A 57,671-nucleotide genomic window follows, 5' to 3' on the forward strand; every position below is an offset into this window, starting at 1 on the left:
AGGTAAACAGGGATAGAAGTAACCGAAGGAACGTGATGATAAATAATAGTCAGTAAATTTAATGCATCATCAAAGTCTTCAGCTGGGCTCAACTCTAGGAATTCAGAACCTTGAGTTAAAAACTTAGCATAATCTGGTAATACATAGCGTGGTTTAAATGGTGCATGACCTTCAAACATGTCACATAACACGCCATCTTTTAAAGCTTGTTGAGTTTCTGAGTCAATCTCCATATAAGGCAAGCTTGCTTCTGCCTCTAATGCTAAATACTGAGATTTTTGTTTTGGAGATAAGTTGGCATCGGTAATGATGCTATAGAAGCGTTCTTGACTCATGATAAAACCCTTTTAATTAGTATGGGTTTATTATGAGTTAAGAATATAATTTCAGTTAGTGAAATTAATTCAATGATACTTTTCTTTTTTGGAAATGCTTATTTCATGTAATGAGCTGGAGTTTCTCCTGTGTGTTGTTTAAAGAAATGAATAAACGCACTGTCACTAGAAAACTCTAATGCGTGGGCGACGGATGAAACACTCTTTTTTTCTGACAATTGTTCAATCGCAGTGAGCAGTCGCCATTGCTGACGCCACGCTTGGTAAGGCATCCCTGTTTCTTTAATGAATAATCTAGTAATGGTTTTGCTGCTTGCCCCAATATGCTTTGCCATTTCATTCAATGGTTGAGGTAACAGTGTTCCTTGTTTTACTTTTTCTAACCACAATGCTAATCGTTTATCTTTGGGTAAAGGCAGAGTGAGTTCATTCTTTTCTGCGTGAAAAAGTTCTTCGCAACATAATGCCAATGTGTTTTTTTGCTCTTCGCTGGGTTTATCCCAATCCCAAAAGGCCATTCGTTCAATCAATTCCTTTAATAATGGTGTGACACTAAAAATACTCAGTTCTGTTGGTAAATTATCGATAGCGCGAGGATCAAAATAAAGAGAACGATAGGCAACGACATTGGTCATGGTAGCGCAATGTTCAATCCCCGCAGGAATCCAAGCGACTTTGGTTGGCGGTAATACACAATGCAGCCCGTCGAGCGTAATACTCATGCAACCATGCGGGGCAAACAACAATTGTGCACGGTTGTGGATATGCATGCCTGAATCATGTCTGCCGACTTGGGCGGCAATACCAACAAAGGGATAAGGCATATCATCAACATAAAAAGGAGTGTTGTCATCGATCAGCATGGTTTGTCCTTATTTTGATGTTTATTGTTCTATTGTTGATATTTGAACACAAATGAAGTCCATATACTTCTCTTATTCCAATTTTAGAAGAGAAGTGTATGAATAAAAAACCTCACATGGGATTACTCATCATGCTATTGATGTTCCCTCAAATTGTTGAAACTATTTACAGCCCAGTATTACCTCACCTCGTCGATTATTTTGGCGTATCAATGGCAAGCGCCAGTCAAACCTTGTCTATTTATTTTATGGCTTTTGCTGTGGGTGTAGTTTTCTGGGGACGAGTCTCTGATGTGATTGGACGCCGCAAAGCGATGCTATGTGGTTTGCTGATTTATGCTATTGGTTGCCTGCTGGCCATTATTGCTGTTGATTTTAATATTGTGCTAATTGCACGCATTGTCTCGGCTTTTGGCGCGGCAGTTGGGTCTGTTATCGGCCAGACAATATTGCGTGATAGTTATGAAGGTAAGGAGTTAGGAAGAGTATTTTCAGTAGCGGTTGTTGCTGTATCTATTAGCCCTGTTGTGGGTTTAATGTTGGGTGGATTTATTGCTGAGTATTTCGGGCATTTGATTGTATTTAGCTTGTTATTTGTTATGGCTATTATGCTCTTAGCTGTGTCTGCAGTGTCATTGCCAGAAACAAAGCCTAGTCATCTTGAAACAGTTCGTTTTATGAGTATTTTTAAGGCAATGCTTAAAGATGGTGCTATTTGGAAAAGTGCGATTTTGGTTGCTTGCTTTAATGTCATGATGTTTAGCTACTACTCTTTAGCTCCATTTATGTTTAATCAGCTTGGATTAAGCTCAATGGAATTTGGTTACAGTGGTGTGGTGTTAGCTGTGGCTTCTATTTTTGGTAGCACATTGAATAAACGATTGTTAGAAAAAGAGTGGGGATCGCAACGATTAATTCAGATGGCAGTTGTGTTTAGCATGATTGGTTCGGCTCAGGTGTATTTGTATCAAGGTAGCCTTTGGTTTTTGCTCGGAATGGCAAGTGTGGTCGCTGGGTTTGGTATGGCTATTCCTAATATATTTAGCACGGCACTCGTTAGTTATAAACACCAAGTAGGAACCGCAGGCGCAGTATTAGGCCTGTTGTATTATTGCTTAATTGGCGGTGGATTGGGCCTTGCAGGTGTCGTTGGAGATTTAGGGTTAGTACTAATAGCAATGTCTTTATTGGCTGGAACCATCTTGATATCTAGAGAATAAAGGGGTTATGAATAAAAAGAGAGGTATTAATCGCCTCTCTTTTTTATTGATTTGGCTATGTTATTTTGCCAGTTCGTAGTTTTCTTTCATTTCTTCTGGTGCAATGCCGTATTCATAATCAGCAAGGTAACCGTCTTTGTAAACGGTCATTCCTTTATCGTCCCAGCTCACTTTAATGGTCGCCGTTTTACCATCTTCACTGCCCATCAGTGTTAGCATTTCATCATCAATCTTAACGGCTTTGATGGTTTTAATACGCTTAAATGACGCGAACTCTGTTGAGGTCGGAAGAATACCATAAGTGCCTTTCCATACATCTTGAGGTACTAACCATTCATTATAGACATCATCGACAACTGCGGTTGGCATTCTAGCGACAACAACCTCTTTGATCATCGTATTGCTTGTTTCTAGGTGGTAACCGCCTTTGCCATCAGAAACGTACGTTGGAAACTCTTTTCCTAGTTCGGCTTCTTTTGGTAATCGACCTAGCGTTGGTGAGCTTTTTACAAACAGCTGAGCAGATTCAAATTTCGTCATGATCTCTGGGATCTTTTGAAATTCAACAGGGGCAGAAAAAGCAGAAAAAGAAGCAAAGAGAGCAGAAATAACTAATGTGTTAACGCTGAATTTCATTATGGACTCAATTATCAATAAGGTTGATGTTTGCGGCAATATAGCGTATTCGGTGTTAATTAACAGAGAGCTTGTTAACAAAATCACAATAAAAGCCCTTATTACTGAAGTAATAAGGGCTTTGTTTATTTAGCCAATAGACGTTGCTATTTTTATGTTAATTAGGTCGTGTTACTAATATGAATGTTCGCCTAATACTTTTCCGTTTACGGTCTTACCGTAGTAGCCTTGGTGGTTATGGTACTTTTCTTGGTTTGCTTTTAAATCCCCTTTGTAACGAGGATCTTGAGGGCGTTCATGACTGTTCATGAAGGCAGCAACATCCCATGCTTCTTGTTTGGTGATCTGAATACTTTTTCCAAGTGGCATGTTTTCATAGATAAAGAAGGCGGCAGTATTTACACGGTGCATGCCTGCGCCCCAGTTAAATGAGTCTTTACCCCATAGTGGTGGGAAAGATTGCACGCCGTGATCTCTAATGCCTTCGCCATTAGCACCATGACAGCTTGCACACGTAGTGTTGTAAACAATCTCGCCACGCTCAATAGAAGGCGCTTGCTCTGGTTTGTCTAGTTTTGGGAAACTACGACCAGCTAATTTACCTCGTTTTCCTGCGGGTAAATCTTTCATCATTTCAGCAGGTAAGATGAATGTTTCATCATTACCACCAAGCTGAACTGCGGTATCGGATAATTCAGGGATAGGGGTATCTTGCATTCCATATTTGTCTAATAACCCCCCCATGGCTAACCAGTAGGAATACGCACTTAATGCGACTAATTCAGGTGAGTCTGTTGGCGGAGCGGTCCCGTTCATGGAATAAGTGAAACAGCCTTGAATACGTTCAGCGTAGGTGTTTACTTTGTCATTTTTCGAGCGGTAAGCAGGGTAGGCCATGAATGCTCCCCAAAGAGGGGCCGAATCGGCTTTCATCCCGGCTTGCATATGGCAGTTTACGCAATTCTGTTGGTTATTAACGTATTTGCCTTGCAAGGTTTGCGTGTTTACAAATAGAGAATAACCTTGTTTAACTTTGTCACCAAAAGGGGTGTTCGGAATTGTACTGAAATCACGTGGGACTAAGTGATCAGACTTTTCTGTTTTTGGATGGGCCGGTAATTCAGCTTGTTTGTCTGGTAAATCGGTATTTGCTAAAACGTTATTTGATAATAACGTTGCAGCTGCCAGAGTGATTAGGTATTTTTTCATTGTCATCATCCTTATTTCACGTTGGCAAAGTATTGAGATAATTGCGAGATCTCAGTATCTGTGAGTTGTCGTGCGATACTGCCCATCACGTCATTGTGATCACCTGAGCGAGTTTTGTTTTTCCATGCTTTTAATTGTTCTTCCAGATAATCAGGATGTTGATTTGCTAAGCGAGGAAAATCTTGTACCCCAATGCCACTGGCACCGTGACAAGTAGAGCAGGCTGGAATATTACGATTCCAATCGCCTTGGTAAACGAGCTTACGAGCAGGGTCTTCGATAATGGCATGGTCGCCGCGGTGTTCTGGATTTTTAATTTCAGGAGCAGACAAAGAAGCGAAGTAATTAATGGCTTCGGCTTTCTTTTTTGGATCAGAAATGAGGCTAGCCATTGGTGTCATCAGAGGGTCGCTACGCTCGCCTGCAATGAATAAATCGATTTGACGAGTAAGGTATTCCGCGTTTTTCCCTGCAATCATAGGGGCCATGTTGGGTAAGCCCATGCCGGTGGGCATATGGCAACTGGTACATACGGTTGCTGCGGGTGGTATTGGTGCTGCAAAGGCTGAGCTGATGGATAGAAGCAAAACCCCTAACCCCATGCTGCCTTGAACTATTCTGGTTAATGACATATTTGCTCCACAAAAATCACTTTATTTTTTAGGGATATTTTCTTTTTATTATCAATATTATTTATAGTCTTGGGTATTGTGGTTTTCCACATTTATTATGCAGCGTGTGATATGAAAGGACTTATTGTTTTCATAGGATGGAAGAATGACTGGTGCGCAGAGCACACCAGTCATCTCAATTTAGGCGAATTGCTCGCTTAAACTGATTTTAGCAGGGAGTGCTTGTCTTGCTGCTGCGCCAACCACCCAATCAAGCAAAACGCCTTTGCCTTCACGAGTAGGGTCTATCAAGCCAATGTCATTAATATTTACGCCATCGTTTGATTTCATTTTCACGGGTTGCTGAGTATCGCCAATCCAATGGGCGCGTTCACCTAGCTCTGTATGACCAAAGCCATGTTCAAAGCCTAATGTGCCACGTTGAATACCATCAACTAACATCGCCAACGCTTTGGTTGAGCTGCTTGGCGTTGTTATTGTGAATACATCACCGGTTTTAACGCCGAGTTTTTTTGCGTCTGTCGGATGAATATAAACAGGGTTTACGCCTTTAATTGAATTCAAGCGAGGAGATAAGTTAGACACCGCGCTGTGAATGTTCGATTTAAAGTTAGTTAACGTAAATGGCCATTCTGATTTTGGGTATTTATCACTTAACGGTGTGCCATCAGCGAGCTTTTGTGGATACCACGTAGGGCAACCACTGTATTGCTCACCTGTCATGGTGTTGCGAGAGGTGCCGAGTGTCTCATTCCAAATCGCTAATGGTTTTTTCCATTTGTATTTCATTTCATCGTTTTTGTACGCTTCTGTGGCGTCTTCAAAACGCCCACCACGAGCGAAAATATAGGCTACTTTGCCTAATTCTTCTGGCGATAAAACTCGTTGCATGTCTGGTAGTAATCGTTCTAACCCTGACAATACCATGTCTTCTGCGGTGGCGGTTGGTACGCCATTAGCCACATAAGCAAGGTTAGCGGCTGAGCGTAAATAGAAATCTTCCGCACAATGAATGGCATGCCAGTTGCCGTTTGCATCTGAAATCGCGTTATCCCCAAAGCCACCAAGCCCCATTTGTTTTGCGATATCAATAACGAAGTTTTCAAGATTGATAGTGCGACCATCAGCCGTTTTTTCGGTTAATGGTTTAACAATAGGCCAGCGAGCTGTGACGGCTTTTGTTGGAACTCCATGCCACGGTGTTGCCATTCCCCAGCTTTCATAAGTCACGGTGTCGGGTACTAAATAATCAGATAGAGCGGTGGTTTCGTTAATGAACGCATCAACAGAGACAATCAATCCTAATTGTTTTGGATCTTTGATTTTATCGCTTAATAAATTATCTAACCCAGGAACGCCATAAAGCGGGTTTGCCATGTGGTTTATCCACACTTTTGCACGGTATGGATAACCATCAATCGCCGCCGATAAATGTTCAGTTAGTAATGGCGAAGAAATAGGGTACCAAGGTGAGCGAGTTGGGTAAGGCGATTGACCTGCCGCCATTTTACGTTTGTATTCACTGGTTTTCTGGTATGGGAATTTACTGCGAGATAAGAAAACACCTTGTGGTTTCACTTTGCCTGAGAATGTCGCAAAGTTATAACGTGGGCCTTCCGCCGACGTAGGATAACCGCCTGCTTTTGCCATCGTCCCGCCTTTTAAGTTGATGTTACCGATAAGGGCATTCAACATCAAAATAGTGTAAGCGTTATAAAAGCCATTACTGTGCATGTTACCGCCGTGGGTATCGACAACCGCTTTGGTTCCATGACTGGTAAATTTGGTGGCTAATGCAATGATCTCATCTTCTGAGATCCCACATTGCTCACTGTAGAACGCCAAGTCATATTTAAACGCTTCTTCTTTTAAGCGTTGTAATGATGACTTAACGGTGACGGTGCCAGTGATGGTTTCTACTTGTTGGCTTACAAATAACATCGCTGGTTGGTTCTGTGTATTGATGGCTAACTGCTTCGTTTCTGCATCAATAATTACATAAGGATCACTGTCAGATAGCGCTTCGCCTTCATACGCTAATCCCATTTCAGACGCACGTAAGAACGCGCCATTTCTAGGGTGAGATTCATCGCTAATAACAAGGTGAGTAGCATTACACCAATGAGCAGTGCCTGCACTTTTCATTGCATTTACACTTGGTTGCGCTAAGAAGGTGTGATTGTAACGCTCGTTAGTGATGATCCATTGGATCATACCGAGTATTAAAGCGGAATCCGTGCCAGAGTTAATTGGCATCCAACGGTTGTTATCGCCCGCCGCTAGGCTTGATGAACCAGCCGGTAAGCTTGGTGTGATAATCGTGTATTCAAAATTACCACGAATACGAGCAGCGGCCAATTGACGAGCCTGACGTTTAAATGGATTACCGGCTTGGGCTGGTGACATACCAATAAAGATTGCAAATTCGGTGTGTTCTAAATCCGGTTTTACGTGAGCGAACTTGTCGAGATCATTCATTAATGCGCCAGAGCCTGCGCGGAAAGCATAACCACAATATGCACCATGATGACCAAAGTTACGTGTGCCATAACTGTTAAAAGCAAAGCGTTTTAAAATATCATCACGACCTTCGTTACCTGCGTTGGTCACTAACAGTTGATTGGCCTTTGGGCCGTATTCTGGGTTATTAGGATCTACGGGGGTTTTTAGATCGCGAATGGCACGTAACCCTTCGACATGACCTTCACCAAATAAATCGCCCCCTTCAATCACTTCTTCAAGTAATTGTTCATAGCTGATGGGTACCCATTTTCCTTCGCCACGTTTACCGACACGTTTTAATGGTTGAGTAATACGATACGGACTGTTGCGAATTTCCATCATGCCATTACCACGGGCACACGCCGTTGAACGACCTGCAATGCCCGTTTCTCCGGCTAAGCCAATGTACGCGTCTTTTACCGATGTATTGAATGGGATTTGCTGCTCGTGTGATAACGGATGATACGGATTGCCAGAGATACGTAAGATCTTATCGCTGTCATTATCAATACGAACGCGTAGGCCACATAATGTCCAACAACCAAAACACATTGAAGGGGCAACACGTTGCTTTGGATTCGGGATAAATTTCCCTTCTTCTGTCACCGTGTATTCTGGTTCTAATGAATTACCATGATGAATGTGGTTGGTTTTCTTACCTGCGGTGCCTTCAATCACCCCATGAGCCATGTGTTTCGCTGTTGTTGCATAGCCTGCTGCAAAAGCACCAACACCACCAACAGCAAGGCCTGATTTTAAAAACTGACGACGTTTGTTATCCATGTTCAATTCCTTACTTGGTTGATTTTGTTGTGTTGATGAGTTCAGATGCCGCAAGCGCTAATGCCATCCATAAGCCAAACATACCAATAATGCCCAGTAGCCCAGAGCCGCCCAGTGGCAGTTCGTATGGGTAAGCACCCACATCAAATTTTGGTATGGTTTGCACATCCATCATGGTGACCCAACGTAAATAAAAGCTCGCACACAAGGTCGTTAATGCAATCACCGCGAAACTCAGTCGATGCAGTTTTTTGATGTTTTGAGCCACAATAAAACAAAGGACAAAGCTTATGCTGACAATGCTTAATCGAGTGATCCAATCGCTATTTTCGTACAATGAAAAGTACGGATTATTTGAAGCCCAAAGCGGCATGAGAATAAAAGCGAGCAGTGAGCTTAATGTCATCACGCGTTTGATGAGAGATAAGTCCCCACTTTTAATTATTTCGTTATTCTCAGAAGGGAACAGCCACAATAAAATTGCAGAGAAACCAATCGCACCTAAGAAAGCGGTGATAAACCAAAGCAGAGGAGAAGCGGCTTGATTCCATAATGGACGGCTTTCTACAATCGCAATCTCAGCGCCTGTATAAAGCGCGATGCTTAACCCAGATAAAACCGTGATCGCTGCGACGATTTTCATTTGTACGGTACTTATTTTCCAATCACCTAGTGTTAGTAAGCCCACTAATTTTGCGATTGAATTGGTGCTGTTTTTCAATTGGGCAATATCATCACGTAAATAGAGCCATGCTGTGAGTACCGCTAGCCCTGAGAAAAGAGGCAAGAATAACGATCCAAGAGACATCCAAGACCAAGGCGTAAGATGGAAAAAGAAATGCCAAGCGCGACCTGGTTGATGCAAATCACCGGTTAACGCTAACGGACCAACAATCGCGCCAATCGCAAGGGTTAATACCAATGCCGAGCGCATTTTATGGCTTGTGAATTGTTGAAATACCAAGCTCAGAAAAAACAAAATAGCAGCAGCGTAAGCAGAACCTATGTATAAGAAGTACTGCACGGCCCACGGAAGCCACGCGGTTGCTTGTGGTTGAATCAAAACTTCAGTGATGTTCATGCGTTTTCTCCTTTTGGATCATAAATCGCGGCTTTGCCTTCAATGTGAGACGTAAAGCGCTCGTCCATGCCGATATAAAACACATGGGGTTGTGTTTCTTCTTCCGGTTTTAGTACTTTTATGTCCGCTTGGTTTTCTGCCATTAAGCGTACAATTTCACTGCTTGGATCATTCAAATCACCAATCACACGCGCGCCACCTACACAGGTTTCGACACAAGCGGGCAATAAACCTTTTTCTAAGCGATGAGCACAGAAGGTGCATTTGTCAGCGGTTAAGGTCTCTTCATTAATGAAACGGGCATCGTAAGGACAAGCTTGAACACAATAAGCACAGGCTACGCAGCGTTCGTTATCCACCATGACAATGCCATCTTCACGTTGGAAGGTCGCTTGAACTGGACACACCTTAACGCAAGGGGGATTTTCACAGTGGTTACACAAACGCGGTAACATGAATGATTTGACGTTTTGAACTTCAGTATCGCCATTATCTAGCGTGACTTCGTATTGTTTTACGGTTGTTCTAAACTGCCCAATAGGTGCTTGGTTTTCGATGGAACAACCTACGGTACAGGCTTGGCAGCCAACACATTTTCGTAAATCAACAACCATTGCGTAACGCTTACCCACCATGCCTTTGCGGTCTGGTTGGTTATTATTACGGATAATGGTATTGGCTGATAATGTGCCTGCGCCAGCGACAGGAATAATCGCAGCGCCAGCGGTAAGGCTGCCAAGACGACTGAGAAATCGACGTTTGGTATTGTCCATAAAACACCTTTTTGGTTAGGAGTTAGAGTGCATTGCATAATATGAACGGATTATTAAGAATTAAGTCAGTGTCGCCTATTGTGGTTTTCCACATAGCGTAAGGAGAGTTGATCTAAAACAAGAAAAAGAGTTGGGAAATAAACAGAAGTTGTTATTCTTGGCAAGTATTTCAAATAAGAGCGAAAAGATAATGATCAATGGATGGCAAGTACCGGGTCGTAAAATCAGTCTATCGCTGTGGGTAGGGTGCGTGTGTTTGTTGTTATCTCATGCGGTCTTTGCTCAAGCGCAAGCCGTTGATGTCGGTGTATTAGCTACCCGTGGTGGGGCTGAAGCTCAAAATCGTTGGCAACCGACGATGGATTGGCTGAGTGAACGCGTTCCGAATACTCATTTTGTTTTGCATCCTTTTACGCTTCAACAAATGGAACAAGCGGTCGAGAATCAAACCGTTGATTTTGTTATCACTAATCCCGGTCAGGCCGTACGATTGGGCAGACAATACCCACTCTCTTGGCTTGCTACATTAAGCAGTGCGAACACTACTCGTAAAAATGGAACAACTCACGCAATTGGCTCGGCATTAGTGGTTCGTAGCGATTCATCATTTATGACTATTGAATCATTAAGTGGACACTCCTTAACTGCGGTGGATGAAAATGCTTTTGGAGGTTATCTGACGCTACGATTTGAGATTAATAAACTCGGATTAAGTCAATCAGCGTACTTTTCAGATACGCAATTTTTAGGATTTCCGTTAGATGCCTTAATTTATCAATTACGTGATAAACATATTGAGGGGGCGATTGTACCCGTGTGTTTAATTGAGAGAATGAACAAAGAGGGATTGATAGACGTCTCTAATTATCGAGTGATCAATAATATCGCACCAGACGATTTTTCTTGCGCCACCTCAACGCCGCTCTACCCAAACTGGTCATTTGCTAAAACAGGGAAAGGAAATGAACGATTAGCCAAACCGATCACGAGAGCGTTATTATCATTATCCAGTCATGAGTCTGCTGCGCTTGCTGCTAATTCGTTGGGTTGGACATCACCCATTAGTCAGCTCTCAGTTGATCAATTGTATCAAGGCTTGGATATGCATCCATTGCAAAAGCCGTGGTGGCAAGAAGCCGTATCGTGGCTAAAGCAGAATCAACAATGGGGATGGATGCTATTTATTCTAGTTATTTCACTTAATGGTTATCATTTTCTGTTGGAATATCGATTCAGCCGCAGTAAACGCGAGCTAGAAAATACACTTCATAGCTTAAAAGAGAAAAATTCGATGCTAGAACACGCTCAACGAGTGAGTATTGTTGGAGAGCTAGGAAGTAGCTTGGCGCATGAAATTAATCAGCCATTAGCTGCAATCCGTAATTATAGCCAAGGGGGATTGTTACGCCTTAAAAAAGGACTGCCAGCGCAAGAATTAATTCCCGTTTTAGAGAAAATAGAGCAGCAAGTCATTCGCGCTGATAGCATTGTGCAGCGGTTACGTAAACTGATTAATAAGCGCCAAATGGCCAAAACAGAATGTGATATTAATGGCATCATTAGCGATACCTTAGCGTTATTAGAGTACGACTTTCAAAAGAAACAAATTCATCTCACGCGAGATAATGCGATTGAACCATGTCTTTTGTGGGGAGATGCCGTCGGTATACAACAGGTACTGCTTAATGTACTTAATAATGCCGCTGATGCTTGTATGCAACGCGAAGAACAAGAAGGCAGTGTTATCCATCATATTCATATTGGAACAGAATGTGATGATTCTAATATCGAGATCACAATACAAGATAATGGAATAGGGTTTGAGGACGATAGCGAACAGTTATCTAAAGCATTCTTTACCACGAAAGAAAATGGATTAGGATTAGGACTTGCGATTTGTCGTGATGTGATTGAAGCGCATCAAGGGCAATTTTTATTGGAACCCGCATCACCACAAGGGTGCTGTGTCACAGTAATATTGCCACGATTAAGTACACTCGTTATTAAATAAAAAAATGGGAAGATAATGTCTGAATTAGTAGTACCAGTGTATGTTGTCGATGACGATGAGTCTGTACGTGATTCATTAACTTTCATGTTAGAAGGATATGATTTTACAGTTGTTTCTTTTAACGATGGACAAGGTTTTATTGATAATGTGGATATAATGAAGCCGGGTTGTGTGGTGCTTGATAGTCGTATGCCTATTCTTCGCGGCCAAGAAGTGCATGCAGTACTTAACCAACAGCAAAGTCCATTATCTGTTATATTTTTAACCGGACACGGTGACGTACCAATGGCGGTGGATGCTCTAAAGTTAGGGGCGGTGGATTTCTTTCAAAAACCCGTCGATGGCGAGCAATTAGCGTTAGCTATTCATAAAGCAATGACGGCCTCTTTAAGTCTTTATGATAAACAAAACTGTAAAAAAGTGCTGGATTCATTGACCGAAAGAGAATCTGAGATTTTGCATTTAATTGTAGCAGGAAAACGAAACCAACAGATTGCAGCAGAGTTATTTGTTGCGGTTCGTACGGTAGAAGTACATCGTTCTAGTTTAATGAAGAAACTGAATGCCGAGACGGTTGCGGATCTCGTTATGACGTATGCAAAAATACATGTATAACCAGATATTAGTGGTATGACCATTTATGGGTAGCCAACGTTTATTGCTTTTTTTTCTGATATAATTATCAGTTCGTGACATAAATAGGAAGCTTGTGTCTCTCTTTTCATTTCAAATAGATATTATTTAACTGTCATGCGTAAATTCCTCGTATTAATTACTTTTCTTGTTTCGTTCTCATCTGAAGCCAAAATGCTTGAATTTTGGAGTGCCTTTGGGGACAACGTGGATAAAAGATTGGCTGAAGAGTTTGAAGCCAGAACGGGTAATCAACTGATGATCCGTAAGTTCTCTATCGATGAAATGAAAGCCGAATTACTATTAGCCTCTCGTTCAAAAAACTACATGCCAGATGTGGCATGGGTGCCTTCTGATTTTTTAGGCTTACATAAATTTATCGGTTTGAAAGCGATTCCTAAAGAGTGGATCAAAGAAGATCAATTAGAGGAAGCGGCCAAGCAAAGTGCTATGGTGAATAATGAATACATGGGTTTACCCCTATTTCTTGGTAATCACCTCATGCTGTTTTATGATAAAAGTAAAACTTCAGAGCCAGTAACTCGTTGGGAACAACTGCAAGTGCTGTCAAAACAAGATCCAGATAAAACACACATTGTGTTTAGTGTGAAAGACATGTATTTATTCTCTGCGTTTTTTAGCTTATTCCATCCAGATATACCGCTTGATAAGATTATCTTTAATGATGAAAAAAGCATGGAAACATTGCAGTTTTACCATGATGTCGCTACGACTAATCATATTCATCCTGAGTGCAGTAATGTGTGTGGGCGTCAGCAATTTATCGATGGTAAAGCGTCTTATCTAATCGATGGTGATTGGGCTGTTAGTGATCTGTCTGACGCTTTTGGTGACAACCTTGGTATTGCGTCACTGCCGAGTTATCAAGGCGTCCCGATGAAATCATTGTCTGCAGGTAAAGTACTAATTATTACCAGAGGGGGGTATCAAAATCGAGAGAAACGCGAAATGATTAGGCAGTTAATGCTGCTATCTCAAGATGACGCGTTTTTAACTCAATTGATCAATAAACATCAGTACATCTCTGCATCAGAAGAGGTGAATCGTGTCTCAATGTCATCCAATAAAACCGTGATGTATTCGGTATATCAACAATATCTACGTTCTCAATCGATGCCAACAAGTTTGCGTGTTTCTTTTGTTTGGGAAGCCTTAGCAAGAGGGGCATCTCGACATTCTGATGGTATGCCAAAAAAGGAAACCATGGAATATATCGAAAATCTAATAGACAGATATTCTAAAAAGGTGGAGGAACAGTGATCCGTCGTCCATTTTTAAGTTTACGTAAAGTATTCACCTACGTTCTGTTGATTACGACGTTAGTCCCATTGCTGTTTATTAGTCATTTTTTGACGAACAGTATTGGCGAAAAACTGTTAAATCAAAAAGAACAACAAATACAAAATGTAGTATCCACTATTGCTCAAGAGATCGTGATTGAGTTTGATCGTATTCAACAAAGTTTAAATTGGCTATCCCGTGATCGATTTAACATTCAAGCGCTTGATAATATTCTCTATTCTAGCGTAGTAATGCATAATTTGACGCGTTTTAGTGAGTTATCAAGTTTAATTAACAGTGTCTATATATTAAATGATGATTGGGAACCTTTGTATGATTTGAATGGGCGTTCATATCATTTTGAAAACAGTCAATTATTAAAAGAAATCAGTCAAGATAAGTCTATCTATGAGCAAGGGTTAACTGCGGTTCGATTTTATACTGAACCCAACCTTATTAAAGGGATACCAGCATCAGACGGTGTTGCTTTAGTGACTCCAATGCTGCCGTATAATTTAGAAGGTTCTGGCCGTTATCGTGCATCTGGCTATGTCGTGGTATTGATTTCATTTGATACGATTGAAAAACACTTTCAACATTTTCTACTCAAAGATGAAGGTTTTAATGTTAAGCAACATATTGTCGAAAGTATTAAAGTAAGATCTGAAGTAAATGTCAGTGATCGTATAGAACGCTTGTTTGTGTTAAATAATACGTTTTTTTCATCGCCATTAAAGCTGGATATTTCGTATCAATTTTCTGATTTTTCTCGTTTAAAAGAGATGAAATCGACTCTAGTTGCGTTATTTACTGTTATTGGCTGGACATTTGTAACTGTTCTTTTCATCGCAATGGGGATCACTCGATGGATATCAAAAGCATTCCTTGAGATAGAAGAAACCATTGTTAGTTATGCATCAAATCAAGAGCCTAAAGAAAAGCAGTTCCAATTTACTGAGTTTAATCGAATGGCGATAGTGCTTAGTAAAATGAGAGTTACGATTCAAAATCAACTGCTAGAATTAAAAAACAGCAATAATGCACTTAATAAATCTCAAGAGTTAATAGAGCTGAATAATAAAAAACTGTCTAGTTTTAACCAAGAGTTAGAAGTTCAGGTTACTAAACAGACTGCTCAAATTAGTGATGCTTTGCATAGAGAAGAGTTAAATAAAAATAACTTAGCAGCAGTGATTGAGTTTGGCTCAATATATAAAACACTGGGCTACCGTAATTTACCAGAGAAAGTAGAGCAACAACTACAACAGCTTTTTCCTGATATTCAATGGCAATTGCGATTTAGATCGTTAGGAGAACACTCCGGAATACAAATATTGTCGAGTAAAGATAAATTGCTCGGAAGCTTACGCTTTATATCTACTCCTCAATTAGAAGAGCACCAGTTAGTGTTTAAGCTTTTTATTAAACAGCTCTCTTCTTGGTTAGAGTTAGTCGATGTAACAAGAAGTGATGCATTATTAAAGTGTGGTAATAGAAAAGCCTTTGATGAAGATTTAGCGTATTATCAGAAGCGTTATAGGGACACCGATGCAGAATGGAACTTTGGGTTGTTCATCTTAGATGTGAATGGATTAAAAGCAATCAATGACCAATATGGACATGATTTAGGTGATGAATTAATACGTACATGTAGTCGACATATTTCAGAACAATTAACACAGAACGAGGCCTTTTACCGCATAGGTGGAGATGAGTTTGCTCTGTTAACTAAAGGTATGACGTGGAAAGAATGTACGTCATTAGCTGAGAAATTGCAGCTACATCAAAAGAGCTTAACATTCTTTGATAAAGAGGGCACAAGCTATGAAGCACATTACTCCATAGGTTGGTCATGTTCTGATAATACTGACTTGTTTAAAATGTTTACGGTTGCAGATGAGCATATGTATCGAGAGAAGAAGGCTTATTATAAAAGGTAATCTCTAAGGTATAGCGAGGTTTTAATCAAATATAGGAATTATTAGTATTTAGTCATTATGCTTAATTGAGTTAATAGGAGGATCTAATGAGTAATGAGCTTAATTATAATTTATTAAAAGTATTAATCTTACTTAATGAACAGCGGAATCTTAAGAAAGTAGCAAATATTCTTGGGAATACTGAAAGTGCCATCAGTAAACATTTATCAAAGTTAAGAGAGCAAATTGGTGACCCTTTATTTATTCGAGGTAACGTAGGATTAGAACCGACACTTGTACTTCAAGAAATGCTTCCTCAAATTGAAAATGCGCTACAACAAATAGATAATGCAATTTTTCCTGAATCTAAATTTATAGCCTCTGAATATAAAAATACAATTCATATTGCTATGCATTCAGTGACTATTAAATATTATGCTTCAAAAATCTATTCAATATTACGCAAGAGATTTCCCCATTCGGTGATTGTTATTGAAACATGGACAGAGGTGACAGAACAAGAAATATTAGATGGCAAGATTCAAATAGGCGTGAATTTTTTAAATGCAGATAGAACGAAACAGATTTATCAAAAGAAGCTCTTAGAAACGGTTCAGGTTATAGCCGTGTCTCATTCACATGGAGCAAATACTTGGGAAGAAGTTATACAGGCTCCTTTTGCACAGATCCGAGTATCTGGCTGGAATGATAAGAAACAACATTTTGTCGACGTATGCCGTAAAAATGGAATAAGACTCAACTATCAACTAAGAACGGATGATCTAATGGCGCTACAACGTTTTGTTCTTGATGATAATATGGCAATGGTAGGGATCCGAGCAATGATGGATGAAAAGGAATTTAAGTTTATAGAAATACCAGAAAAGCTGCGTATAAATTTATCGTTTGCTGCATGTATAAAATTAACAAATAGAAGTAGTCCTTTGCATATAGAATTAGAAAAAATAATACAAAAGATTATCGTATGACAATAAAGAATATAACAACAACAAATCTGTAAGAAAAATCCTATATTGATGTAGTCTATAGTGAAGTTTTTTATAAAACCAATTAATAATCAATGGCTTATTAATTGGTGGTATTTTTTTTAATTTGACATATTTTCTATGATAATTATTCTGTAAGTTGACTCTATAACTTGTAGCTATGATGTATACATATTTAATATTAATTTCTTTGTGCTTTTTTCCTTTTATTACTAATGCATCTGAAGTATTAACCGACAATGAACAAAAATATATAGATGAAAATCCAACACTATCTGTCGCTATGTTATCAGAACCTTGGTTTCCTTATGCAGAAATATCTATGTCAGGTGATTATAAAGGAATTTATGTTGATTATATTAAGTATATATTTTCGAAAAAAGGCGTAGACATTAAATTTAACCGATATGATACGGTTAAAGAAATATTAGAAAGTGTAAAAGAAGGCTCTTCAAATATTGCTTTAGGTTATTCACCATCAAAAAAAAGAGAGTCAACATTTTTATTTTCAAAGCCTCTATTTGAATCGAGTATATCCGTTTATTATAAAGATAATAATATATCGTCCTTGCCTATAAATAAAATATCGTGGACTTGTGTTTTAGGTACTGTCTATTGTGATAAGTTAGAAGAAATAGGTGCGGTAAATATACATGAGGTTGAGTCATTTGATAAATCCATCGAACTTGTAAATAGTGGTATTGTAGATGCAATTATATCAAGCTATGTTACTATATCAGAATATATAAGTGTAAATAAAATATCTAAAGGTATTGTTAAAATACCAGATTGGTTAGAACTTGAAAAAATTAGCATAATAACCTCTAATGAAAATGAGGTATTAATATCAATTATTAATAAGTTAATGAATTCAAAAGAATTTAACCGAAATGAAATAGCAGATATTTATCTTAACAATGACTGGGCAAATATAGCGTTTAGACAACTTAAAAAAGGACAAAAAATAATAAAATATAGTTTTAACGAAAATAGAGAACCTCTATTTTATCGTAATGAAGATGGACAACTTACGGGTTATTTATATGATTTCATAAACCTTATTGAAAGAAGAACAGGTTTGATGTTTGAATATGTACCAAAGAATAAAGAAGATGTATGGGATATGTTTTACTCAGGTAGAATAAATTTAATACCACTGGTCTATTCAGACTCACATAATAAAGAAGGCCTTTTATTTAGTAACCCCTATATGTCTATGGTTTATGTATCTATTGAAAATAAAATAAGAACGGATAGAGAGAAAGAAAATATAGGTGTATTAGTCTCTGAAAATAATGAAAGTTTAAATTTGATTAGAAAGGATATAACAAAAGATTCTTTTGTTTATACAAACATTAAAAAATTAATTAATGATCTATCTAATGAAAAAATTGATGTGGCTTATATATCAAAAGATTTACTTCAAGGTGTTATTGTAAATGATGTTGATAATAAGTTTATTATAGGGGCAAGAGAAGACCGTATTTTTAAAGTATCTTTTTCTTTGTCAAATGAAAATGAAGAATTAATGAAAGTAATTAATTCAGCGTTGAAAATTATTGATAAGGAAGAGTTTAGAAAAATAAAACGTAGTTACAGAAAGTTTAATGTTATTTATGGTTATGAAAAAAATACAGTACTAAAAATAGTGTTTGTAGTAACAATATTTATTTTATTAATAAGTTTAGTCGTTTATTTCTGGCTTAATAATTTAAAATTACAAGTAAAGGTTAAAGATAAAGATAAAGTAAACTTAGAGAAAGATAAAACGTGGTTACAAGGAATAATATCTGAATTACCTACGAGAATATTTATTCATAACAAAGATAAGGATGTAGTGCTAAGTAACTGCTATTTTTATAATAAAGAACATTGTGGGAATTGTATTTTTTCCTATGAATTAAATAGTGAAATAACCGATAATATTTTCCTTAATGATTTAGTAATTACAAATGAAATATCAATTACGAACTGTAAATTTGATTACAAATTTGTAAATAAAGTTAGAAAAAGAATTTATGAAGAAAGAAGTGGCGAATATTATTTACTTACCGTTATTAGCGATATTAGTCAGCAAAAAAATCAAGAATCTGCATTAATAGAAGCAAATGAAAAGACTAAAAAAGCACTTGTTTATCGGGAGCAGTTTCTTGCAAATATGAGTCATGAGTTAAGAACACCAATTGCAGGAATAACAGGTCTTTTGGAGTTACTTTCAAAAAGAATTAAAGGAGTAGAAAAGCAATCCTTGGTAGATAATATCTCTGGTTCTATGAACCATCTTCATATGTTGGTTAATGATATTTTAGATTATTCTAAATTAGAAGCAGAGCAGTTAAGTTTAGATAAAAGAGATTGTCATTATCTGAATGTATTAAACGAGCTTTTTCGTTTGCACAATGCATCAGCAAATGAAAAAGGCCTTAATCTATACATCACAATTGAGCCAACTTTAAGTGAAGTTATTAGTATTGATTCATTAAGATTGAGTCAAATAATTAACAATCTTATATCTAATGCAATAAAATTTACAAATAAGGGATATGTAGAGGTAACTGTTTCTATTTTAGATAATAATTTGAATTTTGATATAAGTGATACTGGTATTGGGATCAGTAAAGAAAATTTAGATAGAGTATTCAAACCATTTACGCAAGCAGATAATAGTATTGTTCGTGAATATGGAGGTACAGGCCTTGGTCTTAATATTGTCAATGAGTTGATAAAGTTAATGGGTGGAAGCTTAAGCATTAAGAGTATTGAAAAAATAGGGACATCAATTAATTTTTCAATTCCAATTAATGTCGTTTCTGAATTCAAATATCCAGTGAGACAGTTGTCTATCACATGTGAAGTTAATGATGAAAACTTACGTCAATGGTTATCGATATTTTCTGATAATAGTTTCGGTGCCAAGTGTAATGTACTCATCACAAATAAAAGTGAAGTTGATAATGAGTATAATGAAACTATATATTTAAATAGTATTAATGATGATGATAAAAGTAGAATAAGTAATCACCATTACATAAATTCTTCACCTATATTTTTAGATCAACTATTAAATACATTAGTGTATATTCAAAATGGTAAGAAAGAAAATGAAGACGAATCCTTAACACGCCTTAAAGGTACTGTATTAATATCTGAAGATAATCGAATAAACCAAGAGTTATTAGTAAACCAACTTGAGGAAATTGGATTAAATTCAATTGTTACAAGTAATGGTAAAGAGGCATGGGAGGTCATTAAAAAAGATTATAATAAATTTGATCTCTTAATTACCGATTGCCATATGCCTATTATGGATGGTTTTGAACTATCAAAAAAAATAAGAAATGAACTTCCCATATTTAATGAAAAAGCAATTATTGGGTGTACAGCAGAAGACTCAAGGAGCATAAGAGTCAATAGTGATATTTGTGGTTTTGATGACGTATTATTTAAACCATATGGATTAAAACAACTGCATAAAACATTAAGTAAACATTTAAATAATAATAATATAAGAGCCTGCTTTTTTGACATTAATAAAAAAAACTTAATGCCAATTTTCATTGAAAGTATAACGGATGATTACAATACATTAGTTTCTTGTATGGATCAAGAATCTATGAATTCAATATTACATAAGATGAAAGGCGGATTTAATAGTGTAAATATGCTAAGGTTTGTTCCAATGATAAATACTTTATCAAAATGTGAATATGGAGAAGAATCATATAATGAAAAAAAGGAAATACTTATTTCAGAAGTAAAAACCATACTTCTAAATGCATCAGAGTGGTATGAGTTGAATAATGAATGAATTAAAAATATTAATTATTGATGATGATAAGTTACAAGCTAATATGCTAAAAAGTTTAATTGTTGAACAGTGTGGATCTGATGTTGAATGTGTTTATTCAGGAAGTGAGGCTATTGAACTTATTAATAAAAATGTATTTGATTTGATTTTTTGTGATATAAGAATGCCTAATATGGATGGTGTTGAACTACTTATTCGGATTAATAATACTGATTTTAATGGTGGTATAGTTATTGTTAGTGCATTAGATGCATCTTTGATTTCTATCGTGAGTGATTTATGTCACTCTTTACAATTTTTATTAATCGACGCATTAGAGAAACCGATAAAAAATGAGAAAATAAAAGAAATAATACAAACTGTGAATGAAATAAATTTAGAAAAACATGATATAAATAAAGCTAAAGATATTAAATTTTCAATTGAAGATATAATTGAAGCGATAGATAATGGGGAGATGATTAATTATTATCAACCTCAAGTTGATTTTAAAACTGAAAAAATAATCTCGGTTGAAACGTTGGTTAGATGGCAACATCCTACATATGGTTTATTGACACCATATTATTTTTTAGATACGTGTAAAAAACAAGGGGTCTTGGATAAATTATTTAATATTGTTTTTGATAATGTAATTTCTGATTATTTATCAGGAGAGTTAAAATATAAAGTATCTATAAATATCACATATGATTCGCTTTGTAAAAAAGGTTTTTCTGATGAATTTATTAATAAGTGTAAAGAAAATAATTTAGATACAAGTTTATTTATGCTGGAGTTAACGGAAGGTGACGCTTATAACTCATCGATTAATTTTCTTGAAAATATATCTAGACTAAGAATACATAAGGTAGGTGTATCAATTGATGATTTTGGTACTGGGCATTCATCATTGGACAAATTATCTCGTTTGCCTTTTACAGAAATGAAATTAGATCGTTCATTTATCACAAATTGCTTAAGGGATAGGTTTAAACAAATAATTATTGAGTTTTCTGTTGAATTAGCTAAAGAACTGAATATTTCAATTGTTGCTGAAGGTGTTGAAAATAAAGAAACATGGGAGTACTTGAAGAGTATGGATTTTGATATTTGTCAGGGATTTTATTCAGGAAGACCTATTTCTATAGATATGTTAACTGATTATAATTAAAAAATGTAATTAATATGAATAATATAAATATTTTAATATTGGACGATCATCCACTAGTTTGTGCAGCAATTAAAAATCTAGTTGAATCTGTATCTTATGTTTCGGAGGTTTTGACCGTAAACGACACAAAGGAGGCATTATCACTATTAAGGCTAAAATCATTTGGCCTTATTATTATTGATATAAATCTTGGTGATAGTGATGGGTTTGATTTTTTTCGAAGAATAAAATCTCATGCCTATGTAGGAAAAGTACTATTTATATCCTCAAGTAATGAAGATATATACTCTAATACAGCTTTAAGTTTAGGTGCTGATGGTTATGTTTCTAAATCTGAAGATCTTAATTTAATAAAAGATGCTTTATTTAGTGTTATAAAAGGATATAAGTTTTTTAAATCAAATAGTTGCTATATTAATGTTGAAAATGAAGTAAAACTCTCAAATAGAGAGATTATGGTATTTAATTATTTATTAGAAGGAAGAAGTAACATTGAAATTTCAGAAATTTTATCATTGAGCTCGAAAACGATAAGTACCTATAAAAGGCGTATTTTAAATAAATATCACGTTAATAGCTTAGTTGAATTAATTAATATTAGGAAGTTTAAATAAATGGATCTTATATAAATGGCTTTATCAATGGACGTTTTAATTAAAATCTTAACAAGATCGTTATTGTCTTCTGCTATTATATTTTCGATATTGATAGCCTTAATTGGAGAGCAAATTGTTAAAGATAAACATCGACAGTTTTATTTATTGATGTCAAAAATTGAAGAATATAAGCAAAATATAATGTTGATAGGTTTAATTACCGAAAAAAATATCGAATATAACTTTTTGATTAATAAAGATGGAAAAATAGAGAAAAAAGATACTGAATACAAATATGGCACTTATTCATTAGATAATGATCATCTGACACAGGATGAAATTGTTGTTTTAAATATGGCAATAAGAACATTTAGTTTTCTCCCTTCTTTCTTAAACCAGGATAGGCTCCTATTATATTATCGTTCTTATACAGGAAAGAAATATATAACATCAAAGATTGTTGATGATTTTACTATTAGTGAGGGTATGTTTAATCATGAACGTTGCGATATTATCCTAACATGTACTATTTTAATGACTAAATTTTCATTGGAAGATAGAATATTGGTTTCTCCTATTTATAAAGATATAATTACAAATGAAAATATAATCACATTATCAAGTCCTGTTTTTAAAAACAAAGAGATAATAGGTGATTTTAATATCGATATGCACTTGGGTGAATATGAAATCATCAAAAACAAAACAATAAGTATAGAAAAAAATGGAATATATAAAAATATTGTAATAGAAGATGATCAGTACCCATTTAATGGGCTTTCATTTATTAGGGAGTACCATGCTGATAATACAACTATCATTAAATATAAAATACCGGTACTTAAAATTTTAATAGATAAATATTGGTTATTTTTACTTCTATTTTTAATTTCAACTATTATTACATGGAAATTAATGTTGCTTTCAGATAAGAAAATAAAACTATTAAATGCTGAATTACTAATAAATAAAGATGAAATGACAGGACTTTATAATAGGTCAATTTTTAAGGAAGAAAGATTCTTAAGAATAAAAGAAAAATCAAATATAACAATTATTGCAATTGATGGTAATAAATTAAAATTTATCAATGATAATTACGGGCATCATGTCGGGGATGAGGCTATCAAGCAAATAGCATATGGAATGAAAATAACATTTAGAGAAAATGATTATTTGATTCGACATGGTGGTGATGAATTCTTAGCACTACTTCCAAATTGTAACTTAGAAGTAGCAGAAGATTTATCGATTGAATTGAAAAAAAATATTAGTAAGTCGAGGTTTAGCAAGCATTCAATTAATGTTGAGGTAAGCATTGGTATCGCCGTATCTTTAATTGGTGAAGATTTAAATTATGCGATTAATAAGGCTGATTCAATGCTGTATTTAGAGAAAGAAAAGTTATGTTAAAATATTAAATAAATATATTTATTTTCCAAGTGTCAGTTTTTTCTGAATATTAAAGTTATACAATTATAAATGGAATATTTACTGTAGACTATCTATTTTATTAATAACTAAGAAATGAAAATTAAAATGAAAACATTGAAAAGTAAATTATTATTTATATTTTTAAGTATGATCATGATTATTAGTTTTGTGATATCAGGATTTGGATATTATAATTTTAAGAACGAAAGTATAAAGTCAAATTACCTCTCAATGAGAGAAAAGTCTGATCTAATATCCACAAATTTGACATATAAGATAGAATCCTATTTTAATGTCCTTAATTCGATTGATATTGGTGTTAATGATAAAAATGGAACTGTTGAACCAATAAAAACACAAGAAAAACTTATAAAAATTAATAAGAAATTTAATATGTTTACAAGTGTTTTTTATTCGGATCTTTCTGGTAATATAACCTCTTCTACTGATTCAATCGAAGGGGGTAAAAATAAAATTAATGCTAAAATAAGAGAATGGTACCAAAGAGCAATTAAGGGAGAAGAGAATATAATAACAAGAGCTTATGTCGATACTAATGGGAATGATGTATTTTCTTTTGCAATACCTGTAAAGTTTGAAAATAATGTTGTCGGCGTACTTGGTGTTTCGGTACCTGTATCTATGTTTTCCAATTTCATAGGAACTCTTACTTTAGATAATCGAGTGTATATCTATAGAAAAGATGGCTACATTGTTTCAGCAAAAAAAGCTGAAGAGATAGGTGGGTATATTAATGATGTTAGGCCTGAGTTCGCTGAGTTATCCGAAAAAAATAGCACAATCACCTATAACTCAAAGAGTAGAGATGATCAAGTTAGCGTCGTATCAACGAAAGAGGCAACCCAGAACTGGACGGTTGCTCTTTTTGATTACAACAGCGTTATTTTAAAATCGACTAATGATACGTTATTTTACTCTATAGTAATGGCTGCAATAGCTATTATATTATTCTCTTTTATTATTTATAGAGTTTTAATTGTTTTAATTTATAGACCTATTGGGGGGGAACCTGAGGAGATTGAATCTTTAATTAAGCAAATATCTCAAGGTAATCTAACAATGGAATTGCATTCATCAGATAATGATACTGGTATATATGCAAGTGCTGTCGCTATGAGACGAGAGTTAAAAAAAGTGATTTCGGGTAATCATTCCATTTCGGAGAGTGTGTCTGCAGCTTCAACTGAGTTAAGTGCTGTTATGGGAGATTCGGCTATAAATTCTCAAAAAGAAATAGCTCAAATTGAACAAATTGCTACGGCTGTGAATGAATTATCGAATACGGCATTAGAAGTTAGTGCAAATGCAACAATAGCACAAAGTTTTGGGGTAAAAGCACAAAATAGTATTAAATTAGGTAATGAAACGTTAATGAACTCAGTTGTAATATCTAAAAAAATTGGAGAGTCTGTAAAAAACACAACAACTATCGTTGAAGATTTAAAAGAATATTCAATAGAGATTGGCAGTGTTATTGATGTAATTAATACTATTTCTGAGCAAACTAATTTATTGGCATTAAATGCAGCAATTGAAGCGGCGCGAGCTGGAGAGCAAGGTAGAGCCTTTGCAGTTGTTGCTGATGAAGTTCGTTCATTAGCTGAGAAAACTAAATTATCAACAATTAATATTCAATCTATTATTGAAAAATTACAGGCGCAGTCTGATAAAGCGGATAGCCACATGAGATTTAATTCTCAATTAATTGAAAATTCTTACGATTCTGTACAAAAAGTTGAAGAAGCCTTTACAAATATTGAAAGGTTTATAAATGAAATGTCTGATATGAACGCTTTAGCTGCTGCTGCATCAGAAGAACAATCAAGCGTGACTAATGACATAGCTAAAAATATTAATATAGCATCTGAGTTAGTAAATCAGAATGTGAGTGGTATTTACCAAAGCACCAAAGCAAGTGAAGAATTATCACAATTAGCGATTAAACAGAAAGAGATCCTTTACTTTTTTAAATTATAAGAGCTAATGATACATTAAGGGCTGCTCTTACCTAAGAGCAGCTCATAAATAAGAAATTAACACTTTTGAATAATAGAGCTGTTTATTTTAAGTAGATCGAACAATGAATTTGCATTATATTTTGCTAATATTCTAGTTTTATAGGTACTGATTGTTTTGGTACTTAGGGATAAATCTTCTGATATTTGTTTATTGCTTTTCCCATTAAGTAATTTATTTAAAATAGTTAACTCTCGACTTGACAACTTTTTTTCTTTATGAGTAACAGTCGTTTTTTTAAATAAAGTATAACCTCTTAGTATATTGTTAATCGCATCATCAATTAAGCTTATTGGCTCTTCTTTTGATATGTAACCATTAGCACCAAGTGCTTTTACTGAATCAGAATAAGTATTATAGCCATAACTAGAAATTACAAGAATAGAACCTTCAAATCCATTATTTCGGATCTTTTTTATGAAAGAGAGAGCATCGAAATCATTTTGTTTGATGTCTAGAGCAATAAAACCAATATTGTTATTGTTAATGAACTCAGTAGCTTTTTTTATTGATACTGCGTGATAAATTTCATTAATTACATCTTTCGTTTGAAGTTGTTTTGTAAGGGATTCTACAATGATAGGGAAGTTATCTAGAATTAAGGCATTAATGCGTTTAGATTTTGGCATAATTTTTTACTCATAGTCTATTTATTATCGTGTCACCTTCCGCATCCATTTGACTAGTCCTTTGTGAAATTGAATAAACATCATATCGATAAATATTTTATAGAAAAGGAAAATGAAACTTTCCATTAAGGAAAGTTGTACTTAAGATTGTATCTATTGTTTCATATCACAGCCATTTCTTATGAGTCAATTCTCTTGTAAACCACTCACATGCTTTGCCATCATTGCTTTTATGCCAACCAATAAAGAGCGGGGGATTTACTCGTGGAACAGAACATGTTTTTTCAACCAAATCGCCAGAAGCTAAATAAGATTGAATCAAATGCCTTGGTAAAAAACCTGTGCCTACGCCTGCGAGTTGTGCCTGTATTTTGGCTTGCATGGTATGAAATCGAATTCGCTGTTTACTTTTAAATAATCCAGTGTCGCGAGTTGGTAATAAAAGTGAAGAATCAGAGACAATAATTGAAGGGTATTTAAGTAAATCGTCTGCTTCAATGGTTCGTTCTAATTGCGCTAATGGGTGATGTTTCGCTACGGCAAAGAGAAAATCTACCCGTCCAATTTCAGTGATCTGATATTCGCCTTTTGGTAAATGGTCAGAAACTCCGATTGCAATATCGGCACGGTTACTATGAAGAGCATCCCAGCCTCCACTGAGTGATTCTTCTGAAACGGTAATCTCCGTGTCTTGTTCTAATTTGTTGAACTCAAGAATGGTATCTAAAAGCGGATTTAGAGGCATAATGGTGTCTCTTACTATCTTTATCTCTCTTTCCCAACCAGAAGTTAGCTGTTTCACTGCTGATTCAAGTTTATCTGTTGCGATTAAAATATCTCGTCCTTGTTCTAAGATAAGTTTGCCCGCAGGGGTTAGGTTGGCTTTTTGTTTAGAACGGTCAAATAACGCAACATTAAGATCATCTTCGAGTTTCTTGATGGTATAAGTGAGTGCTGATGGTACTTTAAATAATGATTCTGCGGCTGCGGCAAAGCTGCCTTTTCTATCTATAGCATCTAATACTCGCAAAGCATCTAACGTGATAGGAGAGTTCATTCATATCCTTATTTTTTGATGTTCAAAAAAATTGAACTACTTGCTCAAATTGTTCTAATTTTCTTTGAGAATAACATATTTATACTGGCTCACAACTAGGAGGGAAACCTCATTAAAATATATTCGCCTTAGGACATTATTATGAAACAAAAAATGGCTCAACTATTATCCTCTAATGCTGGTTTTAGCACGCTTGCCCTTCGTATACCTATTGGTATTATTTTTATGGCCCATGGTGCTCAAAAATTATTTTCATGGTTTGGTGGTTATGGCTTAGAAGGTACAGGTCAGTTTTTTGAATCTATTGGACTAGCGCCTGGCGTAGCAATGGCATTTTTGGCTGGTAGCGCGGAATTTTTTGGTGGGTTATTTATATTATTAGGCCTATTAACTCGCCCATCGGCACTGGTACTTGCGTTTACGATGTTGATTGCGATTGTTAGTGTTCACTTACAAAATGGCCTATTTATGTCTAATGGTGGTTATGAGTTTGGCTTGGCTTTGCTAGCGGCAAGTGTGTCACTAATGTTGTCTGGTTCAGGTAGAATAGCCGTAGATAAATGGCTAGAAAGTAAGATTGTAAAGTAACATAGCGGGTTAACAAATAATGAGAAACCATGCTCTATCTTATTATTAGAGCATGGTTTTATGTTGAATATTTCTCGCCTATTCTAACTCTGCTGTAGAGATTCTAATTGCGCGATGGTTGTTTGAGAAATCAGTTCGTCATCAATATAGTAACTTACATTTTCCCCATCACGTACGCCACGTAAAATAGCCGTCTCACCCGTGTTATAAGTGATGTCCATCTGAATGGTATTCTCGTCAATTTTTTGCATTTCACCAATAGAAATAGTTCTTTGGTTCACTAATGGGTCAATAGGTGCATCACGTAATGATGGGTCTAATTCATCATTTACTTTAAAATGAGTGTCAGTTTTTGAATCAAAAATATGCGGGCTACCAGAGATTGGGTTTTTACCTGTCCAAAATTCTAATGAGTTAAATAAAACATAATCTGCCGCAGTCGTAATACCGTAAACTGGTGCAAGAAGCAAATTTACCCCAGCTCTAGCATAGCGGTTATCAACCACCTCAACATTGAATTTCATTACTTTCCCTGTCACTGCATTGCTGCCAATACAACCAGTTAATGTTGTCGCTAGAATAATGATGCCTGCAGTTTTAATGAGTATTTTTTTCATAATTTAGTTCCAAAAGTAAGTAATCAGTGATGTGTTTTCTTGGAGCCATTATGCTTTTCGTTACAAACAATACTTACCATTTTGTGCCAACTAAAATTTATGACGCTAATTTATTCCTATAATCGATAGTTTTATCGTTTTTAATGTTACTTACTCTGCAAAAAACAAAATAAGTTCCTATTCGAGCGCTCGAATGCTCATTTTATCCATTCTTGTCACATTTATGAAATGATCTAAGCGTTATTATCCTCAACCTCTTCTAACACGTTAAATAGGTTAACAATGAAAACATTAATAGCTCATCGTGGAATGTCTTCTCTTGCTCCTGAGAACACGCTGTCTGCATTTTCATTATGTAAAGAACATGGTGTTCAATGGTTTGAATGTGATGTTGATATTCTACAAGATGGTACGGTTATTATTTCTCATGATGACACATTAGATCGTTGTACAGATAAAAGCGGTCGTTTATATGATATTAGCAATGCAGATTTATCGTCGATTGATGCAGGGAGCTGGTTTAGTGATGACTACATTAATGAGCGTTTACCAACTATTCAGCAATTAATTAAATTAGTGAACGAAAAAGAACTTAATTTAAATATTGAGATTAAATCGTGTTCAGAAAGTGCTCAGTTAAGTCATTTGCTTATTGATAACTTAATTTTGGCTCTGAAAGAGTTAAATCCTGAACGTGAATTGATTATTTCAAGTTTTAACCACTTGGTATTGTCTGAATTCAAACGTAAAAGCCCTGAAAGTAAAGTCGCTTGTTTGTTTGAAAGTCATAACCTATGGGATGACTGGAACTCAATCATTGAGTGGTGCCAAGCCGATTACATCCATCCGGAAGAGAAAGGCTTAACTCGTGAAATGGTCAATAAATTTAAAGCATCAGGCATTAAAGTAAATGTGTGGACAGTGAATGATTTAGCTCGTGCTAATGAATTGTTTAATTGGGGCGTGGATGGTATTTGTACCGATATTGCTCACAAATTCCCTTCTAAATACAAAGCATAAAAATAATAAATAAAACAATAACGTGAAAGGATTACAACGATGAACTTATTTGAAAAAATAGGCTTTACTAGCCGAAATCAATTGTTTGGCTTCTTCTCTGTCGTGATGTCAGGCCAAATTATTTATTCGGCTTTTGAAGCTTTTAAGGGAACATTTTATAACTTACTTTTAGAAGTGCTACAAATAGACAATACCCAAATGGGGATCTTGTTTACGCTGATTGGTTCGGCGATGTTCTTCTATATTCCGGCTGGGTGGGTCAATAACCGTTTCTCTGTAAAATCCATTTTAATCACCAGTTTGAGTATTCGATTTTTGAGCATGATGGGGATTATCTTCTTAGAGCCCGGCTTTAGTGTTCTGGTTGTGATTGCCGGTCTTTGGGGTTTAGTCGATGCCGCATTCTGGCCTGCGGTTGTGAATGGTGTGACGTTAATGTCAGGCGATAGAAATAAAGGCATGGCATTTGGCTTGTTAGAGTCGGTACGTCGCGCGGCTGAAATGAGCATGAACGCTGTGATCGTTGGTATCATGGCACTGGTTGGCGGTTCAATCCTTGTGTTCCAAGGTGCAATTGTTTTCTATACGTTACTTATCCTGCCGATGATCTTCTGTGTATGGAAATTTGTACCAGATAACCACATGGAAATTAAACAAGGTGAGAGTAAAAACAAAGAAGCATTAAAAGGTTTAGTTCATGTACTAAAAATGCCAACAGTATGGTTAGCAGCGATTACTTCTCTAACGGTATATTGGATTTATATTACGTTAATTTATACAGTGCCTTACCTACAAGCTGTATTTGGTTTATCAACAGCACAAGCCGCTATTTTTGGTATTATTAATACAGGCGCTATGGGTGTTGTCGCTGGTTTAGTTGCCGGTTCTATTGCTGATTTCGTATTTAAGTCTTCAATCAAAATGATGTTCTTTGCTCTAGGTTTAACGGCAATTTGTTTAGGTGTGACGATTGCTCTGCCTAAAACGGAAGGCATGTTAATGATGAACATGGTGCTACTAATGTGTTTCTCATTCAGTATATTCTTAGCAAAAGGCATTATCTTGGCACCAGTGGCAGAAGCCGGAGTACCAAAAGCCTACAGTGGTTCAGCAATGAGTGTGGGTTCATTTGCCGCTTATGCATCAGTGTTTTGGGCGTACGCATTAAATGGTTGGATTATTGATACTTATCCTGCGATTCAAGCATATCAGATGATCTTTGGTATCGGCTTAACTGTCGCGGTACTTGGTATGATATGTTCATTGATCCTTATCTCTCTGAAAAAGAAAAACAGTGGTGATGATCAAGAAGGAAAGTTAGTTGAATCAGAAGCGTAATCTAATGATTTAATGGCTTTAATCGAATAAATAAAAACCCCAGTATGTCTAATACATGCTGGGGTTTATTTTGTTATGATTCTATTTAGTTAGAATTAAACGTTTAATACGAATTCTTCAATTACTTTAGCCACGCCATGGTCGTTATTGCTTACGGTAATGTGGTTAGCGATTTCTTTGATATCGTCAGTGGCGTTCGCCATTGCAACGCCAAGACCTGCGTATTTGATCATATGCCAGTCATTACCCGCATCGCCCATACAGATAACTTCATCTGCAGTAATACCAAGATGATCCGCCAGTGCTTTTACACCGACGCCTTTATTACTGTTAGGGTTTAAAAACTCTAAGAAGAAAGGCGCACTTTGTACAATGGTGAATTGCTCATATAAAGCGGCAGGTAATTGCAGAATAGCAGCAGAAAGTAGCTCAGGCTCATCAATCATCATCGCTTTCATAACTTGTTCGTCGTCTGCTAACTCTTCAAAATCAATTACTGTAATTGGCATACCAGTGATGCTTGATTCATGTTCTGTGTAATGATTTAATTGTGGTGTAATTAGCCCTTTTTCTTGTGAGAAGGCGTGAACGTGAACTCCCAGTTCTTTCGCTAATTTAGCAATGATTTTTGCGTCTATACCTGTAATTATTTGGCTACGGATAACTTCTTCGCTTTTCACTTTTTGAACCAGTGATGCATTGTAACTAAGAACGTAATCGTCCTCTGTTGTCATGCCTAGTTCTTCTAGTTGTGGCTTCATGCCGTTTAGTGGGCGGCCAGAGGCTAAAACAACGACTACCCCTTTTTCACGAGCAGCTGCAATAGCGGTTTTGTTTTCGGCTGAGATTTGCTTATCAGAATTAAGCAGAGTGCCATCCATATCCAATGCGATCAGTTTATACATAGTACTTACCATTTGGTTAAATTATCTTGAGGTAGCTTACCTGATTTTTGTGAAAAAAATACTATATACTGTGCTTGATTTTCACTACCGATATTGAGCCATGAAATTAAGTTCTCGTTTAGAAACCATTAAAAATAAAGTTACCAAGCACTATGATCATATTTGGGATTGCTGCTGTGATCATGGTCAGTTAGGCACTGCCTTATTGGCTTCACAACCAAAAAGTGTGATCCACTTTGTTGATGTCGTGGATGAGTTGATGGTTGAACTTGAGTCTCGATTGCAAAAGCACGCCTTAAAAGTCAGTTCTCAGTGGCAAGTGCACTGTATGGATGTAGCTCAACTGCCTATCGTCCCAAATAAAAAGAATCTGGTCATTATCGCAGGTGTGGGTGGTGATTTGTTGATTGAGCTGATGCGTTCCATACAATCACGTAATGGTGATATTGAGCTGGAGTTCATTCTTTGCCCGGTATTACATAACTATATGGTTAGATGTGAGTTGATAGAGATGGGCTTTGGTCTGATATCAGAAACATTAGTTAAAGAGAACAAACGCTTTTATGAAATTATTCATGTCAGTAATCAAGCTGCTATCCCTTTGACTAATATAGGTTCTGAAATGTGGGATTTGTTAGATGTAAATCATCAAGAGTATTTGCAAAAAGCGATTTCTCATTATCAAAGAATAGAAGAGAACTCTAAAGGAATGAATGGAGTTAGTGACTTGTATTTAAGATTAAGGAATTCTACGTTTCAATTTTAGCTCATTGAATTTGTTACCCTTTTAATATGCTATTGGAATGTTTCGTTAAAGCTATAGACTTGAGCGATTCATTTTTAAGATATGTCCTACATAAATTGTATTTATTACTTTTTATACTTAGCACACATTCTAGTGGTTAAATGAGCATGTTAATGTTCGGAGTTCAGTATGCAAAGTGAAAGTTTGAGAAAGCAAGTGTTGCTCAAGACGATAAAAAAAGATGTAGAAGTCGCATTAACGTTAAAAGAAATAAGTAAGTCAGATCTTGTTAAAATGATCAGTTACTTTGCGATGAGAGCAGAGGCATTGAATGAATAATTAGCTAACGACAATTGCCGTTAGCTAGATAAGGTCATGAATTTTTATTAAGGCGATGAACTTCAATACCAAAGCCTAGCGCGCTATAAGCGAGTAGAGAATAACCTAGTAGTTCAGTTCCTTCTTCTGCTAGGTTTTTTATTGTACGAATGTAGTGATCATCAAGTAACGTTTGCCACAGATAACCCATGCCAGCTAATCTAGAAAACACCAGAACAATAACTAAAGCGCAACTTAACGTGTAGAAATAACGGCTATCGAAAAAGCGTGCGGCGGTAGATAGAAGACCTTTCTTATCTTTTAATGCAAAGTAAATGCAGGTAAAAGCAACGATTAGAGCTGGAATTAGCCAAAATCCATGATAAATATTATCAAGAACGCCATCACTCTCCCTTATGCACATACAGCTAAAGAAACCAATGATAAGTATGGAAAAAGAGCGAACCTCTTTGTTAACTACAGCGATATAACTAAAAGAAAAAATGACAATAAGCAGTAAAATCTGTTGGTAATATTCAGTTAATGAGTTTTCACTAAGCCCATTTTTTAAGACAATAATGTCAGTACGGATGACTAAGTAGGCAACAGAAGCAACAAGGCATTGAATAAAAAACTGTAATAACCCTTTTTGGATTTTTTTATGTCAGCGGATTTTGAATAAGAAAACATCATGGCTACCCTAATACTTATTAACTAGTTTGTCATTATAGAGTGGTTAAGTAGCATAGTATGTACTCATTTATTGAAAATAGGATTCCATAACTGCAAGTTGTCATTCTATAAATCCCTATTGAATATAATTCATAATATAAAACAGAGAGGTTGTTGATATCACAACCCACAAGCTAACACCAAAAATCAATGGTTTTGCGCCAGCGGCTTTGATTTTTTCAATTGAAATACCACAACCGATAAAGAATAAGCACAGAACTAAGAGCTTTTTCGATACATCAAAAATGCCATCATAGATCAGGCTAAATTGCGGTAAGTTATCGCTAATCAAAATAGCTAAACAGTAGAAAAGAATGAAGTAAGGAATGGTTATTTTTTTACTGTTGCTACGAAAAAGTAGAGCACTAATAAAAGCAACCGGAACAATCCACAATGCACGAGCTAATTTAAGCGTTGTTGCTGTCTTTAACGCTTCTTCGCCGTATGCAGATGCTGCACCAACAACGGATGAAGTATCGTGAATGGCAATCGCAGCCCAAGTACCAAAGGCGTGTTGGCTTAATTCTAATGCATGACCGATAACAGGGAAAATAAACAAAGCGATTGAATTTAAAACAAAAACAGTTGCTAAGGCTAAACCTGTTGATTCTTCGTCAGCATTAATCGCTGGAGCGACTGCTGCAATAGCACTTCCGCCACAAATCGCAGTACCAGAGGCGATTAAATGTCCCGTTACCTTATCGAGTTTCATTAATTTTGCTAAGAACCAACCAAGAACTAAAGTACCAAAAATGGTTGATAAGATAATGCCAATACCGTTTGAGGTTGCATCAATGGCTTCGTTTAATTGGATCCCAAAACCTAGCCCCACAATAGAATAGGCTAATAATTTTTTAGTTACTTTGCCGAGAGCAAAATTGGTAGGAACAAAACCGAAACTGGCTAAAGCGAAACCCATGACTAAAGCAGTAGGTGAGTTAACCCAAGGAGTTAATGTTAATAAGGCTGCAAAATAAAAAGGGAAGTAATGTCGTAAATGTTGTTTATTAAAAGTCATGTTCATTAGTCTCAGATACAGGAAAGGTGACGATATCATTTTTATTGGGTTTAGTAAGTTTAATAATTCCATATATAGAGTTAAATAAACCTTAACCTTTGTAAGGGTTTTGTTCCTAGGCTAAATATCAGTGTAATGTACTGGTTTAATTAAAATTGAATTCATATTTAGTATCTTACGCTCTTATATTAGGTCGACACTTCGGTATACTTTTTAAACAAATAAAAAATAAAAAATAACAATAATATTAGGCTTAGGGATCTTAAGGAGACTATATGGAAGAGGCAAATACCGCTGAAAGTAACCGTGCAATAGAAGAAAATACAAGTGTACTGCAATGGAATAGACTTTCTCGTTTTAATCACATTATCTGGACTGTTTTAGTCGGAACACTCCTCGCTCGAACTACGTATTTTATGGCTTGGCCATTTCTCATTGTTATTCTCTATCAAGATTTTAATGCCAGTGCAGTCACGGTTGGCGCTATGTTAGCGGGTTCAGCTGTGGTTGGCTCATTTACGGGTTTATATTCAGGTTGGTTATCCGATAAATTTGGCCGTAAATGGGTCATGATATCTGGGTGTGTGATTGCGGCTTTTTCTTACAGTGGAATTGGAATGGCGACCACTATTTTCCAACTGTTTGTTCTTGTTGGGATGTGTGGCTTAATGCGCCCTATGATAGAGGCACCAGCAAAAGCCGTGATTGGTGATAATTTAGATAATGATAAAGACAGAGAACTGGCTTTAAATGTGCGCTATTTTTTGATTAACGTTGGAGGGGCGATTGGACCACTAATTGGCATTACTCTTGGGCTGGCTCATCCTAAAATATTGTTCTTAGTGACCGGTATTACTTATCTGGCTTTTGGTCTTTTTCTATTTTTTTCTTTTGCTAAAAGTAAGAGTGAAACCTTGCTCTCTAAAGCAACTGCGGATGTAACGTCCTTTTTCTCAACCGTTCGGATCATAAGTAAAGACAAGCTATTTATTAAATTGATTGGCGCAAATTTAATCATGATGTTTGTCTATGGTCAGTATGAATCGTCTATCCCCCAAGTCATCGTTCGTACGGATATTGTTGATGCCGCTAAATTTATCAGCGGACTAGTTTTAGTTAACACGCTAACGATTGTAATTTTACAGTTTCCAATGCTTAAGCTGCTTGAAAATGTCCCATTATTTACCCGAACTCGTATTGGTATGGTAATGATGGCGTTAGCACAAATTTGTTTTTTAATGGTACCAGTAGATTTTCCTGCGGGTTGGTTGATGGCGTGCTTTGTGTTGAGTGTGGGCGAGGTGATTGCTTTTCCAACCTTAAATGTACAAATAGATCAATTAGCACCTAAACATTTACGAGGAAGTTATTTTGGTGCCGCTGCTATTTATGGGCTAGGGTTTGCACTTGCTCCGCTCGTTGGCGGGGTGCTTATTCAACTTGGTGGGGCAACGCCCTTATTTATCGCGTGCTTTGCTCTTTCTTTGTTAATGATTGGATTATATAAGTGGGCGGAGAAGGAAATACCAAGTAAAAGTAACTAATTTGAGATATTTGTTCTTGAAAAGTAATATGTAAAGCCACCACTATTTATGGTGGCTTTTATTATTCAACATGGTTCAGAATGATTACTCTGGACGCCAGCTTAGTGCACTTGCAATAGAACCAATCACGATAGTGTCTTTTTGAGCCTCACTCATTAAATGTTAATGACATGTGCAATTTAGTGGTTTTTAGGATATTCCAAACGCTATGTATAATTATTTGGAGCTATTTCTTATACTTCTAAAACAAAAAGGTATAAGAGATGGAGTACTAGCGGTTGTATCACTTATTAATTTTTTTAGAGTGGCAGTAAATTAATTTCTCTGAGCCATTATTGTGATAACGAATAAAGTAAATCAAGATATAGCCCTTATTATTTAGCTTTCAGTTGGAATAATAATTGAAAATTGAGTACCGCTAAGCGTACTTTCTTTTATCTCAATTGCCAAATGTGAGCGATGTGCCGCTGCACTGGCAATTGCGAGGCCTAGACCAAAGCCGCCTGTTTTGCTGTTTCTGCTTTTATCTAGTCGTGAAAATGGGAGGAAAACTTCTTTGTATTTGCATCTTGGGATCCCTGAACCATTGTCTTCGACAGTGATTTCGACATATTCTTGGTGTTCTTTTAAGCTAATATGGACATGAGAGTGGGTATATTTAATTGCATTTTTTACTAAATTATCGATCACCAGCCTTGCCATTGTCGAGTCACATCTCAGGACGATATCTTCTGTAATGTCGCGGGTTATTCTGATGTTGTTTTTGGGTAATGACTCAACTCTTGATCGAAGATAAACGCTCATATTTATATTAGATTTATGCGTTTCATAAAAAGAAGATTCCATCGATGTTAATTTTGAAAGCATAATGATATTAGACGTTAAGTTATTAATGTCGTCTATATATGTATCAATATCGTCATGTAACTCTGTGTTTTCAGCTTGGCTTTTTATACGGAGTAAATCATTAACTAACTGAATGCGACTTAGTGGCGTTCTTACTTCGTGGGGTATTGCTTGAGCAAATATTTGGCTTTGAATAACCCTGCTTTCAATTTCATCAGCCATTTTATTAAAGCTTTGTGACAGTTTTTTTATTGGTTCAGGAACTTGTTCGTTTGCTCTTTCTGATAATTTGCCCAGACCAAATTTACGTTGGGTTTGTTGAAAGGTTTGGGTTTGTTTTTGTAACTGTCTTAAGGGAAGGTAAATCGCCACACTTAAGATAAAAACAATGCTGAAGGTGAGAGTGAGAATAAAAATTATGGTTGGTTCTTTATACCAAGCAGTTTCATCAGAGAAGAAATCAGCATTTTCACTAAAGACAAAATGTTGGTTTGAATTTGGTACCGGATATATAGCACTATATAACCCGCTTTCATTTACGTATACAACCGTTGAGTTTTTAATAAAAATCTGATCGCAACTATGACAGGGGGGGGATTTATCCCAATGAGAAATAAGCTTTAATGTGAAGATGTAAAAAACTTCATGATTGCTATTTTCTAGGTCATCATATAAAGAATTTTCTTTATCTTTCTGCTTAATATATTGATCTAGAAAAAAATCTCCATCTTTTAAGAATACATCTATATCAGCTTTTCTCATGTAATTTTCAGCAAAGGTAAAAAACAAAAGTAAGGTCGTAATAATAGATATGATTAGCCCAAAATATAACCGAGCAAACATAGAAGGTAATGACTTAAAGTGAAACAAGCATGTATCCTCTATTTCTAATCGTTCTTATTAAATTGCTTGGAGAATTATTTGCGGAGAGTTTTTTTCTAAGGCCGGAAACTCTCATATCAATAGAGCGATCATTAAAATCATAATCTATACCACGAAAGGCTTTACAGCATTTTTCTCGTGTAACTACCTTACCTACGTTATCCATTAAAACATGCAATATTTCAAATTCAGCGGTAGTTAATTCTAAGTTTGAGTTTTTATACCATGCAGTTTGAGTGTTACTCTCAAGAATGATATTGGTAGCAAGGAAGTTGGTGGTTTTAAGTGGTGATGAAGGTGAACGGCGTAATAGTGCTTCAATTCTTGCCAGTAATATATGCCCTCTTACTGGTTTTGTTACGTAATCATCTGCACCAAATTTAAATAAACTTACTTCACTCATTTCATCATCTGATGCAGTGAGAATTAAGATCATGCCATGATAAAACTGTCGAGCTTCACGGCATATATTAGCGCCGTTCTTTCCAATAAGAGAAGATCAGGTTGATAGTCTTTAATTGCATCAATAGCTAGTGAACCATCATTTATAATTTTAGTATTATATTGCTCCGCCTCTAGATACATTTGTGTTAATCGACCAATTTCTTGGTCATCTTCAACAATAAGTATTTTCCCTTTTTTCAATGCATTCCCCTTACTTATGTGTCATTGAGTTATATTCGCTTTTCATAATATATAAAGAAAAAAAGATATAAATATTTTACAAGTGAAAATAGTGAAAACTCCAAAATCATAGAATGGCTTACATAACTTACAAATTAATTATCTACTAATAATATGAGTAATTTCTTATGGTTACAGGAAAGCTTGTAAGGAAATGTAAGACGTAACGTTCTCAATGAAACTTACAAAAAATTACTGAGTCTGTTGATGTAAGTTATACAAGTTTTTTACTTTTACATTAAATGAATAGGGACAATAATGAGTAATTTGTTAGTTAAAATAATGTTTATAAGTTTGGGGTTATTTATATCTGGATGCGGAGATGATAAGAAAACTGAAAAAATAAAGAATAAATATGAGGATACGTCGTTAACTGATGCTCTTGATCTACAAATGCTGAATCAAACTAATGAAGCCATGAAAAAGTTAGATAAGAATGATATTTGGTCGGGTTATAGTTTAAGCAAACAACGTATTTATATGATTAAAGTCGATAATGGTAAACCTGTTGGTGGGTATTTAATTAATCCATCTCATTACGTCAATGGCGCAGAGCAATTAGGTGATAATGAAGATCAAGGATTAAACGTATTTCGTTATGATATTAATGTTAAGGAAGCTTATAAGTCATTAAGTGCTAATAATGGAAACGGTATCTACAGTTTTGATTATAAAGTGAGTGGAGAGGGTTACTATATTCAAACGTATGATATGGCAAGTGTTGATATTAATAGTGGCCCGGCCGATGGATCTATTAGACTGCTATCACATGAATTATTTCATTCTTACCAGGGAAAGAAATTTACTCAATCGAGTGATTATGTTCAAGAAATGAACGGTTATCCAATTCAAAAAAACTTGATTGCTTTATCTTTATTGATGAGGGACGTAATGAAAGATTTGCCAACTAAATTAACAAAGCAAGACGCACTCTCTAGATTAGAAAAATACGTAACGATTAAAAGCGAGGAAATACGATTAGATTCATCCAATGGTTTGTTAGTAAAAAATATGGGGTTGTGGCAAGAGCAAGTTGAGGGGAGTGCTTACTATGTTGATACTATGCTAGGAAAAGGGATTTTTCCTTATGCTGTGGGAGTGACTTTCTTTGGCTCTGATGGATATAATTTAGATCTTACTTTTGGTTTAAATGCCCAAGAGACATTTGGGTGGAGTTATTTTTATCCTAGTGGAGCTTCAGCTATTTTCTTATTGGAACAAGCTGGATTTGATATTAAAAAAATAGAAAAAGGATTATCTCCTTATGCTGCAGCGAAAAGTATAGTGTCTATTGATGAGAATGATGAAGTTAGATTACTGGCTCAAATGAAAATAGATTACCCTTGGGATCTTATCGAAGTCATTGCTGAAGATTATTATAAGCAGTATTTATCACAATAAGTGCTGACTGTAACTTAGCATTGATTTGTTATTAAATAGATAATTAGTGCGGTGTTACTTTTGATAAATACGTCACGACAGCACTATGATCGGATCCAGAAAACTGAGGTAATGCTTCGCGCTTACAAATAAACAGTGAGGGTGATTCGGTATTTTTTATCCAAAGGTGGTCAATTGCAATCCGTGCGAAAGAGGGGATTGCAATTCCTTTGATTTCACGTGGCCAGCTTTGTATTGGAGCAGTGTGGTAATCCTTATAAATAGTGTTAAAACGCTTGGTGTTGGCTGATAAGTTAAAATCCCCAATAATTAATGTATCAGGGTAGGGAGAGTAATCTGCCAGTCGTTCTAAACTTCCTATTAATGCATTTCTCTCATGCCATAGTTGTTTGGTTCGGGGGGAGGGAGGATGCGCGGTGTATAAACTTACAGGCCTGTCTTCACTGCTTTGCCATATACCACTAATCATATAATGACCCGCAGGCGTATTCTGAGCTCGTAAATTTAGAGGGTGTTTGCTTATAACCATTTGCCCACTTGGGTAGCCTAATGTTGGGGCTCCGCCAAATTGATAGGGGTATTCATCAATCAATTCCATGAACCGTTCCCCATGCCAAGGGGATGTTTCCTGAAGTACAACTAAGTCAATATCCGTTTTAATTAAGTAGTTTAAAAAAGACGTCAGATCAGGATTAGTATAATACAGGTTATATTGAACGATTTTTAAAGGATCAGAGCAAGATGCAGTAGTGTATTGCTGTGATGGGGTTTGATATAACCACAAGGTGGCAAGTAATAAACAGAAGAAGGAGTAAAGGTAATAACGGCAAAGTAATAAAACGATAAAAGATAGGCCGTAAATACCAGCAATAACACTGGGAATACCTGTGATATTTTCAACCCACCAAATCTCAGTAAATGTTGATACTGCACTCCATAATAAAGTTGGTAGTAATAAAAGTAGGTAAACCCAACCTCTTTTTTTCATCATTATTCTGCACCCATCCTTAAGCGAATCCATACTTATTAGTATGGGATAGAAATCGCTAAGGTGTTAATTAAAATCCTTTTTTTAGAACATAGGGTAATGAACTGGGGAATATCCTCGCTTCATTGCGTCAACCATTTTTAGCATCACAGGCAGTGCGTGCTTGAAAAATAGTTCATACCCTTCACATAATACATTGTGATCTTCACCATTATTGGTTTTATCCACTCGGTTTTTTGGACAACCGCCATTACATAAAGGCTTAAAATCACAACGTTGACACTTTTGATTTAGTGAATCGAGTTTATCTTGCCCGAATTTCATTTGCTCTTTTGAACTCACCATTTGCGCTAATGAAGCGTTGTCATGGTGAATATTACCGATTTTATAGTCATCATAACCGTAGTGATCACAACTAAATACTTCACCGTTGGATTCCATCATTAATTGTTGCCCACAAGTATCAGCATGGTGGCACATTTGGCTTTGGTGTCCCATTAAAATCATTAAGCAGTTTTCAAAAAATTGCACATAGGTTTTACCAATGTCATTGGCTGCCCATTCATCAAAAACATCACATAAAAATTGTCCCCATTGCTTGCCTGATAATGTCCAATCATAATCAAAACGACGATCCATTTCATGGTCAATACAAGGCTGAAACTGTAGGTAAGTGCTGCCGTTGTCTTTTAAAAAGTTATAAATCGTTTTTCCATGTTTATAACTTTTATTGTTAATCACAGTAAGCGTATTAAATTCTACATGGTGTTCTTTTAAGTGACGCATTCCACGCATGGTTCGTTCAAAAGAGGAATTACCTGATTTATCAATGCGAGCAATGTCATTGATCAGTTGTGGGCCATCAATACTGATCCCAACCATAAATTTATTTTGAGCAAAAAACGAAGCCCAACGGTCATTAATTAAAGTGCCATTGGTTTGAATGGTATTTTGTATTGGAATGTTTGAGTTTTGTTGTTGCTGTAGTTGAATGGCCAATTGATAAAACTCAAGACCACGCATCATTGGCTCTCCTCCATGCCAAATAAAATCAACCACGGGGGTTTTGCTTGGTTGAGAGTGCATGTGATTGATGATCATTTTTTCTAATGTCTCATTATCCATGCCGGGCTTTTTTTTGTCTTCATTTTTGAGGTAATAACAATAATGACAATCTAGATTACATTTTGCGCTTTCAGATTTAATAAATAGGCTATAAGGCATTGTAGTTGTGGTAGGGGATACTGACATTATTTGATTACCTTGTTGATGACTTATAATTCATGTCTATTAATTTAATTAATTATATATGCATAGTCGAATTGCATTTTTTAATAAAGGATATTCATTCTTTCAATTGTTCTTCTTTATTAAGAGTCGCTAATCTGGAACGATATTTATAAATAGAGGTTCTACTATGAAAAAAGCACTCATAGCAACGGTAATTACGAGTAGTTTATTAAGCAGTACTGCGGTATTTGCGGCACAACTAACACCTGTTAATCCCCAAGAAGAATTAGCCTACACCCTAGGATTACAAGCCTTTATTTATGGTGCCGGCCCATTAACGGTAGCACAAGTGAGAGCCGCATCAACCAATGTGGATAGCCCTATGGATAATGGTGCGGCGCCGCTTAATATGATGGGTAAAACTCTGACACTTGCAGGTCCTGATGATCGTGTTGTTCCAACGATGAATAACGATACTCTTTATTCGCAATCGCATATTAATCTGAATGATACCGGTCCGTTGGTGATTGAAGTTCCACCGACAGATAATCGATATTTTATCGTTCAGCTTCTTGATGATTACTCAGAAGCCGTTGATAATTTAATTGTTGATAATGTGGGAAAAGATGGCGGAAAATTCCTACTGGTCAATAAAGGATGGAAAGGTCAGAAAGGGGGGATCCCTGATGGTATTGATGGTATTATAGAATCAAGAACACCGTTAGTTTGGTATATTCAACGTACTGGAGTCTCAGGAAATAAAGACTTAACTGCTGCTTTAAAAGTGCACGATGGTTTTATTAATTATCCACTATCAGAATTGGGACAAGCTCACAAGACAGTTAAACTAAGCCATGCAAAAACTGGTATATCTCCTGTCGCTCAACCTAAAGGTCTAGAGTGGTTTGAATTGATTGACCATGAATTACGCAACAATCCAATCCCTTCAGATGCACCAATTGTGGATCAATTTAAATACATTGGAATCGGTGGTGATAAGCCATTTAATGCTGATGATTTAACAGCTGATCAGAAAAAAGGTTTATTACGAGCGCTAAATGCAGCACCACAAATTATTCAATACGCAAGTCGTGATTTAGGCGTTAAAAATAACGGTTGGGCGATGATGTACGAAGGCGGGCGCTATGGTAACGATTACCTGAGCCGTGCCAGTATTAACTTCCGTGCTGCAGGTTTGAATACTAAAGAGCGTGCACTGTATCCAAATCGCTATACGGATTCTAACGATCAGCAATTGTCAGGAAAAAACAAGTACCGCATGACAATGCCTGCTGACGCACCTGCAAAAGAGTTTTGGTCATTAACTATGTATGATGCGAAACATTTATTTATGGTGCCAAACAGTATTGATCGTTATTCAGTATCGACGAATCGAAAAGATGAACTTACCTACAACAAAGATGGGTCATTAACCGTATGCATCCAAAACAGTAAACCTACGGATGCAAGTTGTAATTGGCTGCCAGCACCAAAAGATGACTTCTATTTGCACTTACGTTTGTATGAGCCAACTCAAGCCGTATTAGATAACAATTACGCACTTCCTCAAGTCGTTAAACAATAAATTTTCATTTTCACTAAAGAGTACATTGATTGTGTTTAATGTGCTCTTTTTTACTTTGTTAGTTAGAGAATTAATAATGAAAAAAAACTATTCATTAATACTACTAAGTTCTACTTTAGTGTTGCCCTTTCAGGTGAATGCCGCCGGAACCTTAGTACAAGAAATGAGTAAAATGACAGTCAGTACAGCAGGGGCTGGTAGTGCAGCATTAGCTGAAAATGCTTCAGTGGCTTATTCGAACCCCGCAGGCATGAGTTATATTGAGGGGGATGCATTAAGCGTTAATGCCGCAGTGATGGATTTGGGTATGTATTATCATGACGATAGAGACTCAAGTCTAGACAGTGAAAATGCAGGTGGTATTCAATCTTACGGTTCGATTTACTATGTTCACCAGTTGAATGATGATTTCCATTTAGGAATGAGTATGTCAGCTCAAGGAGGAAGTGCGCTTGACTATGGTATTGATTATGCGGGGGCATTAACTCTAAATGATTTGAAATTGTCGGTCATACAATTTAACCCAAGCGTGTCTTATCAAGTAAATAATAAGCTATCAATTGGTGGTGGATTACAAATTGACTACGCTAGTTTTGAAGAGAGTTTGTTATACGGACAAGGTAATATTGAGACTGACAGTTGGACGTTAGGTTATAACTTGGGGTTGATGTATCAGATTGATGAGAATAACCGTTTAGGTGTCGCCTATCGTTCACGTATGAATCATAATCTGACAGGATCATTTAATAGTAATGCGATGACGGTTTCCGTTCCTATTCCAGGGCCAATTCCCGGCTCAGTAGATAAAGATATATCAGCTAAGGCGGGCGATGCAGGTATAAATGTCCTTAACCCTCGTCAAGTTGAGGTTTCAGGTTTACATCAACTTACTAATCCATTGAGTTTAGTGTGGAGTGTAGGCTTCGAGCAATGGAGTGATAATGACTCCACGACAGTTTCGATTACTGATAATGATAAATTAGTTCAAATAGAGCGAAATTTTGAAGATGTATGGACAGCAGCTATTGGGGCTCGTTACCAACTAACATCGAAATTACGTTTAGAATCAGGGGTTGGTTATGCAAGTTCACCACTTGATGAACCTGAATCTCAAGGCCTTGATCTTCCTGTCGATACACAGCATAGATACAGTGTAGGGGCAACCTATCAATGGACAAAAGATACCTCTTTTAATGCCTATTATAGCTACGTAGACTATGGTGATCCAGAGATCAACAATAGTGGAGTTATTGGCCAATTTGATAATTCGAATCAGTTTATTGGCATAACTCTAAACATGTCGTTTAAATAACCAAATTTCGCATTAATTATTCAGTGAAGTAATGAAATGCAGTAAATCATAAGTTTATCTTCAGTGAATCTTAAGTTTGATATGCGACACTCATCTCATTCTTAAAGTTCCTGAAGGTATCCTTGTGTTGTCGAATTTGTTGTCAAAAATTAAAAATCAAAAAATAACCATGAATATGGTGTCTTTGATAACCGTTGTTTCGATTTATTTTGCCGTGGTTTTTAACTACCCAATTAATGAAAAAATTTATGAGCTATCTCAAGGTCAAAGCCTCTTTTTGTTTATGACTCCTGCGCTTCTTACTTGTGTTTTTATTATCATTTTCTCGCTTATTGCTTTTCCTTACTTATTTAAAAGTATTGTTGTTATTTTAACCATAACATCAGCGATGGCGTTTTATGCAGCTTTGCAATATAACACCATGTTTGATTACGCAATGATAGAAAACGTGTTCGAAAGTAATGTAGACGAAGCTTCATCTTATTTGAGTAGTGCGTCTATTTTTTATTTGATTGCCTTTGGTATTATTCCCGTTTTATTACTGCTTAAAGTGAAAATTGTACGTAATGTATCTTGGTCAAAAGAGATATTTCATCGTGCGGCATTAATGAGTGTTGCTATTGTCGGTATGTTGATTATCTCCGTCTTTTACTTTAAAGATTACGCGTCAATTGGCCGAAATAACTCATACCTTAATAAAATGATTAATCCTGCGGATGCGTTTAATACAGTTAAATACATCAATAATACGTACCTGACCGAGCCGTTAGAATATGTAACGATCGGCGAAGATGCTCAAATTATCCCAGCGAAGAATGGTAAACCAACCCTAATGGTTGTGTTAGTTGGCGAAACGGCTCGCGCTCAAAACAGTGCTTATAATGGATATTCAAGAGAAACAAATCCATACACCAAAGATCTGGGTTTGATTGCGTTTCAAAATGTCAGTTCTTGTGGTACCGCAACGGCTCATTCTTTACCTTGCATGTTCTCGAACATGCTGCGCACCAATTACAATAAAGAACGTGCTAATAACCAAGATGACGTATTAGATGTACTGACTCATGCTGGAGTGAAATCTGTATGGGTTGATAATGATGGTGGTGATAAAGCCGTTGCTAAGAATATTGAAAAAGAGATGATTGCGGATAATGCAGACGCTCAATTATGTAATGGATCAAGTTGTTATGATGAAGTATTACTTAAAGGGCTTGATCAACGAATTCAAAATAGCAAAGGGGATCAACTGTATGCTCTGCATATGATTGGCAGCCATGGGCCAACGTATTGGAAACGCTATCCTGATAATATGGCCGTATATTCTCCTGCATGTAATCGCAGTGATATTGAAAATTGCAGTGATGAAGAGATCACCAATGTGTATGACAACACGCTTGTTTATACTGATTATGTGATTGCTCAAACTATCGCAAAACTAAAAACATATTCAGATAAATACAATGTCGTGATGCTGTATATATCAGACCACGGAGAATCACTGGGTGAGAATGGTTTATACCTTCATGGTGCACCTTATATGATTGCACCTAAAGAGCAAACCCATGTGCCTTGGTATATCTGGATGAGTGATGACTATGCAAACCAAAAAGGCATTGATAAAGCAAGTGTCGTTGAGAAAGCAGCAACGGGCCAATACTCGCATGATAACTTGTTCCATACCATGCTGGGCTTGTATGGGGTAAAAACGGATGCGAAAGATAATGCGTTAGACATCATGGCAATTCAAAGCTAGCAAAACACAGCTATAATTAAAGTAGAAAGAAATAGGCTAACCATAACAATGGTTAGCCTATTTTTTGTTATCATCGTTGGATAATGCTTAATCTCAAGAATAACGTGGTACTAGATAATGAAAATACTCTTGATTGAAGACTCTGCACACTTGCGACGTAGTTTAGTCGTCGGGTTGAGTAACCTTGGTTTTACGATTGATGATACCGGAGATGGTTCAATAGGCTTATCAATGGCTATCACTAATGAGTATGACTTCATTATTCTTGATTTAATGCTTCCTAATGTTGATGGCATTACGTTATTAAAAAGTATTCGAAAGATGGGTAATGACGTAAAAGTGATTATTTTATCGGCAAGATCACAACCTGAAGATCGTGTTGAAGGCTTATTGTCTGGTGCGGATGATTATCTAGTGAAACCTTTTTCTTTTGATGAGTTACACGCTCGTATTTTAACTGTGGCACGAAGAGGTGTGGTTAAAAATAGCGATGATGATATTAGGTTGGGTGACTTTACACTCGATCTTGCCAAAAAAGAGTTGGAGTTTTCTGAGCAACTCATCGATCTTACTAAAAATGAGTACAAGATTATTGAGTGCTTATTCTTATCTAAAAACCAAGTCATAACGACTGAAAATATCAGCAATTATGTCGTTGGTTCGTTTGATTCATTATCGAAAAATACCATAGAGTCACACCTCTCTTCTGTGCGTAAAAAGGTAAAAGTATTAGGCGGTGAGTTGCCAATTAAAAACAAACGTGGTTTTGGTTATTATTTGGAAAAAAACTCATGTACTCAATAAAAAACAGATTAGTTAATGCATTAACCGTGATTATTGGCGTAATTTTATTGGTGGTTTTCTTATCGTTGGATTTCATTCTTGATGCTTGGGTTGATCAGCAATTCGATGATGCGTTAGTTGAAAAATCAAACTATTTAAAATCACTGGTTGAAGTCGAAAGTGATGAAATTGAATTTGAATATCATACTGGTTTTATGCCCCAATTTGAGCGTAAAGATAATGCTCAATATTTTCAGATTTGGTTAGAGGAAGAGACTTTCGCGAAGTCTCAATCACTTGCTTATTTTGATGATGTTGATTTGAAATACAAAGACGTACCTACGCATGGTAGCCGTATTTTTAAAATTAGATTGCCTGATGGCAGTATGGGGAAAGCCATTTCTGCTCGTTTTCAGCCTCAATTGTCATCAGATGTTAATCCAGCTGATGTAACCTATATCGACACTATGTACTTGACGTTAGCTATCTCAAATCAAAGAGTCAGTAACATATTATTGATTGCTGATTTATCGTTGCTATTTGTGTTTATAACGGCAATTTTCGGGGTGAGATTTGTTGTAATTAAAGTTGTCGATAAAGAACTAGATTTACTTTATTTATTAAATAAAGAAATTTCAGACCTAGATGCTCATGCACAGCAGATAAAGAAAAATCCGAAAGAGAGCAGAGAAATAGCGCCAATTAGAAAAGCGTTAAATCGATACATTGAGTTAAATATTCAAAATGTTGCGAATGAGAAACGTCTTTCTTCTGATATCGCTCATGAGCTTAAAACGCCAATTGCTGAGATCATCAGCTTGAGTGAGATGAATATTCGTTTTCCTGATGATGTTCGTATTTCAGCAACGTATAAGGAAGATGTCTTATCTATTGCGCATAACATGAAGAATATCGTCAATAAGTTGATGGCATTGAATCAAAGTGCATCAGACTCTTTTCATATAGTAAGAAAAGAAATTGATATGCGAATTTTATCTGAAGAGATAAGTACCGAATTACAGTTTAAGTACCCAAATATAGAAAATAGAATAACGTTTTCTTCATCATTAAACTCTCCTATTGTGTGTGCTGATAAATTTAGCCTTGAAACCATGGGCAGGAATTTACTAGATAACGCGTTATTTTATAGTGCCAAGAATACAAACATAATTGCGTCTATGGAAAATGATGAAAATGGCAATATAATTTTAGAAATTAAGAACACAACATCAAAACGATTAACACAACAAAATATAGAGAATTTGTTTAAACCCCTTTATCAAGTGGACTGTTCAAGAACGGATACTGATAGACATGGTTTAGGGCTGTCGATTGTACAAAATATAGCTCAGCAGAATGGGTATGATTTATCCGTAACATATAATGAAAATCAAGAGATCACATTTACTGTTGTGATTCCGAAAAGTAAATAAGTTGGATCATATTATCCAACTTAGTCATCATTTTATATTTTAAACTTGTAAGTAATCCAGGTTTGGTTTTCTGTGCTGCCTGTCAGAAGAAGAACATTACTTGAGTCAATTTTATACCCTACATTGAGCTCTGCATAAAAATCTCGGAATTCCTCACCATTTAAGCCATATTGATATTGTGGAGAGGCGAGAACAAAGAATTTTTCATTAATATTATATTTTGCATAAATTTGAGCGTTAATGATGTCGGTATCTTCGAATTTCTCATTTGATTCCCATGCTTTACCATAGGTTAATCCCACATTAAATTGAAGTTTTTCATTTACAGGAATTACCTGTAATACACCAATAGTGGCATAATTAGAAGAGATATTATCTACGGAATCATCTTTACTAGCGTCGATATAAACACCAGTACCAGTCACTTTATTTGGGGTAAAAATACGAGCTCGATAGGTTTCGAAATTATTTGTGCTTTCTATTTTTCCCATTGCTGCCCAGTTGTTTTGACCAACAGAAAATTGTAAAGAGCCGCCAAGACCTTGATCTCCAGCTTTTATATCCCCTCCGGTATAAACAGCCATTGGGTCTGACATATCTACTTCTTCGCTTGCATTTGAATAAAAGGAAATAAAAGGGATAATTAAAAGAAAGCGTGAATAATGTGTCATTAAAAATTCCAGGTAAATATTTGAAGAATAAGGAGAGGAGCATTTCAGCTCCTCTCTATGGTTTTATTTGTTGTTTACTTTACTGAAGTATCCGACATTCCTATACCACCTGATTTTTGACGTGGCGGGAATTCTTTCAATGATTGTTTGTATTCAACAATTGATTTTTGCAATGTAGGTACAATCCAAGAGCGTTCTTTCATCCATAAGAACCAACCATTAGTATCAACACTGCGCTCATAAGGATCCGCCTTTATATCTAAGATAATGCCTAAAGGCCATGTTTTAGCTGGTTCAGTCCATTCTGTTTTAGTCTTCAGATGTACTTTCCAATCACCCACGCGAACAGCGTTTAAATCTTGCTCGTTGTAATAGAAGAATTCATTACGTTTACTTGGGCCTTTTTTGGTTAGCATGTCCATTTGATTATAGCCATCTAAATGGACTTTGTACTTGGTGTCGCCAATTTTTTTGCCTTTTAACAAGTCTTCTTTAACCGTCGTATCTCCGGTTGCAGCTGCCATTAGTGTTGGGACCCAATCTTCAGACGTCATAAAGCCGCCAGTATATTCACCCTCTGGGATATGGCCAGGCCAACTGATCAGCATAGGAACTCGGAAGCCTCCATCCCATGTCGTCCCTTTTTGGCCTCTGTATGCAGCTGTTCCTGCCATTGGCCAATGATCTAAGTTAATACCATTATCAGCCGTGAACATGATAATGGTGTTATCAGTTTCACCCAGTGCGTCTAATTTATCTAATAACACCCCGATTTGGTCATCCAATTCTTTTAATGCATCAAAATATTCAGTGTGTCCACTTGAACCTAAATACTCATCTTTGACGTGTATTTGTTGATGCATACGGGATGGGTTAAACCACATAAAGAAAGGCTTATCAGGCGTATTTGCTTCGTGTTTGTCTAACCAGTCGGTAGAGAACTGCACAAACTCATCATCAATCACTTTCATACGCTCAGACCCTAGAGGCCCTTTATCTTCTATGCGCTGTTTTCCAATTTCACCCCAGCGAGGTTGTTCTGTTTTATCATACTTATTGGTAGCAAAACTATGTATCATATTACGAGGACGGCCAACAAAATTAGGGTCTTTAGGAAAGTTTGCTTGTTCTGGCATCTCCATTACGTTTAGGTGATATAAGAAACCAAAAAATTCATCAAAACCATGAACTGTCGGTAAGAATTTATTGCGATCACCTAAGTGACTTTTACCCACATGGATGGTGTCATAGCCTTTTGCTTTAAGCATATTAGCCAGTGTTGGATCTTCTTTTTGTAAGCCAATATTAGAACCGGGTTGACCTACAGTGGTTAAGCCTGTTCTGAATGGATATTGTCCTGTAATAAATGCACTTCTTCCCGCCGTTGAGCTGCCTTGCGCATAATAATCACTCACCATCATACCGCGCTTGGCGATACGATCTATATTTGGAGTCTCAATGGCACCAACTCCACGATGGTAAGCTGAAATATCCATTGGACTCACATCATCAACCATAATGGTGAGAATATTCGGTTGAGTTTGAGCAGCATGAGCACCAAAGGAGGCGACAGCAAGTGCTAATGCTGTTTTTGTTATGGTTTTTTTCTTCATTTCAATGTACCTATAAAAGTAGTAAGTTCATGTTCAATATTGGTATTACTTTATTGGGTTAATAGGTGGAACAGTCCACTTCATATCGAGAATGTCTTTTGATGGGATATATAAACGAGTAATGGCATAGAAGTTACCTTTTGGTGTAGGTAACCAATTTTTTTGTTGTGTATGATCTGTTGGTTTTTTATTTGATAGGATTAAATCAAAAGAACCGTCTTTATTTTTTTGAATTGGTGTTTGGTCATTAATATTAAAACGCTGAATTTCATTACTAATGAGCATTTTTGTTTTGGCGTCATAGACTGTAACAGACCAGAATGAATCGACAGGAGGTTCCGCTTTGAAATGCATCGAATACGGAATGTTTCCAGATAACAATTTACCTTGAGAATCGGCATAGGTGATTGGGTACATCGCTTCTTTTGCACCTTGCCCGCCTAAATAAGGGTGTGAAACTAATGATCTCAAAGCATTATCGTCTCCGAATTGATCAAGGACGAATGAGTAATACCAACCATCTTTTATTTTCATTGTGACAGGGTTCGAAGTTTGGTTCGCTACAATTTGTGGTCCATCTTCAAGCGCTTTTTCAAGTTGAATTTTCATTGACGGGGTCAACTTTGAACGATCGAATCCATTTTCACTGAGGCCAATCTTATTAAATTGTCCAAGTAAGGCTTGTTCGCGCTCAGGGATAGGGTTGTCTTTTAAATACGCTCCTAGCTCTTCATAAAAGCGTAGGGGATCATCTTTTTTTCCAGCTCTTGGAGTTAGTGGAGTTGAAGAGAATTTTGTTATTTTTCCTGATTTATACATACTCAGTGGAGTTAGTGTATATTTATCCTGAATCTTATGAACTTGCGAGTAGTCTTTTTCACCAAAGACTTGAGTTCTTCCCCATAACCAAACTTTACTGGTTGGAGATTCTACAATTTGAACGCCTTCTGGTGCAGTACCTTGCCAGTGAGGAGGAACAATCATTATTTTTTGAGGTGAATCTCCTGTTGCTCGAGTACCTACGTATTTGAACAAGTTGTGCCACATATCAAACATATCGATAACAAAGTAACGATTTTCCACCTCTGGAGTTGATAAAATCACTGGTTCTTTTGATACATCTACAATCGCGCTTGAATAGAGCGTATCTCTATTTGCGGTTGGCATGTCGGTGTCTTGATCTGTTGGTAGACGACGAGCATGGCCAAAATGATTTAAAGGCGCACGATAACTCGTGTCATTTTGTGGCTGAGACATATCCGTATATTGGCGAGCAACCTGCTCCATACGAACTAAAGTTGAACCCCATAAATAGGCATTAGTCGCCAAAATATAGCTTTCTTGATTCAGCCATGTTGATGCTTGATTTTGATGGATTTGAGCGGCAGGACTCAGTGTCGTTGATTTTACTTCTTGAGCATTAATACTCAAAGAACTCATTAAAATAGTGGCGATAATAGTAGCGGTAAACTGTTTTTTAAACATTAGCGACTCCTCTAAATATATAGAGTAAGCTTACGTTTTTTACTTAAAAATTGTTCCTATACTCTCTATTACTATTTTTAATAGAGAGTGACTTTAGATTTAAAAAATGAATAACTAATGAAGGGAGAAGAAGAGTTTTGTTTCATTTAAAAGCCATTCAGTCAGAGGTTGTTTACGATTAGTTTGGTGGCAAAAAAAGGCAATTTTACGCTGATAACCTTTAGGGACAAGTGAATGAGGTATGGATAAAAAACGAAATTGCTTACCAATAGATTCTTCTAAAGAGCGTGGCATAATACCAATGTATTTACTTTTCGCCATCAAGGTTGTCATTAACGCAATATCACTGGTTCTAAGGTTAATGTTTTTCTTTAGCTTAAAACTGCGGATCAACTGTTCAGCTTTAGAAGGACCGGTAACCCCTGGGATCAGGCAGATAGCTATCGGATAAACGAGAACTTCTTCAATAGTGATTTCAGTTATTGGGTGATCCTTATGAACCACAACCGCAAATTCATCGGCTCCCACTTCTTGCTCCATCAATGTTTTATTGGTTTCCATTGGTAAATAAGTAATACCAAAATGTTGATGAGGGTTCATTTCTAATCTTTGTGGTGTATTTATGTCCCAATGCGAGCATTGAACCGTGAGAGCAGGGGCTAACAATGTAAGTTTCTTTATTAATTGAGCGCCAAGAGTGGATATCAATGGAGGAGATATCAGTAAATGTAATTCACCATTAAGCTGAGAGATATCCCATTCAGTATTGTCACTGTATAGTTTATCAAGCTGAGTTAGCAGATTAGGTAGTGTGGATAAAATATCCAAACACTTGATGGTTGGGACTAGATTATTCTTATCTCTAATGAATAAGGAATCATCAAATTGGTCACGAAGTTTTTTTAGCATAATACTGATGGTTGGTTGACTTAAATTCATTCTTTTTGCCGCTAAAACGGTCTGTCTTTCTTCATTAAGAATGATAAGTAACCTGAGTAAATTAAGATCTTTATTATGCATTTATACCCATCTTCGTATTGATGTTTTGATTATTAAATATAACCACAAAGCTCTGAATAATCATTAGTTATACACTATAATCGGGACGAACATAATAAAAATACGTTTTAATGGATAAGGAAATAAAAATGAAAAAGTGGTTGTTGCTGCTCAGCAGCATAATACTTTCCTTTACGGTTAGTGCTACTGATACATGGAAAGACATTGAACAAAAAGCCAAAGGGCAAACGGTATACTTTCACGCTTGGGGAGGAAGCCAAGAGATAAATAATTATCTTCGTTGGGCAGATAAAGAGTTACAACGTCAATATGGAGTAACATTAAAGCATGTAAAAGTTGCTGATATTGCAGAAAGTACATCTCGCCTAATTGCAGAAAAAACCGCCGGTAAAAACAACGGAGGTAGTGTTGATATGGTATGGATCAATGGTGAAAATTTCAAATCAATGAAACAGAGCAAATTACTTTTTGGTCCGTTTGTTGAAGGCTTACCAAGCTGGGAGTATGTAAATAAAACGCTTCCGGTTGATAGCGATTTTTCTGAACCTACACTTGGTTTGGAAGCCCCGTGGGGGGTAGGTCAACTTGTTTTTATCCATGATAAGAAAACGTTAAATAACCCACCACAATCCTTTGCTGAATTACTAAGTTATAGCAAAGCCTTTCCAAATAGAATTACTTATCCTAAGCCGCCAGAATTTCATGGTACGAGTTTCTTAAAAGCGTTATTAATTGAGTTAACCAATAACAATCCTCAGTTAATGAAGCCAGTAGAGCAAGCGAACTTTGCAGAGGTCACACAACCTTTATGGATGTATCTGGATGAACTGCATCAAACGGCGTGGCGCAAAGGTAAGCAGTTCCCATCAGGTACCGCACAATCATTACAATTATTAGATGACGGTCAGATTGATCTTGCGGTTACGTTTAATCCAAATGAAGTCTTTTCTGCACAAGCGAGTGGTAAGTTAGCAGACACCACACAAACCTACGCAATGGAAGCGGGGGCACTGTCTAATATTCATTTTTTAGCTATCCCATGGAATGCATCAGCAAAAGAGGGCGCTCAGGTAGCGATTAACTTCTTATTAAGTCCTGAAGCCCAATCTCGTAAAGGGGATTTAAGTGTTTGGGGTGATCCATCAGTGTTGTCGTCACAGTATTTAACGGGATCTGCGAAGAATACGAAGCTATTTAAATCTTTGGCTGAACCTCACCCAAGTTGGCAACTTGCGTTAGAAAAAGAATGGTTGGTTCGTTACGGAAAGTAAAATCACCATCGTTGTTAAAAGGCCTTTTTTTTCACTATTATAGTGTTACATAAAGGCCGATCCCTCTCTTAAAAAACCACAAAATCTCAATATATCTCTCTTTAAAACACGTTTAGACTGAACTGTATTCTGTGCCTCTTATTGTTCACTCTATCCGAATAATGAATTCATATTTATACCTATTATCAAAAAATATTAAGTAAATATAATGGTGGCGATTGCATGGATGCCAAGGATATCAACGATATAGATAATCAATTTTCTCAAAACGAGCATTCGAATTTAAAATTTAATAATGAAATGGATTTTAAGTTTTAAATTTACATAAGCGGTCATTTTATAAACTCTTCGCCTTCACGTTTAATGCGTTACGACAAAGCCATAGTAAGTGATGCTAATGATTACCATGAGTTGTATCCACGATATTTATAATCAATTTTATTAAGGCTTACCAATGAAAAAATTACTTATTGCAACAGCGGTTAGTGCGGTTTTATCTTCCTCTGCAATGGCTTCAACAAACGATTTTGTATCTTCTAGTGATTTTCAAGTTTCAGTAAATGCTAATAAAGTAGCATTTTCTCATATTGTTGATAATACCGCTTCAATCAATGAACTTCACAATCAAACTGATGCTGCTTTAAAGCAAACACAACATATAGCACTTTCTGCTAACCAAAATACGGTGAATAACACCGCTTCAATCAATGAGCTTCACAATCAAACTGATGCTGCTTTAAAGCAAACACAACATATGGCACTTTCTGCTAACCAAAATACGGTGAATAACACCGCTTCAATCAATGAACTTCACAATCAAACTGATGCTGCTTTAAAGCAAACACAACATATAGCACTTTCTGCTAATCAAAATACGGTGAATAATGCAGATTTAATCTCATCAAATAGTGATGCAGTAGATAAAAATACAGCTGATATCCAACAAAATACCAATGATATTAAAGATTTAAGAAGTGACTTTAAAGAAATGGGTAAACGTGTAGATGGTACTGCAGCGATGGGAATGGCAACGTCATCATTGTTCCAACCGTATGGCATTGGCAAAGCAAACGTGACTGTGGGGTTAGGTAACTATAATGGAGCAAATGCGGTTGCCTTTGGTTCAGGTATACGTATTGATGAACATGTTGCGCTTCGTGCGAACGTAGCTTATGTGGATTCTACTAACGATACAGGCTTTGGTGTTGGTGCTTCTTATGAGTGGTAATAGTTAAGATAAATAATCTTATAAAATAGATAGTTATAAAGATACGGACGCAATTTATAATGATGAATTGTGTCTGTATCTTTAAACAGCAGATCAAAAGATTCAAAGGAAAGGAAATGTTACCTACAAAAAAATCGTACTCTATCGCCTTAGTGCTTACGTTATGGTTTGGTCCAATTGGATTAGCCTATTCATCAATTGAGTTATCAATAATTTTAACCATTCTTTCTCTTGCCTTTCTACCCAAAATTATTGTTCTTGTATGTTGTTGGATCAGCTCAATGTTATTAAGCTTTCGCTGTATTGATAAATACAATAATGAAATTGACAAGGAACGTTACCTGATTGAATTTGGGGGAAATTCATAATTGCGATTAAACAAGGTTGAGTTTTATGTAAAAAATGCTCGTTTTAATCCGTCATGTTTTAAATCGAGCATTTTTTGTAAAAGATAAAGCAGATCATAATCTAACTGATTATTAACAATTGGTTGCTAAATAGAAATTCATACTTAAGCGCTTAGAGCTTGGCTTAACTAGCATTTATACCTATTTAGGCTTACTTTTTTGTATATCATACCAGCAAATAAAAAAAGCACTCAATCTGGTCTAACCTGTTTGTTTGGTTGTTTTATGCCCTAGATCTTCTTTTTGTTATTCTAACACGCATTTTTTGTGCTCGAACGCTCGTTTCGAATTTACTGGAGTTTAAATTATTAATAAAAGGAGTACATTTCTCGTTGCTTAACGTGAATGCTGTACCTACTTTAATAATAATTTGGCCGTTTATCTTAAGTATATAGAGCGTTTATATACGTTGGATGAAATGAGTACATAACGAAACAAAGGAATGAATCATGGCGAATAATAAACAACATACATTACTTGGACAATGCATCGCTGAATTTATCGGTGCCGGTTTATTAATCTTTTTTGGTGTCGGCTGTGTCGCCGCCTTAGTGTTAACTGGTGCTGAATTTGGCCAGTGGGAAGTTAGTATCATATGGGGTATAGGCGTTGCCATAGCGATTTATTGTACTGC

48 protein-coding genes and 1 pseudogene (2 of these 49 running past the window's edge) are annotated in these 57,671 nt (G+C 36.2%); 27 read left to right on the forward strand and 22 right to left on the reverse strand.

Annotation, left to right across the window (positions count from 1 at the left end; all coding sequences use genetic code 11):
* Together A6E03_RS05470 and A6E03_RS05475 are read right to left on the reverse strand one after the other, a co-directional pair.
* On the reverse strand, nt 1-335 hold the start of the coding sequence (locus tag A6E03_RS05470) for a YjjI family glycine radical enzyme (protein ID WP_065600339.1). It extends 1,192 nt beyond the left edge of the window; the window shows 335 of its 1,527 coding nt (coding positions 1-335); it begins with the start codon at nt 333-335; its stop codon lies off the left edge, out of view.
* A gap of 98 nt (nt 336-433) precedes the next feature.
* Nucleotides 434-1,198, reverse strand: coding sequence for a helix-turn-helix domain-containing protein (locus A6E03_RS05475; RefSeq protein WP_065591874.1), 765 nt, complete (start codon nt 1,196-1,198; stop codon nt 434-436).
* Nucleotides 1,199-1,296: 98 nt separating this feature from the next.
* On the opposite strand from A6E03_RS05475, the gene A6E03_RS05480 reads away from it, so the two are divergent.
* Nucleotides 1,297-2,418, forward strand: coding sequence for a multidrug effflux MFS transporter (locus A6E03_RS05480; protein WP_141677226.1), 1,122 nt, complete (start codon nt 1,297-1,299; stop codon nt 2,416-2,418).
* A 60-nt stretch (nt 2,419-2,478) separates the two neighbouring features.
* Here A6E03_RS05480 and A6E03_RS05485 read toward each other — a convergent pair whose 3' ends face one another.
* The 6 genes from A6E03_RS05485 to dsrO form a co-directional block, all read right to left on the reverse strand.
* Nucleotides 2,479-3,054, reverse strand: coding sequence for a hypothetical protein (locus A6E03_RS05485; RefSeq protein ID WP_065600340.1), 576 nt, complete (start codon nt 3,052-3,054; stop codon nt 2,479-2,481).
* A gap of 174 nt (nt 3,055-3,228) precedes the next feature.
* Nucleotides 3,229-4,263, reverse strand: a complete 1,035-nt coding sequence (locus A6E03_RS05490; protein WP_065600341.1) for a c-type cytochrome — start codon at nt 4,261-4,263, stop codon at nt 3,229-3,231.
* 11 nt (nt 4,264-4,274) lie between these two features.
* Nucleotides 4,275-4,895 (reverse strand): c-type cytochrome, encoded by a 621-nt coding sequence (locus A6E03_RS05495; protein WP_065591871.1) that lies wholly within the window; start codon nt 4,893-4,895, stop codon nt 4,275-4,277.
* Nucleotides 4,896-5,075: 180 nt separating this feature from the next.
* Complete coding sequence (locus A6E03_RS05500) at nt 5,076-8,180, reverse strand: tetrathionate reductase subunit A (RefSeq protein WP_065600342.1); 3,105 nt, start codon at nt 8,178-8,180, stop codon at nt 5,076-5,078.
* 10 nt (nt 8,181-8,190) lie between these two features.
* Nucleotides 8,191-9,261, reverse strand: a complete 1,071-nt coding sequence (nrfD, locus tag A6E03_RS05505) for an NrfD/PsrC family molybdoenzyme membrane anchor subunit (RefSeq protein WP_065600343.1) — start codon at nt 9,259-9,261, stop codon at nt 8,191-8,193.
* Nucleotides 9,258-10,034 (reverse strand): sulfate reduction electron transfer complex DsrMKJOP subunit DsrO, encoded by a 777-nt coding sequence (gene dsrO, locus A6E03_RS05510; RefSeq protein WP_065591868.1) that lies wholly within the window; start codon nt 10,032-10,034, stop codon nt 9,258-9,260. The genes nrfD and dsrO overlap by 4 nt, the downstream gene beginning before the upstream one ends.
* Nucleotides 10,035-10,224: 190 nt before the next feature.
* Between dsrO and A6E03_RS05515 the strand changes: the two genes are divergently transcribed.
* The 10 genes from A6E03_RS05515 to A6E03_RS05560 all read left to right on the forward strand — a co-directional run bounded on the left by A6E03_RS05515 (nt 10,225) and on the right by A6E03_RS05560 (nt 25,895).
* A complete protein-coding gene (locus A6E03_RS05515) occupies nt 10,225-12,045 on the forward strand; it encodes a sensor histidine kinase (protein WP_255310586.1) in 1,821 nt (606 codons plus the stop codon).
* A 15-nt stretch (nt 12,046-12,060) separates the two neighbouring features.
* Nucleotides 12,061-12,660, forward strand: coding sequence for a response regulator transcription factor (locus A6E03_RS05520; RefSeq protein ID WP_065600344.1), 600 nt, complete (start codon nt 12,061-12,063; stop codon nt 12,658-12,660).
* A 135-nt stretch (nt 12,661-12,795) separates the two neighbouring features.
* Nucleotides 12,796-13,959, forward strand: coding sequence for an extracellular solute-binding protein (locus A6E03_RS05525; protein WP_065600345.1), 1,164 nt, complete (start codon nt 12,796-12,798; stop codon nt 13,957-13,959).
* The gene (locus A6E03_RS05530; RefSeq protein ID WP_065600346.1) at nt 13,956-15,920 is read left to right on the forward strand and encodes a GGDEF domain-containing protein; all 1,965 of its coding nucleotides are present in this window, start codon (nt 13,956-13,958) and stop codon (nt 15,918-15,920) included. The genes A6E03_RS05525 and A6E03_RS05530 overlap by 4 nt, the downstream gene beginning before the upstream one ends.
* Nucleotides 15,921-16,006: 86 nt before the next feature.
* On the forward strand, nt 16,007-16,888 hold the full coding sequence (locus A6E03_RS05535) for a LysR family transcriptional regulator (protein ID WP_065591864.1): 882 nt from the start codon (nt 16,007-16,009) through the stop codon (nt 16,886-16,888).
* Nucleotides 16,889-17,069: 181 nt separating this feature from the next.
* The gene (locus A6E03_RS05540) at nt 17,070-20,714 is read left to right on the forward strand and encodes a transporter substrate-binding domain-containing protein (protein WP_065600347.1); all 3,645 of its coding nucleotides are present in this window, start codon (nt 17,070-17,072) and stop codon (nt 20,712-20,714) included.
* A complete protein-coding gene (locus A6E03_RS05545; protein WP_065600348.1) occupies nt 20,707-21,867 on the forward strand; it encodes an EAL domain-containing protein in 1,161 nt (386 codons plus the stop codon). The genes A6E03_RS05540 and A6E03_RS05545 overlap by 8 nt, the downstream gene beginning before the upstream one ends.
* A 14-nt stretch (nt 21,868-21,881) precedes the next feature.
* Nucleotides 21,882-22,481, forward strand: coding sequence for a response regulator transcription factor (locus A6E03_RS05550; RefSeq protein WP_065600349.1), 600 nt, complete (start codon nt 21,882-21,884; stop codon nt 22,479-22,481).
* 15 nt (nt 22,482-22,496) lie between these two features.
* The gene (locus A6E03_RS05555; protein WP_065600350.1) at nt 22,497-23,876 is read left to right on the forward strand and encodes a GGDEF domain-containing protein; all 1,380 of its coding nucleotides are present in this window, start codon (nt 22,497-22,499) and stop codon (nt 23,874-23,876) included.
* A 126-nt stretch (nt 23,877-24,002) separates the two neighbouring features.
* A complete protein-coding gene (locus tag A6E03_RS05560; protein WP_065600351.1) occupies nt 24,003-25,895 on the forward strand; it encodes a methyl-accepting chemotaxis protein in 1,893 nt (630 codons plus the stop codon).
* 56 nt (nt 25,896-25,951) lie between these two features.
* Here A6E03_RS05560 and A6E03_RS05565 read toward each other — a convergent pair whose 3' ends face one another.
* Together A6E03_RS05565 and A6E03_RS05570 are read right to left on the reverse strand one after the other, a co-directional pair.
* Nucleotides 25,952-26,563 (reverse strand): response regulator transcription factor, encoded by a 612-nt coding sequence (locus A6E03_RS05565; RefSeq protein WP_065593037.1) that lies wholly within the window; start codon nt 26,561-26,563, stop codon nt 25,952-25,954.
* A gap of 166 nt (nt 26,564-26,729) precedes the next feature.
* A complete protein-coding gene (locus tag A6E03_RS05570; RefSeq protein WP_065593036.1) occupies nt 26,730-27,620 on the reverse strand; it encodes a LysR family transcriptional regulator in 891 nt (296 codons plus the stop codon).
* 141 nt (nt 27,621-27,761) lie between these two features.
* Here A6E03_RS05570 and A6E03_RS05575 point away from each other — a divergent pair, with 141 nt between their 5' ends.
* Complete coding sequence (locus A6E03_RS05575) at nt 27,762-28,208, forward strand: DoxX family protein (protein WP_065600352.1); 447 nt, start codon at nt 27,762-27,764, stop codon at nt 28,206-28,208.
* 83 nt (nt 28,209-28,291) lie between these two features.
* Here the strand turns inward: A6E03_RS05575 and A6E03_RS05580 are convergent, their stop codons facing one another.
* The gene (locus tag A6E03_RS05580) at nt 28,292-28,825 is read right to left on the reverse strand and encodes a DUF3332 domain-containing protein (RefSeq protein ID WP_065600353.1); all 534 of its coding nucleotides are present in this window, start codon (nt 28,823-28,825) and stop codon (nt 28,292-28,294) included.
* Between the two features lie 282 nt (nt 28,826-29,107).
* Here A6E03_RS05580 and A6E03_RS05585 point away from each other — a divergent pair, with 282 nt between their 5' ends.
* Both A6E03_RS05585 and A6E03_RS05590 read left to right on the forward strand, forming a co-directional pair.
* Nucleotides 29,108-29,845: a glycerophosphodiester phosphodiesterase family protein gene (locus A6E03_RS05585; RefSeq protein WP_065593033.1), complete on the forward strand. Its 738-nt coding sequence runs from the start codon at nt 29,108-29,110 to the stop codon at nt 29,843-29,845.
* A gap of 39 nt (nt 29,846-29,884) precedes the next feature.
* The gene (locus tag A6E03_RS05590) at nt 29,885-31,183 is read left to right on the forward strand and encodes an MFS transporter (RefSeq protein WP_065600354.1); all 1,299 of its coding nucleotides are present in this window, start codon (nt 29,885-29,887) and stop codon (nt 31,181-31,183) included.
* A gap of 95 nt (nt 31,184-31,278) precedes the next feature.
* Here A6E03_RS05590 and yidA read toward each other — a convergent pair whose 3' ends face one another.
* Nucleotides 31,279-32,088 (reverse strand): sugar-phosphatase, encoded by an 810-nt coding sequence (yidA, locus tag A6E03_RS05595; protein ID WP_065600355.1) that lies wholly within the window; start codon nt 32,086-32,088, stop codon nt 31,279-31,281.
* A 100-nt stretch (nt 32,089-32,188) separates the two neighbouring features.
* Between yidA and A6E03_RS05600 the strand changes: the two genes are divergently transcribed.
* Both A6E03_RS05600 and A6E03_RS20205 read left to right on the forward strand, forming a co-directional pair.
* Nucleotides 32,189-32,854: a tRNA (adenine(22)-N(1))-methyltransferase TrmK gene (locus A6E03_RS05600; RefSeq protein WP_065600356.1), complete on the forward strand. Its 666-nt coding sequence runs from the start codon at nt 32,189-32,191 to the stop codon at nt 32,852-32,854.
* Nucleotides 32,855-33,022: 168 nt separating this feature from the next.
* Nucleotides 33,023-33,172 (forward strand): hypothetical protein, encoded by a 150-nt coding sequence (locus A6E03_RS20205; RefSeq protein ID WP_176703453.1) that lies wholly within the window; start codon nt 33,023-33,025, stop codon nt 33,170-33,172.
* A gap of 34 nt (nt 33,173-33,206) precedes the next feature.
* On the opposite strand, the gene A6E03_RS20425 is transcribed toward A6E03_RS20205, so the two are convergent.
* Complete coding sequence (locus A6E03_RS20425) at nt 33,207-33,575, reverse strand: hypothetical protein (protein ID WP_255310588.1); 369 nt, start codon at nt 33,573-33,575, stop codon at nt 33,207-33,209.
* A gap of 384 nt (nt 33,576-33,959) precedes the next feature.
* Nucleotides 33,960-34,901 carry a YeiH family protein gene (locus tag A6E03_RS05610; protein WP_065600468.1) on the reverse strand — a complete coding sequence of 314 codons (942 nt, stop codon included), beginning with the start codon at nt 34,899-34,901 and terminating at the stop codon, nt 33,960-33,962.
* Between the two features lie 275 nt (nt 34,902-35,176).
* Here A6E03_RS05610 and A6E03_RS05615 point away from each other — a divergent pair, with 275 nt between their 5' ends.
* Nucleotides 35,177-36,445 carry an MFS transporter gene (locus tag A6E03_RS05615; RefSeq protein ID WP_065593027.1) on the forward strand — a complete coding sequence of 423 codons (1,269 nt, stop codon included), beginning with the start codon at nt 35,177-35,179 and terminating at the stop codon, nt 36,443-36,445.
* A gap of 378 nt (nt 36,446-36,823) precedes the next feature.
* Here the strand turns inward: A6E03_RS05615 and A6E03_RS05620 are convergent, their stop codons facing one another.
* Nucleotides 36,824-38,053: a HAMP domain-containing sensor histidine kinase gene (locus A6E03_RS05620; RefSeq protein ID WP_218060153.1), complete on the reverse strand. Its 1,230-nt coding sequence runs from the start codon at nt 38,051-38,053 to the stop codon at nt 36,824-36,826.
* Nucleotides 38,054-38,147: 94 nt separating this feature from the next.
* A pseudogene (locus A6E03_RS05625) lies at nt 38,148-38,818 on the reverse strand (response regulator transcription factor).
* 297 nt (nt 38,819-39,115) lie between these two features.
* Here A6E03_RS05625 and A6E03_RS05630 point away from each other — a divergent pair.
* A complete protein-coding gene (locus tag A6E03_RS05630) occupies nt 39,116-40,258 on the forward strand; it encodes a hypothetical protein (protein ID WP_065593024.1) in 1,143 nt (380 codons plus the stop codon).
* 43 nt (nt 40,259-40,301) lie between these two features.
* Here A6E03_RS05630 and A6E03_RS05635 read toward each other — a convergent pair whose 3' ends face one another.
* The gene (locus A6E03_RS05635) at nt 40,302-41,249 is read right to left on the reverse strand and encodes an endonuclease/exonuclease/phosphatase family protein (RefSeq protein ID WP_065600359.1); all 948 of its coding nucleotides are present in this window, start codon (nt 41,247-41,249) and stop codon (nt 40,302-40,304) included.
* Nucleotides 41,250-41,330: 81 nt separating this feature from the next.
* Nucleotides 41,331-42,497: an anaerobic sulfatase maturase gene (locus A6E03_RS05640; protein WP_065593022.1), complete on the reverse strand. Its 1,167-nt coding sequence runs from the start codon at nt 42,495-42,497 to the stop codon at nt 41,331-41,333.
* 166 nt (nt 42,498-42,663) lie between these two features.
* On the opposite strand from A6E03_RS05640, the gene A6E03_RS05645 reads away from it, so the two are divergent.
* The 5 genes from A6E03_RS05645 (at nt 42,664) to A6E03_RS05665 (ending at nt 49,342) form a co-directional block, all read left to right on the forward strand.
* On the forward strand, nt 42,664-44,061 hold the full coding sequence (locus tag A6E03_RS05645) for a DUF1254 domain-containing protein (protein ID WP_065600360.1): 1,398 nt from the start codon (nt 42,664-42,666) through the stop codon (nt 44,059-44,061).
* Nucleotides 44,062-44,137: 76 nt separating this feature from the next.
* Complete coding sequence (locus A6E03_RS05650) at nt 44,138-45,373, forward strand: OmpP1/FadL family transporter (protein WP_065600361.1); 1,236 nt, start codon at nt 44,138-44,140, stop codon at nt 45,371-45,373.
* 118 nt (nt 45,374-45,491) lie between these two features.
* Nucleotides 45,492-47,126 carry a phosphoethanolamine transferase gene (locus tag A6E03_RS05655; RefSeq protein WP_083201845.1) on the forward strand — a complete coding sequence of 545 codons (1,635 nt, stop codon included), beginning with the start codon at nt 45,492-45,494 and terminating at the stop codon, nt 47,124-47,126.
* Between the two features lie 117 nt (nt 47,127-47,243).
* Nucleotides 47,244-47,930: a response regulator transcription factor gene (locus tag A6E03_RS05660; protein WP_065600362.1), complete on the forward strand. Its 687-nt coding sequence runs from the start codon at nt 47,244-47,246 to the stop codon at nt 47,928-47,930.
* Nucleotides 47,918-49,342, forward strand: a complete 1,425-nt coding sequence (locus A6E03_RS05665; RefSeq protein ID WP_065600363.1) for a cell wall metabolism sensor histidine kinase WalK — start codon at nt 47,918-47,920, stop codon at nt 49,340-49,342. Before A6E03_RS05660 ends, A6E03_RS05665 begins: the two co-directional genes overlap by 13 nt.
* Before the next feature lie 32 nt (nt 49,343-49,374).
* On the opposite strand, the gene A6E03_RS05670 is transcribed toward A6E03_RS05665, so the two are convergent.
* The 4 genes from A6E03_RS05670 to A6E03_RS05685 all read right to left on the reverse strand — a co-directional run bounded on the left by A6E03_RS05670 (nt 49,375) and on the right by A6E03_RS05685 (nt 54,131).
* Nucleotides 49,375-50,013 (reverse strand): hypothetical protein, encoded by a 639-nt coding sequence (locus A6E03_RS05670; RefSeq protein WP_065593017.1) that lies wholly within the window; start codon nt 50,011-50,013, stop codon nt 49,375-49,377.
* Nucleotides 50,014-50,087: 74 nt separating this feature from the next.
* Nucleotides 50,088-51,626 (reverse strand): sulfatase-like hydrolase/transferase, encoded by a 1,539-nt coding sequence (locus A6E03_RS05675; RefSeq protein WP_065593016.1) that lies wholly within the window; start codon nt 51,624-51,626, stop codon nt 50,088-50,090.
* 45 nt (nt 51,627-51,671) lie between these two features.
* The gene (locus tag A6E03_RS05680; protein ID WP_065600364.1) at nt 51,672-53,111 is read right to left on the reverse strand and encodes a DUF1254 domain-containing protein; all 1,440 of its coding nucleotides are present in this window, start codon (nt 53,109-53,111) and stop codon (nt 51,672-51,674) included.
* 114 nt (nt 53,112-53,225) lie between these two features.
* Nucleotides 53,226-54,131 carry a LysR family transcriptional regulator gene (locus A6E03_RS05685; RefSeq protein WP_065600365.1) on the reverse strand — a complete coding sequence of 302 codons (906 nt, stop codon included), beginning with the start codon at nt 54,129-54,131 and terminating at the stop codon, nt 53,226-53,228.
* 128 nt (nt 54,132-54,259) lie between these two features.
* Between A6E03_RS05685 and A6E03_RS05690 the strand changes: the two genes are divergently transcribed.
* From A6E03_RS05690 to A6E03_RS05705, 4 genes are all read left to right on the forward strand, one after another.
* Complete coding sequence (locus A6E03_RS05690; protein WP_065593013.1) at nt 54,260-55,402, forward strand: ABC transporter substrate-binding protein; 1,143 nt, start codon at nt 54,260-54,262, stop codon at nt 55,400-55,402.
* Nucleotides 55,403-55,856: 454 nt separating this feature from the next.
* Nucleotides 55,857-56,630 (forward strand): YadA C-terminal domain-containing protein, encoded by a 774-nt coding sequence (locus tag A6E03_RS05695; RefSeq protein WP_065600366.1) that lies wholly within the window; start codon nt 55,857-55,859, stop codon nt 56,628-56,630.
* A gap of 116 nt (nt 56,631-56,746) precedes the next feature.
* The gene (locus A6E03_RS05700) at nt 56,747-56,998 is read left to right on the forward strand and encodes a hypothetical protein (protein ID WP_065593344.1); all 252 of its coding nucleotides are present in this window, start codon (nt 56,747-56,749) and stop codon (nt 56,996-56,998) included.
* Nucleotides 56,999-57,486: 488 nt separating this feature from the next.
* A protein-coding gene (locus A6E03_RS05705) for an MIP/aquaporin family protein (protein WP_065600367.1) crosses the window boundary here: on the forward strand, nt 57,487-57,671 show its 5' end (the start). Its footprint extends 670 nt past the window's final position; 185 of the gene's 855 nt are visible here — the first part of the coding sequence; its start codon is at nt 57,487-57,489; the stop codon falls past the right edge of the window.

This window comes from Aliivibrio sp. 1S128, assembly GCF_001691065.1.
Lineage (GTDB): Bacteria > Pseudomonadota > Gammaproteobacteria > Enterobacterales > Vibrionaceae > Aliivibrio.

Excerpts from the sequence above, each read along its gene's own strand:
- A6E03_RS05475 (WP_065591874.1), bottom strand. The coding sequence starts at position 1,198 with ATGCTGATCGATGACAACACTCCTTTTTATGTTGATGATATGCCTTAT.
- A6E03_RS05480 (WP_141677226.1), top strand. The coding sequence starts at position 1,297 with ATGAATAAAAAACCTCACATGGGATTACTCATCATGCTATTGATGTTC.
- A6E03_RS05485 (WP_065600340.1), bottom strand. The coding sequence starts at position 3,054 with ATGAAATTCAGCGTTAACACATTAGTTATTTCTGCTCTCTTTGCTTCT.
- A6E03_RS05490 (WP_065600341.1), bottom strand. The coding sequence starts at position 4,263 with ATGAAAAAATACCTAATCACTCTGGCAGCTGCAACGTTATTATCAAAT.
- A6E03_RS05495 (WP_065591871.1), bottom strand. The coding sequence starts at position 4,895 with ATGTCATTAACCAGAATAGTTCAAGGCAGCATGGGGTTAGGGGTTTTG.
- A6E03_RS05500 (WP_065600342.1), bottom strand. The coding sequence starts at position 8,180 with ATGGATAACAAACGTCGTCAGTTTTTAAAATCAGGCCTTGCTGTTGGT.
- nrfD (WP_065600343.1), bottom strand. The coding sequence starts at position 9,261 with ATGAACATCACTGAAGTTTTGATTCAACCACAAGCAACCGCGTGGCTT.
- dsrO (WP_065591868.1), bottom strand. The coding sequence starts at position 10,034 with ATGGACAATACCAAACGTCGATTTCTCAGTCGTCTTGGCAGCCTTACC.
- A6E03_RS05515 (WP_255310586.1), top strand. The coding sequence starts at position 10,225 with ATGATCAATGGATGGCAAGTACCGGGTCGTAAAATCAGTCTATCGCTG.
- A6E03_RS05520 (WP_065600344.1), top strand. The coding sequence starts at position 12,061 with ATGTCTGAATTAGTAGTACCAGTGTATGTTGTCGATGACGATGAGTCT.
- A6E03_RS05525 (WP_065600345.1), top strand. The coding sequence starts at position 12,796 with ATGCGTAAATTCCTCGTATTAATTACTTTTCTTGTTTCGTTCTCATCT.
- A6E03_RS05535 (WP_065591864.1), top strand. The coding sequence starts at position 16,007 with ATGAGTAATGAGCTTAATTATAATTTATTAAAAGTATTAATCTTACTT.
- A6E03_RS05540 (WP_065600347.1), top strand. The coding sequence starts at position 17,070 with ATGTATACATATTTAATATTAATTTCTTTGTGCTTTTTTCCTTTTATT.
- A6E03_RS05545 (WP_065600348.1), top strand. The coding sequence starts at position 20,707 with ATGAATGAATTAAAAATATTAATTATTGATGATGATAAGTTACAAGCT.
- A6E03_RS05550 (WP_065600349.1), top strand. The coding sequence starts at position 21,882 with ATGAATAATATAAATATTTTAATATTGGACGATCATCCACTAGTTTGT.
- A6E03_RS05555 (WP_065600350.1), top strand. The coding sequence starts at position 22,497 with ATGGCTTTATCAATGGACGTTTTAATTAAAATCTTAACAAGATCGTTA.
- A6E03_RS05560 (WP_065600351.1), top strand. The coding sequence starts at position 24,003 with ATGAAAACATTGAAAAGTAAATTATTATTTATATTTTTAAGTATGATC.
- A6E03_RS05565 (WP_065593037.1), bottom strand. The coding sequence starts at position 26,563 with ATGCCAAAATCTAAACGCATTAATGCCTTAATTCTAGATAACTTCCCT.
- A6E03_RS05570 (WP_065593036.1), bottom strand. The coding sequence starts at position 27,620 with ATGAACTCTCCTATCACGTTAGATGCTTTGCGAGTATTAGATGCTATA.
- A6E03_RS05575 (WP_065600352.1), top strand. The coding sequence starts at position 27,762 with ATGAAACAAAAAATGGCTCAACTATTATCCTCTAATGCTGGTTTTAGC.
- A6E03_RS05580 (WP_065600353.1), bottom strand. The coding sequence starts at position 28,825 with ATGAAAAAAATACTCATTAAAACTGCAGGCATCATTATTCTAGCGACA.
- A6E03_RS05585 (WP_065593033.1), top strand. The coding sequence starts at position 29,108 with ATGAAAACATTAATAGCTCATCGTGGAATGTCTTCTCTTGCTCCTGAG.
- A6E03_RS05590 (WP_065600354.1), top strand. The coding sequence starts at position 29,885 with ATGAACTTATTTGAAAAAATAGGCTTTACTAGCCGAAATCAATTGTTT.
- yidA (WP_065600355.1), bottom strand. The coding sequence starts at position 32,088 with ATGTATAAACTGATCGCATTGGATATGGATGGCACTCTGCTTAATTCT.
- A6E03_RS05600 (WP_065600356.1), top strand. The coding sequence starts at position 32,189 with ATGAAATTAAGTTCTCGTTTAGAAACCATTAAAAATAAAGTTACCAAG.
- A6E03_RS20205 (WP_176703453.1), top strand. The coding sequence starts at position 33,023 with ATGCAAAGTGAAAGTTTGAGAAAGCAAGTGTTGCTCAAGACGATAAAA.
- A6E03_RS20425 (WP_255310588.1), bottom strand. The coding sequence starts at position 33,575 with ATGTGCATAAGGGAGAGTGATGGCGTTCTTGATAATATTTATCATGGA.
- A6E03_RS05610 (WP_065600468.1), bottom strand. The coding sequence starts at position 34,901 with ATGACTTTTAATAAACAACATTTACGACATTACTTCCCTTTTTATTTT.
- A6E03_RS05615 (WP_065593027.1), top strand. The coding sequence starts at position 35,177 with ATGGAAGAGGCAAATACCGCTGAAAGTAACCGTGCAATAGAAGAAAAT.
- A6E03_RS05620 (WP_218060153.1), bottom strand. The coding sequence starts at position 38,053 with ATGAGAAAAGCTGATATAGATGTATTCTTAAAAGATGGAGATTTTTTT.
- A6E03_RS05630 (WP_065593024.1), top strand. The coding sequence starts at position 39,116 with ATGAGTAATTTGTTAGTTAAAATAATGTTTATAAGTTTGGGGTTATTT.
- A6E03_RS05635 (WP_065600359.1), bottom strand. The coding sequence starts at position 41,249 with ATGATGAAAAAAAGAGGTTGGGTTTACCTACTTTTATTACTACCAACT.
- A6E03_RS05640 (WP_065593022.1), bottom strand. The coding sequence starts at position 42,497 with ATGTCAGTATCCCCTACCACAACTACAATGCCTTATAGCCTATTTATT.
- A6E03_RS05645 (WP_065600360.1), top strand. The coding sequence starts at position 42,664 with ATGAAAAAAGCACTCATAGCAACGGTAATTACGAGTAGTTTATTAAGC.
- A6E03_RS05650 (WP_065600361.1), top strand. The coding sequence starts at position 44,138 with ATGAAAAAAAACTATTCATTAATACTACTAAGTTCTACTTTAGTGTTG.
- A6E03_RS05660 (WP_065600362.1), top strand. The coding sequence starts at position 47,244 with ATGAAAATACTCTTGATTGAAGACTCTGCACACTTGCGACGTAGTTTA.
- A6E03_RS05665 (WP_065600363.1), top strand. The coding sequence starts at position 47,918 with ATGTACTCAATAAAAAACAGATTAGTTAATGCATTAACCGTGATTATT.
- A6E03_RS05670 (WP_065593017.1), bottom strand. The coding sequence starts at position 50,013 with ATGACACATTATTCACGCTTTCTTTTAATTATCCCTTTTATTTCCTTT.
- A6E03_RS05675 (WP_065593016.1), bottom strand. The coding sequence starts at position 51,626 with ATGAAGAAAAAAACCATAACAAAAACAGCATTAGCACTTGCTGTCGCC.
- A6E03_RS05680 (WP_065600364.1), bottom strand. The coding sequence starts at position 53,111 with ATGTTTAAAAAACAGTTTACCGCTACTATTATCGCCACTATTTTAATG.
- A6E03_RS05685 (WP_065600365.1), bottom strand. The coding sequence starts at position 54,131 with ATGCATAATAAAGATCTTAATTTACTCAGGTTACTTATCATTCTTAAT.
- A6E03_RS05690 (WP_065593013.1), top strand. The coding sequence starts at position 54,260 with ATGAAAAAGTGGTTGTTGCTGCTCAGCAGCATAATACTTTCCTTTACG.
- A6E03_RS05695 (WP_065600366.1), top strand. The coding sequence starts at position 55,857 with ATGAAAAAATTACTTATTGCAACAGCGGTTAGTGCGGTTTTATCTTCC.
- A6E03_RS05700 (WP_065593344.1), top strand. The coding sequence starts at position 56,747 with ATGTTACCTACAAAAAAATCGTACTCTATCGCCTTAGTGCTTACGTTA.